Annotated in this window: 52 protein-coding genes; 41 read left to right on the forward strand and 11 right to left on the reverse strand. The window is 62.6% G+C overall.

The genetic code is table 11. The annotated features are described in order from the left end of the window. Positions 1-124: 124 nt before the first annotated feature. Complete coding sequence (locus ACI2KG_RS22710; RefSeq protein ID WP_400612657.1) at positions 125-430, reverse strand: hypothetical protein; 306 nt, start codon at positions 428-430, stop codon at positions 125-127. A 127-nt stretch (positions 431-557) separates the two neighbouring features. On the opposite strand from ACI2KG_RS22710, the gene ACI2KG_RS22715 reads away from it, so the two are divergent. Beyond that, positions 558-1028 carry an Lrp/AsnC family transcriptional regulator gene (locus tag ACI2KG_RS22715; protein ID WP_404663370.1) on the forward strand — a complete coding sequence of 157 codons (471 nt, stop codon included), beginning with the start codon at positions 558-560 and terminating at the stop codon, positions 1026-1028. 172 nt (positions 1029-1200) lie between these two features. Here the strand turns inward: ACI2KG_RS22715 and ACI2KG_RS22720 are convergent, their stop codons facing one another. After that, a complete protein-coding gene (locus ACI2KG_RS22720) occupies positions 1201-2568 on the reverse strand; it encodes a CYTH domain-containing protein (RefSeq protein WP_404663371.1) in 1368 nt (455 codons plus the stop codon). Between the two features lie 238 nt (positions 2569-2806). On the opposite strand from ACI2KG_RS22720, the gene argE reads away from it, so the two are divergent. Further along, on the forward strand, positions 2807-3949 hold the full coding sequence (gene argE, locus ACI2KG_RS22725; protein ID WP_404663372.1) for an acetylornithine deacetylase: 1143 nt from the start codon (positions 2807-2809) through the stop codon (positions 3947-3949). Between the two features lie 124 nt (positions 3950-4073). Continuing rightward, on the forward strand, positions 4074-5372 hold the full coding sequence (argA, locus tag ACI2KG_RS22730) for an amino-acid N-acetyltransferase (protein WP_391130569.1): 1299 nt from the start codon (positions 4074-4076) through the stop codon (positions 5370-5372). Between the two features lie 198 nt (positions 5373-5570). Here argA and ACI2KG_RS22735 read toward each other — a convergent pair whose 3' ends face one another. Further along, a complete protein-coding gene (locus ACI2KG_RS22735) occupies positions 5571-6947 on the reverse strand; it encodes a glutamine synthetase family protein (protein ID WP_400612647.1) in 1377 nt (458 codons plus the stop codon). Positions 6948-7520: 573 nt separating this feature from the next. Here ACI2KG_RS22735 and ACI2KG_RS22740 point away from each other — a divergent pair. The 25 genes from ACI2KG_RS22740 to ACI2KG_RS22860 all read left to right on the forward strand — a co-directional run bounded on the left by ACI2KG_RS22740 (position 7521) and on the right by ACI2KG_RS22860 (position 34241). Next, positions 7521-8879 (forward strand): glutamine synthetase family protein, encoded by a 1359-nt coding sequence (locus ACI2KG_RS22740; RefSeq protein ID WP_201201186.1) that lies wholly within the window; start codon positions 7521-7523, stop codon positions 8877-8879. A 48-nt stretch (positions 8880-8927) separates the two neighbouring features. Beyond that, a complete protein-coding gene (locus ACI2KG_RS22745) occupies positions 8928-10289 on the forward strand; it encodes an aspartate aminotransferase family protein (RefSeq protein ID WP_404663373.1) in 1362 nt (453 codons plus the stop codon). Positions 10290-10459: 170 nt separating this feature from the next. After that, on the forward strand, positions 10460-11557 hold the full coding sequence (locus ACI2KG_RS22750; RefSeq protein ID WP_404663374.1) for a polyamine ABC transporter substrate-binding protein: 1098 nt from the start codon (positions 10460-10462) through the stop codon (positions 11555-11557). A 157-nt stretch (positions 11558-11714) separates the two neighbouring features. After that, positions 11715-12809, forward strand: coding sequence for a polyamine ABC transporter substrate-binding protein (locus ACI2KG_RS22755; protein ID WP_404663375.1), 1095 nt, complete (start codon positions 11715-11717; stop codon positions 12807-12809). A 72-nt stretch (positions 12810-12881) separates the two neighbouring features. Further along, a complete protein-coding gene (potA, locus tag ACI2KG_RS22760; protein ID WP_400612638.1) occupies positions 12882-14024 on the forward strand; it encodes a polyamine ABC transporter ATP-binding protein in 1143 nt (380 codons plus the stop codon). Further along, entirely contained in the window at positions 14021-14941 is a 921-nt protein-coding gene (locus ACI2KG_RS22765) for an ABC transporter permease subunit (RefSeq protein ID WP_201201200.1), read from the forward strand. Before potA ends, ACI2KG_RS22765 begins: the two co-directional genes overlap by 4 nt. After that, positions 14938-15831: an ABC transporter permease subunit gene (locus ACI2KG_RS22770; RefSeq protein ID WP_400732870.1), complete on the forward strand. Its 894-nt coding sequence runs from the start codon at positions 14938-14940 to the stop codon at positions 15829-15831. Before ACI2KG_RS22765 ends, ACI2KG_RS22770 begins: the two co-directional genes overlap by 4 nt. 518 nt (positions 15832-16349) lie before the next feature. Continuing rightward, positions 16350-17438, forward strand: a complete 1089-nt coding sequence (locus ACI2KG_RS22775; protein WP_404663376.1) for an efflux RND transporter periplasmic adaptor subunit — start codon at positions 16350-16352, stop codon at positions 17436-17438. Further along, positions 17435-18502, forward strand: coding sequence for an efflux RND transporter periplasmic adaptor subunit (locus ACI2KG_RS22780; protein ID WP_400612632.1), 1068 nt, complete (start codon positions 17435-17437; stop codon positions 18500-18502). Before ACI2KG_RS22775 ends, ACI2KG_RS22780 begins: the two co-directional genes overlap by 4 nt. Continuing rightward, the gene (locus tag ACI2KG_RS22785; protein ID WP_404663377.1) at positions 18499-21552 is read left to right on the forward strand and encodes an efflux RND transporter permease subunit; all 3054 of its coding nucleotides are present in this window, start codon (positions 18499-18501) and stop codon (positions 21550-21552) included. The genes ACI2KG_RS22780 and ACI2KG_RS22785 overlap by 4 nt, the downstream gene beginning before the upstream one ends. Positions 21553-21802: 250 nt before the next feature. Next, positions 21803-21985 (forward strand): sulfur starvation response protein OscA, encoded by a 183-nt coding sequence (gene oscA / locus ACI2KG_RS22790; protein WP_003248957.1) that lies wholly within the window; start codon positions 21803-21805, stop codon positions 21983-21985. Between the two features lie 50 nt (positions 21986-22035). Continuing rightward, the gene (locus ACI2KG_RS22795) at positions 22036-23043 is read left to right on the forward strand and encodes a sulfate ABC transporter substrate-binding protein (RefSeq protein ID WP_404663378.1); all 1008 of its coding nucleotides are present in this window, start codon (positions 22036-22038) and stop codon (positions 23041-23043) included. A 203-nt stretch (positions 23044-23246) separates the two neighbouring features. Continuing rightward, positions 23247-24065 carry a sulfate ABC transporter permease subunit CysT gene (gene cysT, locus ACI2KG_RS22800; protein WP_400612624.1) on the forward strand — a complete coding sequence of 273 codons (819 nt, stop codon included), beginning with the start codon at positions 23247-23249 and terminating at the stop codon, positions 24063-24065. Positions 24066-24076: 11 nt separating this feature from the next. Beyond that, positions 24077-24949 (forward strand): sulfate ABC transporter permease subunit CysW, encoded by an 873-nt coding sequence (gene cysW, locus ACI2KG_RS22805; RefSeq protein ID WP_404663379.1) that lies wholly within the window; start codon positions 24077-24079, stop codon positions 24947-24949. Between the two features lie 3 nt (positions 24950-24952). Further along, the gene (locus ACI2KG_RS22810; RefSeq protein WP_019098644.1) at positions 24953-25942 is read left to right on the forward strand and encodes a sulfate/molybdate ABC transporter ATP-binding protein; all 990 of its coding nucleotides are present in this window, start codon (positions 24953-24955) and stop codon (positions 25940-25942) included. Positions 25943-26340: 398 nt separating this feature from the next. Next, positions 26341-27141, forward strand: coding sequence for an energy transducer TonB (locus ACI2KG_RS22815; protein WP_404663380.1), 801 nt, complete (start codon positions 26341-26343; stop codon positions 27139-27141). Positions 27142-27171: 30 nt separating this feature from the next. After that, positions 27172-27891, forward strand: coding sequence for a MotA/TolQ/ExbB proton channel family protein (locus tag ACI2KG_RS22820; RefSeq protein ID WP_400612616.1), 720 nt, complete (start codon positions 27172-27174; stop codon positions 27889-27891). A gap of 1 nt (position 27892) precedes the next feature. Further along, positions 27893-28294, forward strand: a complete 402-nt coding sequence (locus ACI2KG_RS22825) for a biopolymer transporter ExbD (protein ID WP_016712576.1) — start codon at positions 27893-27895, stop codon at positions 28292-28294. A 336-nt stretch (positions 28295-28630) separates the two neighbouring features. After that, entirely contained in the window at positions 28631-29212 is a 582-nt protein-coding gene (locus ACI2KG_RS22830; RefSeq protein WP_404663381.1) for an alpha/beta hydrolase, read from the forward strand. A gap of 64 nt (positions 29213-29276) precedes the next feature. After that, positions 29277-30107, forward strand: coding sequence for a sigma 54-interacting transcriptional regulator (locus ACI2KG_RS22835; protein WP_404663382.1), 831 nt, complete (start codon positions 29277-29279; stop codon positions 30105-30107). A gap of 175 nt (positions 30108-30282) precedes the next feature. Then, complete coding sequence (locus ACI2KG_RS22840; RefSeq protein WP_400612610.1) at positions 30283-31068, forward strand: MetQ/NlpA family ABC transporter substrate-binding protein; 786 nt, start codon at positions 30283-30285, stop codon at positions 31066-31068. Positions 31069-31296: 228 nt separating this feature from the next. Further along, complete coding sequence (locus ACI2KG_RS22845; protein WP_404663383.1) at positions 31297-31962, forward strand: amino acid ABC transporter permease; 666 nt, start codon at positions 31297-31299, stop codon at positions 31960-31962. Further along, the gene (locus ACI2KG_RS22850) at positions 31943-32602 is read left to right on the forward strand and encodes an amino acid ABC transporter permease (protein ID WP_400612606.1); all 660 of its coding nucleotides are present in this window, start codon (positions 31943-31945) and stop codon (positions 32600-32602) included. Before ACI2KG_RS22845 ends, ACI2KG_RS22850 begins: the two co-directional genes overlap by 20 nt. Continuing rightward, positions 32599-33372, forward strand: coding sequence for an amino acid ABC transporter ATP-binding protein (locus ACI2KG_RS22855; protein ID WP_404663384.1), 774 nt, complete (start codon positions 32599-32601; stop codon positions 33370-33372). Before ACI2KG_RS22850 ends, ACI2KG_RS22855 begins: the two co-directional genes overlap by 4 nt. Continuing rightward, positions 33369-34241, forward strand: coding sequence for a transporter substrate-binding domain-containing protein (locus ACI2KG_RS22860; RefSeq protein WP_400612602.1), 873 nt, complete (start codon positions 33369-33371; stop codon positions 34239-34241). Before ACI2KG_RS22855 ends, ACI2KG_RS22860 begins: the two co-directional genes overlap by 4 nt. A 153-nt stretch (positions 34242-34394) precedes the next feature. Here the strand turns inward: ACI2KG_RS22860 and ACI2KG_RS22865 are convergent, their stop codons facing one another. After that, positions 34395-36758 carry a penicillin acylase family protein gene (locus tag ACI2KG_RS22865; RefSeq protein ID WP_404663385.1) on the reverse strand — a complete coding sequence of 788 codons (2364 nt, stop codon included), beginning with the start codon at positions 36756-36758 and terminating at the stop codon, positions 34395-34397. Positions 36759-36844: 86 nt separating this feature from the next. On the opposite strand from ACI2KG_RS22865, the gene ACI2KG_RS22870 reads away from it, so the two are divergent. Next, positions 36845-37411, forward strand: coding sequence for a sugar O-acetyltransferase (locus tag ACI2KG_RS22870; protein WP_404663386.1), 567 nt, complete (start codon positions 36845-36847; stop codon positions 37409-37411). Here the strand turns inward: ACI2KG_RS22870 and ACI2KG_RS22875 are convergent. Next, positions 37390-37959 carry a DUF6436 domain-containing protein gene (locus ACI2KG_RS22875; RefSeq protein ID WP_404663387.1) on the reverse strand — a complete coding sequence of 190 codons (570 nt, stop codon included), beginning with the start codon at positions 37957-37959 and terminating at the stop codon, positions 37390-37392. The genes ACI2KG_RS22870 and ACI2KG_RS22875 overlap by 22 nt on opposite strands. A 233-nt stretch (positions 37960-38192) precedes the next feature. Between ACI2KG_RS22875 and ACI2KG_RS22880 the strand changes: the two genes are divergently transcribed. Beyond that, a complete protein-coding gene (locus ACI2KG_RS22880; RefSeq protein ID WP_404663388.1) occupies positions 38193-39119 on the forward strand; it encodes an alpha/beta hydrolase in 927 nt (308 codons plus the stop codon). On the opposite strand, the gene ACI2KG_RS22885 is transcribed toward ACI2KG_RS22880, so the two are convergent. After that, positions 39120-39872: a DUF2059 domain-containing protein gene (locus ACI2KG_RS22885; protein WP_201201235.1), complete on the reverse strand. Its 753-nt coding sequence runs from the start codon at positions 39870-39872 to the stop codon at positions 39120-39122. Between the two features lie 113 nt (positions 39873-39985). Here ACI2KG_RS22885 and ACI2KG_RS22890 point away from each other — a divergent pair, with 113 nt between their 5' ends. Together ACI2KG_RS22890 and ACI2KG_RS22895 are read left to right on the forward strand one after the other, a co-directional pair. Next, a complete protein-coding gene (locus ACI2KG_RS22890; protein ID WP_404663410.1) occupies positions 39986-40618 on the forward strand; it encodes a 2OG-Fe(II) oxygenase in 633 nt (210 codons plus the stop codon). Further along, positions 40605-41096: a DUF523 domain-containing protein gene (locus ACI2KG_RS22895; RefSeq protein ID WP_404663389.1), complete on the forward strand. Its 492-nt coding sequence runs from the start codon at positions 40605-40607 to the stop codon at positions 41094-41096. Before ACI2KG_RS22890 ends, ACI2KG_RS22895 begins: the two co-directional genes overlap by 14 nt. 93 nt (positions 41097-41189) lie before the next feature. On the opposite strand, the gene ACI2KG_RS22900 is transcribed toward ACI2KG_RS22895, so the two are convergent. Next, on the reverse strand, positions 41190-41678 hold the full coding sequence (locus tag ACI2KG_RS22900) for a transporter substrate-binding domain-containing protein (RefSeq protein WP_400612588.1): 489 nt from the start codon (positions 41676-41678) through the stop codon (positions 41190-41192). A gap of 223 nt (positions 41679-41901) precedes the next feature. Here ACI2KG_RS22900 and ACI2KG_RS22905 point away from each other — a divergent pair, with 223 nt between their 5' ends. Then, positions 41902-42378: a DUF4399 domain-containing protein gene (locus ACI2KG_RS22905; protein ID WP_404663390.1), complete on the forward strand. Its 477-nt coding sequence runs from the start codon at positions 41902-41904 to the stop codon at positions 42376-42378. Between the two features lie 177 nt (positions 42379-42555). Here ACI2KG_RS22905 and serA read toward each other — a convergent pair whose 3' ends face one another. Continuing rightward, positions 42556-43785: a phosphoglycerate dehydrogenase gene (gene serA, locus ACI2KG_RS22910; protein WP_016489694.1), complete on the reverse strand. Its 1230-nt coding sequence runs from the start codon at positions 43783-43785 to the stop codon at positions 42556-42558. A gap of 170 nt (positions 43786-43955) precedes the next feature. Here serA and ACI2KG_RS22915 point away from each other — a divergent pair, with 170 nt between their 5' ends. The 4 genes from ACI2KG_RS22915 to ACI2KG_RS22930 all read left to right on the forward strand — a co-directional run bounded on the left by ACI2KG_RS22915 (position 43956) and on the right by ACI2KG_RS22930 (position 48185). Beyond that, entirely contained in the window at positions 43956-45353 is a 1398-nt protein-coding gene (locus ACI2KG_RS22915; RefSeq protein ID WP_404663391.1) for an FAD-binding oxidoreductase, read from the forward strand. A gap of 25 nt (positions 45354-45378) precedes the next feature. Then, a complete protein-coding gene (locus tag ACI2KG_RS22920) occupies positions 45379-46044 on the forward strand; it encodes a fumarylacetoacetate hydrolase family protein (protein ID WP_400612583.1) in 666 nt (221 codons plus the stop codon). A gap of 227 nt (positions 46045-46271) precedes the next feature. Next, on the forward strand, positions 46272-47192 hold the full coding sequence (locus ACI2KG_RS22925; RefSeq protein ID WP_404663392.1) for an SdiA-regulated domain-containing protein: 921 nt from the start codon (positions 46272-46274) through the stop codon (positions 47190-47192). A 90-nt stretch (positions 47193-47282) separates the two neighbouring features. Then, positions 47283-48185, forward strand: coding sequence for an SdiA-regulated domain-containing protein (locus ACI2KG_RS22930; RefSeq protein ID WP_400612579.1), 903 nt, complete (start codon positions 47283-47285; stop codon positions 48183-48185). Positions 48186-48313: 128 nt separating this feature from the next. On the opposite strand, the gene rpiA is transcribed toward ACI2KG_RS22930, so the two are convergent. Continuing rightward, the gene (gene rpiA, locus ACI2KG_RS22935) at positions 48314-48988 is read right to left on the reverse strand and encodes a ribose-5-phosphate isomerase RpiA (protein ID WP_201201256.1); all 675 of its coding nucleotides are present in this window, start codon (positions 48986-48988) and stop codon (positions 48314-48316) included. Between the two features lie 133 nt (positions 48989-49121). On the opposite strand from rpiA, the gene ilvA reads away from it, so the two are divergent. Together ilvA and ACI2KG_RS22945 are read left to right on the forward strand one after the other, a co-directional pair. Continuing rightward, positions 49122-50636, forward strand: coding sequence for a threonine ammonia-lyase, biosynthetic (gene ilvA, locus ACI2KG_RS22940; RefSeq protein WP_404663393.1), 1515 nt, complete (start codon positions 49122-49124; stop codon positions 50634-50636). 86 nt (positions 50637-50722) lie between these two features. Then, positions 50723-51148, forward strand: a complete 426-nt coding sequence (locus tag ACI2KG_RS22945) for a DUF2269 domain-containing protein (protein WP_404663394.1) — start codon at positions 50723-50725, stop codon at positions 51146-51148. 121 nt (positions 51149-51269) lie between these two features. Here the strand turns inward: ACI2KG_RS22945 and ACI2KG_RS22950 are convergent, their stop codons facing one another. Beyond that, positions 51270-51926, reverse strand: coding sequence for an HAD family hydrolase (locus tag ACI2KG_RS22950; protein ID WP_404663395.1), 657 nt, complete (start codon positions 51924-51926; stop codon positions 51270-51272). Between the two features lie 141 nt (positions 51927-52067). Between ACI2KG_RS22950 and ACI2KG_RS22955 the strand changes: the two genes are divergently transcribed. Continuing rightward, positions 52068-52547: an RNA pyrophosphohydrolase gene (locus tag ACI2KG_RS22955; RefSeq protein ID WP_003249017.1), complete on the forward strand. Its 480-nt coding sequence runs from the start codon at positions 52068-52070 to the stop codon at positions 52545-52547. Positions 52548-52569: 22 nt separating this feature from the next. Then, positions 52570-54849 carry a phosphoenolpyruvate--protein phosphotransferase gene (gene ptsP, locus ACI2KG_RS22960; RefSeq protein ID WP_400612570.1) on the forward strand — a complete coding sequence of 760 codons (2280 nt, stop codon included), beginning with the start codon at positions 52570-52572 and terminating at the stop codon, positions 54847-54849. 134 nt (positions 54850-54983) lie between these two features. Here ptsP and ACI2KG_RS22965 read toward each other — a convergent pair whose 3' ends face one another. Further along, positions 54984-55730, reverse strand: a complete 747-nt coding sequence (locus tag ACI2KG_RS22965; protein WP_404663396.1) for an NRDE family protein — start codon at positions 55728-55730, stop codon at positions 54984-54986. Positions 55731-55835: the final 105 nt, after the last annotated feature.

The following is a 55835-nucleotide window of genomic DNA, read 5'->3' on the forward strand; positions in this document are numbered from 1 at the left end:
AATTTTGGGCAGGTCACGCAAGGTTTTCTTTTTGGTTGGCATACATGCACCTCTTACTCATGTTATGCCCGAACACAAAATTTCTGACACCCTCTGGCTTGCCGGCGATAGGGCCGGCAAATGCTTACACAACAGCCAACTCCACCCGCTGCATATTGCTCAGGCTCACCTCACCCACACACACCAGGTTACGCAATTTTTGCGCAATCACCTCGGCCCGGTGCCAGCTCAAGCCGCCGATACCCACCTCGATATCCAGCCAGTCATTCTGCTGGCTGACCTGCACGCTGTGCGGGGTCAAAAACTGCAGGGCGAACAGGTTGAGCACCCGGCACAGGCTGTCGGGCTCGGCCTCGGCCTGCAGGCGATAGTGCACGGTGCTGTGGGCGTTGTGGGCGGCCCAGGCGTCGGTACGGGGCTGTGCGTTCATGCTGGTCTCCGCAAAATGTGGGAGAAATTCTTGCACGTCGGGGCGGGTATTTTTTCGCTATGATTTGATCATTTTGCGGTAATGGCAAATTGAACAATTCAAAATCTGCTTCATCGGAGAATTGATAATGCAAAGCGAGCTGGACGCCTACGATCGACGCATACTCGAACTGCTGCAAGACGACGCTTCATTGTCCAGCGCGCAGATCGCCGAGCGTGTCGGGTTGTCGCAATCGCCGTGCTGGCGGCGCATACAGCGCTTGAAGGAAGAGGGGGTGATTCGGGGGCAGGTGACCTTGCTCGACCGCAAGAAGGTCGGCCTGAACACGCAGATTTTCGCCGAGGTGAAACTGAACGCCCATGGGCGCTCCAACTTTACCGAGTTTACCGAGGCGATCCGCGGGTTTCCGGAGGTGCTGGAGTGTTATGTGCTAATGGGGGCGGTGGACTTCCTGCTGCGCATCGTTACCTCGGACATCGAGGCTTATGAGCGGTTCTTTTTCGAAAAGCTGTCGAACGTGCCGGGGATTCAGGAAGTGAACTCGATTGTGGCGCTGTCGGAGATCAAGTCCACTACCAGCCTGCCACTTTCGCGGTAAGGCCGCTCAAGACCCGCTGACGCGGTCCCCTGTAGGAGCGGCCTTGTGTCGCGATGGGGTGCGAAGCGCCCCCAAGATTTGTGCATCAAGCAGATATTGCTGGGGCCGCTTTGCGGCCCTTTCGCGACACAAGGCCGCTCCTACAGGGGATCGCGTCAGCTTTCAGAAAGGCTCACGCCTTGAGTAGGTGCTTCCAGCCGCGGCTCTGATCCACTGCCCGAGCCTGTTCGATCCGCGCTTCCAGCACTTCATCACTGATGGGCAGCTCAGCCAGCTCATGCAGCTTCTTCAGGTCGCCATACAGGCGGTCCATCTGCGGCGCCTCCAGCACTTGGCGGGCATGGTGCAGCCAGGCCAGCAGTTGCTCGATACGCGGCAGCTGTTCGGCCAGGTCTTCCGGGCGCTGGGTGTACAGCGGCAGCTTCAGCGCGCGGCCTTCTTCGCCCAGCAAATGGCCCATCCAGCTGGCCAGCTGCGCCTTGCCCTGGCGCTCGCCGCGGCCTTTGCGTTCTGCGGTCCAGGCGCGGGCATGCAGCCAGCGCGAGGTTTCCAGCGAGAACTGGCCCCAGCGCACGTCTTCCAGCTCTTCGGCGAACTGCTCCGGGGCGGCGCGGCGGATGTCTTCGTCATCGTTGCCGGCTTGCACCAGCGGGCGCCAGTCTTCCAGCAGGGCATCAAGGCTGTTGCGCAGGTCGCGGGTGGTTGCCCGCGGCGCGGCCTGGCCCAGGCTGGCGGTGATGGCACGCAGCTCGCTCAGGCACTCGACCCAGTCCTGCAGCAGGCGCCAGTGGCCGTTGTGGCGGTATTGCTCGGCCAGACGCTGGCTGCTGCCCAGCAGTTGCCAGGCCAGTGCGGCATAGGCATCGTCCACAGCCATCTCGGCGTCCAGCTCGGTGCCTGGCAGGCCCAGCTCGTAGCTGTCCGGCTCCAGCAGGCGGTAGCCACGCTCGGCCTTGCTGATGTCGCAGGGCATCAGCGGCAGGCTGGCGGCCAGCTCTGCGGCCAGCTCCAGCAGTGCCTGCGGCTCACCTTCGCGCAGCTCCAGCTCCAGCTCGCAGATTTCTTCCTTGCGCTTGCCGGCAACCACAAAGCCCTGGTCCAGCGCGGCCTCGATCACGACCTTGCTCTTGCCGCGGCCCCAGGCGATTTCAGCGAATTCACGGGTGAAGTCGGTGGTGAACAGTGGCTTGATGGTCTTTTTGTCCAGCTCGGCCAGTTGCTCGGGCCAGCAGGTGGCGTCGAGCTTTTTCAGGTCGAGCTTGGCCTTGTCCAGGTTCCACTCGTACTCGTTGCGCTCGGACAGGCCCGCCACACTCTGGCCGCGGCACTTGAGGGTCTGGATGACCACATCGCCGTCGCGGCGCAGGCGCAGGGCGACACGCGCGGCGGACAGTTCACGCTCGGGGGTGTCGAAGTACTGGTTGGTCAGTTCGCGGGTCTGCCAGCCGGACTTGTTGCGCTTTTTCAGCAGAGGGTGCTCGCGCAGGGCGGCAAGGGTCTCGCGGCTGGCGCGGAGCTTGAGTTCGGTTTCTTTGTGCATCACAGACTCGAAGGAGGGGGCGTGGTTGGCGGAGAGTCTACAGCAGTCAGTAATGGACTGTTGGATTTGGGGGCGCTTCGCACCCCTTTCGCGACACAAGGCCGCTCCTACAAGGGATCGCGTTCTCATGTAGGAGCGGCCTTGTGTCGCGATTGGGCCGCAAAGCGGCCCTCGGCATCGCTTGCCGCAAGAAGGGACGGCATTGCTATGATGGGCAACGCTTCCGAGGAGTACGCGCATGCCGTTGCCGACGCTGAAAGACCAGTTTGCCGCCTTGATCGCCGCGCCTTCGGTCAGTTGCACCCAGCCTGCGCTGGACCAGTCCAACCGGCAGGTCATCGACCTGCTCGCCGGCTGGCTGGGCGATGTGGGTTTTAAGTGCGATATCCAGCAGGTTACGCCCGGCAAGTTCAACCTGCTGGCCAGCCGTGGCACCGGCCCTGGCGGCCTGGTGCTGGCCGGGCATAGCGACACCGTACCCTACGACGAACAGCTGTGGCACAGCGACCCGCTAAAACTGACCGAGGCCGATGGCCGCTGGGTCGGCCTGGGCAGCTGCGACATGAAAGGCTTCTTCGCCCTGGCCATTGAAGCGGTCATCCCGCTGCTGGAGCATGACTTCAAGCAGCCGCTGCTGATCCTCGCCACCTGTGACGAAGAAAGCTCCATGTCCGGCGCCCGCGCCCTGGCCGAGGCCGGCCAGCCGCTGGGGCGTGCGGCGGTGATCGGCGAGCCGACCGGGCTGCGGCCGATCCGCATGCACAAGGGCATCCTCATGGACCGCATCGACATCCTCGGGCGCAGCGGCCATTCGTCGGACCCAAACCTGGGCCGCAGCGCCATGGAGGCCATGCACGCGGTGATGGGCGAGCTGATGGGCCTGCGCCAGCAATGGCAGCAAACCTACAGCAACCCGCAATTCACCGTGCCGACGCCAACCATGAACTTTGGCTGCATTCACGGTGGCGACAACCCCAACCGTATCTGTGGCCAGTGCGCCCTGGAGTTCGACCTGCGGCCGCTGCCAGGCATGGATGTGGAGCAACTGCGCGCGGCCATTCGCGAAAAGCTGGTGCCGGTGGCCGAGCGCCATGAAGTGCGCATCGACTACGCGCCGCTGTTCCCCGAGGTACCGCCGTTCGAGCAGGCCGCCGACGCCGAGCTGGTGCTGGTGGCAGAACGCCTGACCGGCCATCGCGCCGAAGCGGTGGCGTTCGGCACCGAAGCGCCTTATCTTCAGCAGCTGGGCTGCCAGACCATCGTGCTGGGCCCTGGCGACATCGCCTGCGCCCACCAGCCCGGCGAATACCTTGAAATGTCACGAATCGAGCCTACCGTGCGTCTATTACGTGACCTGATCCGGCACTATTGCCTGCACTAAACGTCAACCCAGTTGATTCGTTCCTGCCTAGAGGAGACCGCGCGTGACCGCAAGCCTGTTCCGACGATGATCCTGAACGCCCCGTGAATCGCCGTTCTCCGTCCACTTATCCACAGGCCCTGTCATGCCCGACTACGTCAACTGGCTGCGTCATGCCTCCCCGTACATCAATGCCCATCGCGACTGCACCTTCGTGGTCATGCTCCCTGGCGATGGCGTAGAACACCCTAATTTCGGCAATATCGTCCACGACCTGGTGCTGTTGCACAGCCTGGGCGTGCGCCTGGTGCTGGTGCATGGCTCGCGCCCGCAAATCGAAAGCCGCCTGGCCGATCGCGGCCTGACCCCGCACTACCACCATGGCCTGCGCATCACCGATGCGGCCACCCTGGACTGCGTGATCGACGCGGTTGGCGCACTGCGCCTGGCCATCGAGGCGCGCCTGTCGATGGACATCGCCGCTTCGCCGATGCAGGGCTCGCGCCTGCGCGTGGCGTCTGGCAACCTGGTCACCGCACGGCCGATCGGCGTGCTGGAAGGGGTGGACTACCACCACACCGGCGAAGTGCGCCGGGTCGACCGCAAGGGCATCAGCCGCCTGCTCGATGAGCGCTCGATCGTGTTGCTGTCGCCGTTGGGCTATTCGCCCACCGGGGAAATCTTCAACCTGGCCTGCGAAGACGTCGCTACCCGCGCCGCCATCGAATTGGGGGCCGACAAGCTGCTGCTGTTCGGCGCCGAGCCGGGCCTGCTGGACGCCGACGGCAAACTGGTGCGCGAACTGCGCCCACAGCAAGTGGCGCCGCACCTGCAGCGCCTGGGCAGCGATTACCAGGGCGAACTGCTGGATGCGGCCGCCGAGGCCTGCAAAGGCGGTGTGGCGCGCAGCCATATCGTCAGTTATGCCGAAGACGGCGCGCTGCTGACCGAGCTGTTCACCCGGGGTGGTGGCGGTACGCTGGTGTCGCAAGAGCAGTTCGAGGTGGTGCGCGAGGCGACCATCGAGGACGTCGGTGGCTTGCTGGAGCTGATCAGCCCGCTGGAAGAGCAGGGCATCCTGGTGCGTCGTTCGCGCGAGGTGCTGGAGCGGGAAATCGAGCAGTTCAGCGTGGTCGAGCGTGAAGGCATGATCATCGCCTGTGCGGCGCTGTACCCGATTGCCGATTCCGAGGCCGGCGAGCTCGCGTGCCTGGCGGTGAACCCGGAGTACCGCCATGGGGGGCGTGGGGACGAGCTGCTGGAGCGCATCGAGAGCCGGGCGCGGCAGATGGGGCTGAATACCTTGTTCGTGCTTACTACGCGAACCGCACACTGGTTCCGTGAGCGTGGTTTTGCGCCGAGTGGTGTTGAGCGGCTGCCGGCGGCGCGGGCTTCGCTGTACAACTACCAGCGTAATTCGAAGATTTTCGAGAAGTCTCTGTAAGGGACCAGCTTGTTGCGCGGTCTCTGTAGGAGCGGCCTAGTGTCGCGATCGGGCCGCAAAGCGGCCCCGGCACCATCAGCTTGATGCACAAATCCTGGGGGCGCTTCGCACCCCATCGCGACACAAGGCCGCTCCTACAGGAGACCGAGTTGCCTGGAAACCAATGAAAAACGCCGCCCTTAGGGGCGGCGTTTTTGTTTACACGGTATGCAGGTACCAGTTGTACTCGAGGTCGGAGATCGAATGCTCGAACTCCTCCAGCTCGCTCTCCTTGCACGCGACAAAGATGTCGATGTACTTCGGATCGATGTACTTGTTCAGGATTTCGCTGTCGTCCAGCTCGCGCAGGGCATCGCGCAGGTTGTTCGGCAGGCTCTGCTCCAGCTGCTCGTACGAGTTGCCTTCGATCGGCGCACCTGGTTCGATCTTGTTGGTCAGGCCATGGTGCACGCCAGCCAGCACGGCAGCCATCATCAGGTACGGGTTGGCGTCGGCACCGGCTACGCGGTGTTCGATGCGCACGGCATCGGCCGAGCCGGTCGGCACGCGCAGGGCCACGGTACGGTTGTCCAGGCCCCAGCTTGGCGCATTCGGTACGTAGAACTGCGCGCCAAAGCGGCGGTACGAGTTGACGTTCGGGCAGAGGAACGCCATGGACGCGGGCAGGGTCTCGAGCACACCGCCGACAGCGTGACGTAGCGCGGCGTTCTGCTCGGGATCCTCGCTGGTGAAGATGTTGTTGCCATCTTTGTCCAGCACGGAAATGTGTACATGCAGGCCGTTGCCTGCCTGGCCCGGGTAGGGCTTGGCCATGAAGGTGGTGTCCATTTCATGGTCGTAGGCGATGTTCTTGATCAACCGCTTGAGCAGTACCGCGTAGTCGCAGGCCTTGAGCGGGTCGGGCACGTGGTGCAGGTTGACTTCGAACTGCGCCGGGGCGCTTTCCTTGACGATGGCATCGGCCGGGATGCCTTGTTCCTTCGCGCCTTCGAGGATGTCCTGCAGGCAGTCGGCATATTCGTCGAGGTCGTCGATCAGGTATACCTGGGTCGACTGCGGGCGCTTGCCCGAAATAGGCGAGCGTGGTGGCTGCGGACGGCCATTCACGTTCTCCTGGTCAATCAGGTAGAACTCAAGCTCGAACGCGGCGCAGATGGTCAGGCCCATATCGGTGAACTTGCTCACCACCTGGCGCAGCACTTCACGCGGGTCGGCGAAGAACGGCTCGCCTTCCAGCTCGTGCATGGTCATCAGCAGCTGGGCGGTAGGGCGTTTTTGCCACGGCTCGTTACAGAGCGTGTCGGGGATTGGATAGCAGATGCGGTCAGCATCGCCGATGTCCAGACCCAGCCCGGTGCTTTCGACGGTAGAACCGTTGATGTCCAGGGCGAAGAGGGAGGCCGGCAGGTTGATGCCTTTCTCGTAAACCTTGTGGAGGCTGGTGCGCTCAATGCGCTTGCCACGCACCACACCATTCATATCTGCAATCAGAAGGTCAACGTAGAGAACCTCAGGATGTTCCTTAAGGAACGCGTTCGCTTCGTTAAGCTGAACGGCACGCGGGGGTACCGACATGATGCAACACCTTTGTTGTTAAAAATATCAATCAAGGGGGGCTTGCAGGACCAGTCAATCGAAAAGCCATACTGATGTCAAGCCAACCCCATGATGCCCTGAAATGGCACATCTACGGCAGATTTGCTGCATATCGGGGCGTGCCATTATCCGCTATTTACCGCGTAAAGGGCTATCTCAAGCTTGCCGTGTTTTATTTTTTACGCGGGTGTTGTGTAAAAAAATGAACAAGGCTAAGCTCGGTCTCAACCCAGAACACAATAATACGAGGGTCACATGGTCCGCTTGCCGCGACCTGAAAGCACTGCCTGCGCAGCGCTATCGGGTACCTCCGTCGTTTTTGCAAGCTTCGTCAATGGCATGGCCGCCCTGGCCGCAATAATTGACGTTTGGCGTTCCCGGACCCGTCCTCGTAGCGGCATGCCGCCCTTGATTTCGTCTTCCTGCCCTACCAACTCATACGGACACGCTTGTTTTCAGTGTATCCAGTGTCCGCCTGCGCGTGGGTTTTTGCTTTAGCAATCTACTCCATCCAGAATCAAGTCGCGGACCACCTTACCTCCTGAGGTATTTATGAGTAACAACCTCGACCAGCTCACCGATTGGTTGAAAGAGCACAAGATCACCGAAGTCGAATGCATGATCAGCGACCTGACCGGCATCACGCGCGGCAAGATTTCGCCCACCAACAAATTCATTGCCGAAAAAGGCATGCGCCTGCCCGAGAGCGTGCTGCTGCAGACCGTGACCGGCGACTACGTCGACGACGACATCTATTACGAACTGCTCGACCCGGCAGACATCGACATGATCTGCCGCCCCGACGAGAACGCCGTGTTCCTGGTGCCGTGGGCCATCGAGCCGACCGCCCAGGTGATTCACGACACCTATGACAAGAAGGGCAACCCGGTCGAACTGTCGCCGCGCAACGTGCTGAAGAAAGTGCTGCAGCTATACGCCGACAAGGGCTGGCAGCCGATCGTCGCGCCCGAGATGGAGTTCTACCTGACCAAGCGCAGCGAAGACCCGGACTTCCCGCTGCAGCCGCCAGTAGGCCGCTCCGGCCGCCCGGAAACCGGCCGCCAGTCGTTCTCGATCGAAGCGGCCAACGAATTCGACCCGCTGTTCGAAGATGTCTATGACTGGTGCGAACTGCAGCAGCTGGACCTCGACACGCTGATCCACGAAGACGGCACGGCGCAGATGGAAATCAACTTCCGTCACGGTGATGCCCTGCACCTGGCCGACCAGATCCTGGTGTTCAAACGCACCATGCGTGAAGCAGCGCTCAAGCACAACGTGGCCGCCACCTTCATGGCCAAGCCGATGACCGGCGAGCCGGGCAGTGCCATGCACCTGCACCAGAGCGTGGTCGACGTGGCCACCGGCAAGAACATCTTCAGCAATGCCGACGGCAGCATGAGCGAGCTGTTCCTGCACCACATCGGTGGCCTGCAGAAGTTCATCCCCGAGGCGCTGCCGCTGTTTGCCCCCAACGTCAACTCGTTCCGCCGCTTCCTGCCGGATACCTCGGCGCCGGTGAACGTGGAGTGGGGCGAAGAAAACCGCACCGTCGGCCTGCGCGTACCCGATGCCGGCCCGCAAAGCCGCCGGGTGGAGAACCGCCTGCCGGGTGCCGACGCCAACCCGTACCTGGCCATTGCCGCCAGCCTGCTGTGTGGCTACATCGGCATGGTAGAAGGCATCGAGGCCAGCGCGCCGGTGCAGGGCCGTGGCTACGAACGGCGCAACCTGCGCCTGCCTCTGACCATCGAGGACGCCCTGGAACGCATGGAAAACAGCCGTGCGCTGGTGCAGTACCTGGGTAAAAAATTCATTACCGGATATGTCGCCACCAAGCGCGCCGAGCACGAAAACTTCAAACGCGTCATCAGTTCCTGGGAGCGTGAGTTCCTGCTGTTCGCTGTCTGATAAACCCTGGTGCCGCAGGAGCGCGGCGGTCGAAAAACGGAGAAGCACATGAGCGTCAACAACCCGCAAACCCGTGAATGGCAAACCCTGAGCGGGGAGCATCACCTCGCACCTTTCAGTGACTACAAGCAACTGAAGGAGAAGGGGCCGCGCATCATCACCAAGGCCCAGGGTGTGCATTTGTGGGATAGCGAGGGGCACAAGATTCTCGATGGCATGGCTGGCCTGTGGTGCGTGGCGGTCGGCTATGGCCGCGAGGAACTGGTGCAGGCGGCCGAGAAGCAGATGCGCGAGCTGCCGTACTACAACCTGTTCTTCCAGACCGCCCACCCACCTGCACTGGAACTGGCCAAGGCGATCACCGACGTGGCGCCGGAAGGCATGACCCATGTGTTCTTCACCGGCTCCGGCTCTGAAGGCAACGACACCGTGCTGCGCATGGTCCGCCACTACTGGGCACTGAAGGGCAAACCACAGAAGCAGACCATCATCGGCCGTATCAACGGCTACCACGGCTCCACCGTCGCCGGCGCCAGCCTGGGCGGCATGAGTGGCATGCACGAGCAGGGCGGCCTGCCGATCCCTGGCATCGTGCATATCCCGCAGCCGTACTGGTTTGGCGAAGGCGGCGACATGACCCCGGATGAATTCGGTGTCTGGGCGGCCGAGCAGTTGGAAAAGAAAATCCTCGAAGTCGGCGAAGACAACGTCGCCGCCTTCATCGCCGAGCCGATCCAGGGCGCCGGCGGCGTGATCATCCCGCCGGAGACCTACTGGCCGAAGGTGAAGGAGATCCTCGCCAAGTACGACATCCTGTTCGTCGCCGACGAGGTGATCTGCGGTTTCGGCCGTACCGGCGAGTGGTTCGGTGCCGACTACTACGGCCTCAAGCCTGACCTGATGACCATCGCCAAGGGCCTGACCTCCGGTTACATCCCCATGGGCGGTGTGATCGTGCGTGACACCGTGGCCAAGGTGATCAGCGAAGGCGGCGACTTCAACCACGGCTTCACCTACTCCGGGCACCCGGTGGCGGCCGCCGTGGGCCTGGAAAACCTGCGCATCCTGCGCGACGAGAAAATTGTCGAGAAGGCGCGCACCGAAGCGGCACCGTATTTGCAAAAGCGTTTGCGTGAGCTGCAGGACCACCCGCTGGTGGGCGAGGTACGCGGCCTGGGCCTGCTCGGCGCGATCGAGCTGGTCAGGGACAAGGCCTCCCGCAGCCGTTACGAAGGCAAAGGCGTGGGCATGATCTGCCGTAACTTCTGCTTTGAAAACGGCCTGATCATGCGCGCGGTGGGTGACACCATGATCATTGCGCCGCCGCTGGTGATCAGCCGTGCAGAGATCGACGAACTGGTGGAAAAGGCACGCAAGTGCCTCGATCTGACCCTGGAAGCGATTCGCTAGGCGTTTGCTAGGCTAGCGGTGTGACATTAAGTGGTTACAAGGCCCTGCTTTCCTTGATACAGGGCCTTGGAACTTGCCAGACTAGCGGCTGTTTCAGTCGCCGCGCGCTCTGCACCGTAGGTCCTGGCTGCTGAACAGATGGCTAAATAAAAAATTCTGGAGCATTACGCATGAATAAAATGGGCAAGACGTTGCTGGCCGCCGCCCTGATGGGCGCCATGGCTACCGCTGTTCAGGCTGAAGACAAAGTGTTGAACGTCTATAACTGGTCGGACTACATCGCTCCGGACACCATCGCCAAGTTCGAGAAGCAGACCGGTATCAAGGTCAAGTACGACGTCTTCGACAGCAACGAAACCCTCGAAGCCAAGCTGCTGGCCGGCAAATCGGGTTACGACATCGTCGTGCCGTCCAACAACTTCCTGGCCAAGCAGATCAAGGCTGGCGTGTACGAAGAACTGGACCGCTCCAAGCTGCCGAACTGGAAAAACCTCGACCCGGACCTGCTCAAAGCCGTTGGCGATGCCAGCGACAAGGACAACAAGCACGCCTTCCCGTACATGTGGGGCTCGATCGGCATCGGCTACAATCCGGAGAAGGTCAAGGCCGCACTGGGCGTGGACCACATTGACTCGTGGGACGCCGTGTTCAAGCCTGAGAACATCGCCAAGCTCAAGAGCTGCGGCGTGAGCTTCCTGGATGCCCCGACCGAAATGCTGCCGGCTGCGCTGCACTACCTGGGCCTGCCAAGCAACAGCACCAAGAAAGAAGACCTGAAGGCCGCCGAGGACCTGTTCCTCAAGATTCGCCCTTCGATCACCTACTTCCACTCGTCCAAGTACATCGGCGACATGGCCAACGGCAACATCTGCGTGGCCGTCGGTTACTCGGGTGACCTGGAGCAGTCCAAGGCCCGTGCCCACGAAGCCGGCGACAAGGTCAAAGTGGACTATGTCATTCCGAAAGAGGGTGCCGGTACCTTCTACGACATGGTCGCCATCCCTAAGGATGCCGAGCATAAAGACGCTGCCTACCAGTTCATGAACTTCCTCATGCAACCGGAAATCATGGCTGAAATCACCAACGCCGTACGCTTCCCGAACGGTAACGAGGCCGCGACCCCGTTGGTCGACAAAGACATCACCAGCGACCCAAGCATCTACCCGCCTGCCGACGTGAAAAAGCAGCTGTACGCGATCGCTGCGCCTGATGCTTCGGTACAGCGTGTGATCACCCGCAGCTGGACCAAGATCAAGTCGGGCAAATAACCCCGATGCGGCACCTCTGGGCCGGGATTTCCGGCCCAGAGCCAGTGAAAGGCAATTGATGATTGCGGCATCGAAGCTGCGAAGGTAAGTTGCGCGCCGGTTTTGCGTGTGCGGCAGCATTGTCGCGACCCAGGCACTGATTGTGAGGACCACCCACTTGTCTATTTCTGTATTCCGCAAGGCCTTGCTGGCTGGCGCGGGCCTGACGCTGGCATGCAGCGTCCAAGCGGCGCCAACGGTGCACTTCTATAACTGGTCCGATTACATCGGCCCGACCACGCTCGCGGACTTCGAGAAAGCCACCGGCATCAAGCCCGTGCAGGACGTGTTCGACTCCAACGAAACCCTGGAAGGCAAGCTGCTGGCCGGCAACACCGGCTATGACGTGGTGGTGCCGTCCAACCATTTCCTCGGCAAGCAGATCAAGGCGGGCGCGTTCCAGAAGCTCGACAAGAAGCTGCTGCCCAACTATTCCAACCTCGACCCGGCGTTGATGAAGCGCCTGGAAAAAAACGACCCCGGTAACCAGTACGCGGTGCCTTACCTGTGGGGCACCAACGGCATCGGTTACAACGTCGACAAGGTGAAAGCCGCGCTGGGCGTGGACACCATCGACTCCTGGGCCGTGCTGTTCGAACCCGAGAACATGAAGAAGCTCTCCACGTGTGGTGTGGCTTTCCTCGACTCGGCGGACGAAATGCTCCCGGCGGTGCTCAACTACATGGGCCTGAACCCCAACAGCACCGACCCCAAGGATTACGCCAAGGCCGAGCAGAAGCTGCTGGCCGTGCGCCCTTACGTGACCTACTTCCATTCGTCCAAGTACATCACCGACCTGGCCAACGGCGACATCTGCGTCGCGGCAGGTTTCTCGGGTGATGTGTTCCAGGCCAAGGCCCGCGCTGAAGAAGCGAAGAAGGGCGTGAACCTGGCCTACGCCATTCCCAAGGAAGGCGGCAACCTCTGGTTCGACGTGCTGGCGATTCCCAAGGACGCCAAGAACGTCAAAGAGGCGCATGCCTTCATCAACTATTTGCTGAAACCTGAGGTTATCGCCCAGGTCAGTGATTACGTCGGTTACGCCAACCCGAACCCCAAGGCTGGCGACCTGATGGACCAGGCCGTGAGGACTGACGCCGCGGTTTACCCACCGCAGGAAGTGCTGGACAAGATGTTCGTGAACTCAGAGTTGCCACCCAAGGTGCAACGGCTGATGACCCGCAGCTGGACCAAGGTCAAGTCGGGCAAGTAAAAAATCCAGACCCGCTGCGGCACCTGCAGACCAGGCCGCGCGGGCACAAAAATCTTGTTGGGAGTTTCACTCATGGCAGTTGCCTCCGGCGCCTATAAAAAAGCCCTCGAGGGTGGCCAGCAACCCAAGCAGGTGCTGGTCAAGATCGACCGGGTCACGAAAAAATTCGACGAAACCATAGCCGTGGACGATGTGTCCCTGGAAATCCGCAAGGGCGAAATTTTCGCCCTGCTGGGTGGTTCCGGCTCCGGCAAGTCCACCTTGCTGCGCATGCTGGCCGGCTTCGAGCGCCCGACCGAAGGGCGGATCTTCCTCGATGGCGTCGACATCACCGACATGCCGCCCTACGAGCGGCCGATCAACATGATGTTCCAGTCCTACGCGCTGTTCCCGCACATGACCGTGGCGCAGAACATCGCCTTCGGCCTGCAGCAGGACAAGATGCCCAAGGCCGAGATCGACGCCCGCGTGGCCGAAATGCTCAAGCTGGTGCACATGACCCAGTACGCCAAGCGCAAGCCGCACCAGCTGTCCGGTGGCCAGCGTCAGCGTGTGGCCCTGGCCCGCTCGTTGGCCAAGCGCCCCAAGCTGCTGCTGCTCGACGAGCCGATGGGCGCGCTGGACAAGAAACTGCGTTCGCAGATGCAGCTGGAGCTGGTCGAGATCATCGAGCGCGTGGGTGTGACCTGCGTGATGGTGACCCACGACCAGGAAGAGGCCATGACCATGGCCCAGCGCATCGCCATCATGCACCTGGGCTGGATCGCCCAGATCGGCTCGCCGGTGGATATCTACGAGACGCCTACCAGCCGGCTGGTGTGCGAGTTCATCGGTAACGTCAATTTGTTCGACGCCGAGGTCATCGATGACGCCGAGGGCCATGCACTGATCGCCTCGCCTGAACTGGAGCGCAAGATCTACGTCGGCCACGGGGTTTCTACCTCGGTCGAGGACAAGCACATCACCTACGCGCTGCGCCCCGAGAAGATGCTGGTGACCACCCAGCAGCCGGACTTCGAGCACAACTGGTCGCGCGGCAAGGTCCACGACATCGCCTACCTGGGCGGCCACTCGGTGTTCTACGTCGAGCTGCCGAGCGGCAAGATCGTACAGTCGTTCGTGGCCAACGCCGAACGCCAGGGCACCCGTCCGACCTGGGGCGATGAAGTGTACGTGTGGTGGGAAGACGACAGCGGCGTGGTACTGCGGTCATGAAACTGCGCAAGCTCAAGCGAGCCTTCCAGCGCCTGACCCCGCAGGGGCGGCACGTGGTGATCGGCGTGCCGTTCATCTGGCTGTTCCTGTTCTTCATGCTGCCGTTCTTCATCGTGCTGAAGATCAGCTTTGCCGAAGCCGACGTGGCGATCCCGCCGTATACCGAGATCTACAGCTACGTCGAAGACAAGATCCAGCTGGTACTCAACCTGGCCAACTATGGCCTGCTGACCGAGGATGAGTTGTACCTCTCGGCCTACCTGGGTTCGTTGAAGATGGCCTTCTTCAGCACCCTGCTGTGCCTGCTGATCGGCTTCCCGATGGCCTACGCCATCGCCAACGCCAAGAAGGAAACCCAGACGGTCCTGTTGCTGTTGATCATGATGCCGACCTGGACCGCGATCCTGATCCGCGTCTATGCCTGGATGGGCATCCTCAGCAATAACGGCCTGCTTAATGGTTTCCTGATGTGGACCGGGCTGATCGACCAGCCGCTGCAGATCCTCAACACTAACCTGGCGGTGTACATCGGCGTGGTCTATTCGTACCTGCCGTTCATGATCCTGCCGCTGTTCGCCAACCTGGTAAAGCACGACCCGGCGTTGCTGGAGGCTGCTTCTGACCTGGGTTCGAGCACCTTCAACAGCTTCTGGAAAATTACCGTGCCGCTGTCGAAGAACGGCATCATCGCCGGTTGCATGCTGGTGTTCATCCCGGTGGTGGGCGAGTTCGTGATTCCGGAACTGCTCGGCGGCCCGGAAACCCTGATGATCGGTAAAGTGCTGTGGCAAGAGTTCTTCAACAACCGTGACTGGCCGGTGGCATCTGCCTTGGCGGTAGTGATGCTGGCGATCCTGATCGTGCCGATCCTGCTGTTCAACCGCAGCCAGGCCAAAGAGATGGAGGGCCGCGCATGAAACGCTTCAGTTTCTCCAAGCTGATGCTGGTGCTCGGCTTGCTGTTCATCTACCTGCCGATGCTGATCCTGGTGATCTACTCGTTCAACGCCTCGAAGCTGGTGACGGTGTGGGGCGGCTGGTCGATCAAATGGTACGTCGGCCTGCTCGACAACACCCAGCTGATGGGTTCGGTGATGCGCTCGCTGGAAATCGCCTGTTACACGGCGGTGGCAGCGGTGGCGCTGGGTACCCTGGCGGCCTTCGTGCTGACCCGGGTCACCCGCTTCAAGGGCCGCACGCTGTTCGGTGGCCTGGTCACCGCGCCGCTGGTAATGCCCGAGGTGATCACCGGTCTGTCGCTGTTGCTGCTGTTCGTGGCCATGGCGCAGATGATCGGCTGGCCGCAGGAGCGCGGCATCGTCACCATCTGGATCGCCCACACCACCTTCTGCGCTGCGTATGTGGCGGTGGTGGTGTCGGCCCGCCTGCGTGAACTGGACCTGTCGATCGAGGAAGCGGCGATGGACCTGGGTGCCAAGCCGTGGAAGGTGTTCTTCCTGATCACCATCCCGATGATCGCGCCATCGCTGGCGGCGGGCGGCATGATGTCGTTCGCCCTGTCGCTGGATGACCTGGTACTGGCCAGCTTCGTGTCCGGCCCAGGCTCGACCACCTTGCCGATGGAAGTGTTCTCGGCGGTGCGGTTGGGTGTGAAACCAGAGATCAACGCCGTGGCCAGTTTGATCCTGCTGTCGGTGTCGCTGGTGACCTTCTTCGTCTGGTTCTTCAGCCGCCGTGCCGAAGAGCTTCGCCGCAAGGCGATTCAGCAGGCGATCGAAGAGGGGGCTGCGGCGAATGCTTCGCAGCCACAGGTCAAGCGCCCGGCGCAGGTGGCTGCGTCGGCCTGATCTTATTGGCACCTTGCGGGGCCTTTGGTCCTGTGGGGTGCCTGGTCATCAAGGCCCAATGGGCTTGTCTTGCGATTGTGTGTGGGCTGATATGTGCTTGCCACAACATCTTTAGCGCCTGTGAGATCGAGCGCCGCGCGGGCGGCGCTCGATCTCACAGACGCCAAAAATACTTCGACGAACATCTGCAGGCGCTGCAAATGTGCTGCCGAACACTTGGCAGCCATGACGCGATCACGTTTTTTGTAGGAGCGGCCTTGTGTCGCGAAAGGGCCGCGAAGCGGCCCCAGGGTTTCAGCGCAGATGCACAAATTGCCAGGGCTGCTTCGCAGCCCTTTCGCGACACAAGGCCGCTCCTACAGTTGAACGCGTTAACCGACCAGATGGGTTCACCCGCGAAAGGGTCCGCACAGGCGCCGAAAATGCCGAACTGACCCCCGTCAGTGATGTTTATCGAACCCTGATCTACGCTAACAGTCGCATGCCACGAATCATTTGCGCGCAAGCAAGGAGCCTGCATGTCGTTGATGCGTCCGCTGTTGGTCGTTTGCCTGGGGCTGTTGCCTCTTTTGTCAGGCTGTAGCAAGGAAGAAACCACCGAAACCCTGCCCCGCGTAGGCGTGCAGCAGGTGGCATCCACCGATTTCGCAGCCAGGGTTACCCTGACCGGCGACGTGCAGGCGCGGGTGCAGACCGACCTGTCGTTCCGCGTCGGCGGCAAGATCATTTCGCGCACTGTCGATGTCGGCGACCACGTCAAGGCCAACCAGGTGCTGGCGCGCCTGGACCCGAAAGACCTGCAAAACAACGTCGACTCGGCCAAGGCCGAAGTCTTCGCTGCGCAGGCGCGGGTTACCCAGACCAGTGCCGCCTTCGTGCGTCAGCAGAAACTGCTGCCTAAGGGCTACACCAGTCAGAGCGAATACGACGCCGCCGAAGCCGCATTGCGCAGCAACCAGAGCGCACTCAAGGCCGCCCAGGCGCAGCTGGCCAATGCCAACGAACAGCTCAGCTACACGGCATTGGTTTCCGAGGCGGCGGGGGTCATTACCGAGCGCCAGGCCGAAGTCGGCCAGGTGGTGCAGGCGACCATGCCCATCTTCAGCCTGGCCACCGATGGCGACCGTGATGCCGTGTTCAATGTCTACGAATCGCTGTTGGTTGCACCGCCCAGCGATGCTGGCGTCATCGTCAGCCTGCTGGACGATCCCAAGGTCCAGGCCCGTGGCTTCGTGCGTGAAATCACCCCCACCGTGTCGGCGCAAAGCGGCACGGTGCAGGTCAAGGTAGGCCTCAAGGACGTGCCCGCGGGCATGCAGCTGGGCGCACCTGTCACCGCCACCACCAACGCCCAGGGCCGGCCCAGCGTCGAGCTGCCATGGTCGGCGTTGACCAAGGCGCTGCATGAACCCGCTGTATGGGTAGTAGGCGAAGGCGACAAGGTGGAACTGCGCAAGGTCGAGGTCAGCCGTTACCTGACCGGCAAGATCGTGGTTGCCAGCGGCCTGAAGAGTGGTGAGACCGTGGTGGTCAACGGCGGCCAGCTACTGCACCCCGGCATGCAGGTGCAGAAGATCGATGCCAAGGCCAAAGGGGGTGAGCTATGAAACGCCTGCTGCTGATGGTGTCGGCCGGCGTGCTATTGGCCGGCTGCAGTAGTGATGAAGAAGCCCCGCCACCGGTGCGGCCGGTGCTCTCCGTCAAGGTGGAACCGCAGGTACAGTCACAGTTGGGGCGCTTCGCTGGCACTGTCCAGGCGCGCTTCGAAAGCACCCTGGGTTTTCGGGTTTCCGGGCGCATCGCCCGGCGCTGGCTGGACGTTGGTGCTCAGGTCAAGCCGGGTGACACCCTGGCCACGCTGGACCCGACCGACCAGCAGAACCAGCTGCGCGCCGCCGAGGGCGACCTGGCACGGGTGCAGGCGCAGTGGATCAATGCCCAGGCCGACGCCCGCCGTCAGCAACAGCTGTACGACCGCGGCGTAGGTGCCCAAGCCCAGCTGGACATTGCCCAGACCAACCTGAAAACCACCAGCGCCGCCCTGGAGCAGGCGCGCTCGTCAGTCAGCCAGGCGCGTGACCAGCTCGACTACAGCACGCTGCGCAGCGACCACGCGGCGGTAATTACCGCCTGGCAGGCCGAAGCCGGGCAAACCGTCACCGCCGGCCAGGCGGTCGTGACCCTGGCGCGTCCGGATGTGAAGGAGGCGGTCATCGACCTGCCCATCGGCCTGGCCGAGCAGTTGGATAAAGGCCTGACCTTCACCGTCGCGTCGCAACTCGACCCCACTATCAACACCACCGCCAGCCTGCGCGAGTTGGAGCCTCAAGCCGATGCCACCACGCGTACCCGGCGCGCCCGCCTGACCTTGGCCAGCACGCCGGCTGCCTTCCACCTGGGTACCGCGATCAGTGTGACCCTGAGCTCGCAGGTAACGCCACGCAGTGAGCTGCCGCGCAGCGCCTTGCTCGAGCGCGATGGCAAGACCCAGGTCTGGGTGATCGACACCCAGCAGCAAACCGTGGCCACCCGTGACGTGACCTTGATCGAGCGCTCTGCCGACAGCATCGTGCTGACCGCGGGCGTGCAGCCCGGCGAGCGTGTGGTCACCGCCGGCGTCAACAGCCTCAAGCCTGGCCAGAAGGTCATCTTCGACGAGGATGCGCAATGAAAGGAAGCTTCAACCTGTCCGAATGGGCACTCAAGCATCAATCGTTCGTCTGGTACCTGATGTTCGTAGGCTTGCTGATGGGGATTTTCTCGTACTTCAACCTTGGCCGAGAAGAAGACCCGTCGTTCACCATCAAGACCATGGTCATCCAGACCCGCTGGCCCGGCGCGACTCAGGACGAGACCCTGTACCAGGTCACCGACCGCATCGAGAAGAAGCTCGAGGAACTCGACTCCCTCGACTACACCAAGAGCTACACCCGCCCCGGGGAGTCCACGGTATACGTCTATCTGCGCGACACCACCAAGGCCAAGGACATCCCGGATATCTGGTACCAGGTGCGCAAGAAGATCCAGGACATACGCGGTGAATTTCCGTCAGGCATTCAAGGGCCGGGGTTCAACGACGAATTTGGTGACGTATACGGCTCGATCTATGCGTTTACCGCCGATGGCCTGACCATGCGCCAGCTGCGTGACTATGTCGAACAGGCCCGTGCCGAGGTACGGGACGTGCCCAACATCGGCAAGATCGAGATGATTGGCACGCAGGATGAAGTGCTCTATCTGAACTTTTCCACACGCAAGCTCGCCGCCCTGGGCATCGACCAGCGCCAGGTGATGCAGGCGCTGCAAGCGCAGAACGCCGTTACCCCGGCGGGCGTGATAGAGGCCGGGCCAGAACGCATTTCGGTACGTACAACCGGGCAGTTCGCGTCGGAGAAAGACTTGCAGGGCGTCAACCTGCGGATCAACGACCGGTTCTTCCGCCTGGCCGACATCGCCGATATCGAGCGGGGTTATGTCGACCCGCCCGCACCCATGTTTCGCTACAACGGCCAGACCGCTATCGGCCTGGCCATCGGCATGAAGGCCGGCGGCAACATCCAGGTGTTTGGCGCAGCGCTCAAAGAAAAGATGGACCAGGTTACCAACGAGCTGCCGGTCGGGGTGGGTGTGCATACCGTCTCCGACCAGGCAGTGGTGGTGAAGAAGGCGGTGGGCGGCTTCACCAGTGCGCTGTTCGAGGCGGTGATCATCGTACTGGCGGTGAGTTTTGTCAGCCTGGGCGTGCGTGCCGGCCTGGTGGTGGCCTGCTCGATTCCGCTGGTGCTGGCCATGGTCTTCGTGTTCATGGAATACAGCGGCATCACCATGCAGCGGATTTCCCTCGGCGCACTGATCATCGCGCTGGGCCTGCTGGTGGACGATGCCATGATCACCGTCGAGGTCATGGTCACGCGCCTTGAGATGGGCGAAAGCAAAGAACAAGCGGCCACATTTGCCTATACCTCCACGGCGTTTCCGATGTTGACCGGCACCTTGGTCACTGTGGCCGGCTTTGTGCCGATCGGCCTGAACGCCAGTTCGGCAGGCGAATACACCTTCACCCTGTTCGCGGTTATCGCGGTCGCGCTGCTGGTGTCCTGGGTGGTGGCGGTATTCTTCGCCCCGGTGCTGGGCGTGCATATCCTCGACAGCAAGAAGATGAAGGCGCATGAACAGGAGCCAGGCCGGGTAGGCCGGGGCTTTGAAAGCGGGCTGCTGTGGTGCATGCGGCATCGTTGGCTGACCATCGTCGGTACCATCGTGCTGTTCGTGCTCTCGGTGTTCTGCATGCGTTTCGTGCAGAACCAGTTTTTCCCTTCCTCCGACCGGCCAGAAATCCTGGTGGACCTGAACCTGCCGCAGAACGCTTCCATCGAAGAAACGCGAAAGGTGGTGGACCGTTTTGAAGCGACGTTCAAGGACGACCCCGATATCGTTAGCTGGAGCACGTACATCGGGCAGGGTGCAATCCGCTTCTACCTGCCACTCGACCAGCAGCTACAGAACCCTTATTACGCCCAGTTCGTGATCGTGAGCAAGGGGCTGGAAGAGCGTGGTGAATTGATGGCACGCCTGCAGAAGCGCCTTGAAGAAGACTTCGTCGGCATCGGCACCAACGTGCAGTCGCTGGAAATGGGCCCCCCGGTAGGCCGACCGATTCAATACCGGGTCAGCGGCAAGGATATCGACCAGGTGCGCAAGCATGCGATCGAACTGGCCACCTTGCTCGACAAGAACCCGAATATCGGTGAAATGATCTACGACTGGAATGAACCCGGCAAGGTCCTGCGCATCGAGATCGCCCAGGACAAGGCGCGGCAGTTGGGCTTGTCCTCCGAGGACGTGGCGAATGTGATGAACAGTATCGTCAGCGGCGTGCCGATTACCGAGGTGAACGACAATATCTACCTGGTGGATGTGGTCGCCCGCGCCGAGGACAGCGAGCGCGGCTCGCCCGACACTTTGCAGAACCTGCAGATCCTTACCCCTAACGGCACCTCCATCCCGCTGCTCTCGTTCGCCACCGTGCGCTATGAACTGGAGCAGCCGCTGGTGTGGCGCCGCGACCGCAAACCGACCATCACCATCAAGGCCTCGGTCAACGGCGAGATCCAGCCTACCGACCTGGTTGCCCAGCTCAAGCCTGACATCGACCAGTTCGCCAGCAAGTTGCCGGTGGGCTACGAGGTCGCGACCGGTGGTGCGGTGGAAGAAAGCAGCAAAGCCCAAGGCCCGATTGCGGCAGTCATCCCTTTGATGCTGTTCTTGATGGCGACCTTCCTGATGATCCAGCTGCACAGCGTGCAGAAGCTGTTCCTGGTGGTCAGCGTGGCGCCGCTGGGGCTGATCGGCGTGGTGCTGGCGCTGGTACCGACGGGTACGCCGATGGGCTTCGTGGCGATCCTTGGCATCCTCGCGCTGGCTGGCATCATCATTCGTAACTCGGTGATCCTGGTGACCCAGATCGATGAGTTCGAAGCCCAGGGTTTGTCACCTTGGGATGCGGTGGTAGAGGCTACCAACCACCGCCGACGGCCGATCCTGCTGACGGCAGCAGCAGCCAGCCTGGGCATGATCCCGATTGCCCGCGAAGTGTTCTGGGGGCCGATGGCCTACGCCATGATTGGCGGGATCATTGTGGCCACCCTGCTGACGCTGCTGTTCCTGCCAGCGTTGTATGTGGCCTGGTACAAGATTCGCGAGCCTCAGAAACAGGCCTGAAAGCTTGAACTGAACCCTGTGGGAGCGGGTTTACCCGCGAATGCGATAGTGGAGCTACCACCGCATTCGCGGGTAAACCCGCTCCCACAGGGCCGCCTGTCGCCTTCAGAACCGTCATTAATTTTTGGTTATATAAACATTCTTAAACAGTATTTTTAAGAATAACCCCACCTCACTACTATTGCCCTCAAGCCAGGCAACACAACCCCTTCAAATCCCTGCCCGGCATCTCACTCCAAGGAGAACGAGCATGAGTGCATCTCTGCGTAGCATCGACGGTCAGGACGAAGCCACCATTCTGCGGGAAATCCAGAGCGCCCTGCGCGACCTGCGTTTCGGTGCGGTGGAGATCACTGTGCACAACGCTCAGGTCGTCCAGATCGAGCGCAAGGAGAAGTTCCGCCTGCAACAGCCGGGTAACAAGCCTGGCTGATCTGCGCCACAACATCCAAAACTAGAAAAATGCCAATCGGGAGCTTCACCATGTCCATTCGCCGTTATGCGCTTGCCGCCGTGGCCAGTGCTGTTTTTGCCGGTTCCGCCATCGCCAAGGACTACGAACTGCTGAACGTGTCCTACGACCCGACCCGTGAGCTGTATCAGCAGTACAACGCCGAGTTCATCAAGCACTGGCAGCAGGCCCACCCGGGCGACAAGGTGAAGATCCAGCAATCCCACGGCGGCTCGGGCAAGCAAGCCCGGGCGGTAATCGACGGCCTGCGCGCCGACGTGGTGACCCTGGCCCTGGCCGGCGATATCGACGAAGTCGCCAAGCTCGGCAAGACCCTGCCGGACAACTGGCAGACCCGCCTGCCGGACGCCAGCACCCCGTACACCTCGACCATCGTATTCCTGGTACGCAAGGGCAACCCGAAAGGCATCAAGGACTGGGGCGACCTGATCAAGAAGGACGTCTCGGTCATTACCCCTAACCCGAAAACCTCCGGCGGTGCGCGCTGGAACTTCCTTGCGGCCTGGGCCTACGGCCTGAAGACCGGTGGTAGCGAAGACAAGGCCAAGGCCTACGTGCAGGAGCTGTTCAAGCACGTACCGGTGCTGGATACCGGCGCCCGTGGCTCGACCATCACCTTCGTCAACAACGGCCAGGGCGACGTGTTGCTGGCCTGGGAAAACGAAGCCTTCCTGGCGCTGAAGGAAGACGGTGGTGCCGACAAGTTCGACATCGTCGTGCCGTCGCTGTCGATCCTCGCCGAGCCGCCGGTGGCGGTGGTGGACAAGAACGCCGAGAAGAAAGGCAATACCGAGATTGCCACCGAATACCTCAAGCACCTGTACAGCCCGGCCGGGCAGAAGATTGCCGCCGAGAACTTCTACCGCCCGCGTGACGAGAAAGTGGCTGCCGAATTCGGCAAGCAGTTCCCGAAACTTGAGCTGGTGACTATCGACAAAGACTTTGGTGGCTGGAAGACTGCGCAACCGAAATTCTTCAATGATGGCGGTGTGTTCGACCAGATCTATCAGGCACAGTAAGGGCCACGGAAAAGCGGGGCCGCCTTGCGGCCCATTCGCGGCACAAGGCCGCTCCCACAAGGAACCGCGATCCCAGTAGGAACTGCGATCCCCTGTGGGAGCGGCCTTGCGCCGCGAATGGGCTGCGCAGCAGCCCCGGGATTCAAAAGCTTGCACCGGCCCGGCTCGACTGTCGGGCCAAGTGCGTTCAACCAGGGATATTTATGTCACGTCGCATTTCCCCCGTCATACCCGGCTTCGGGCTGACGCTGGGCTACACCTTGGTGTACCTCAGCCTGATCGTGCTGATACCGCTGGCGGCCATGTTCATCCATGCCTCGCAGCTGACCTTCGAGCAGTTCTGGAACATCATCAGCGCGCCGCGGGTGCTCGCCGCGCTCAAGCTGAGTTTCGGCACCGCCCTGTTTGCCGCCATCATCAACGGTGTGATCGGTACCCTGCTGGCCTGGGTGCTGGTGCGCTACACCTTCCCCGGGCGCAAGATCATCGACGCGATGATCGACCTGCCGTTCGCCCTGCCCACCGCCGTTGCCGGTATTGCCCTGACTGCGCTGTACGCGCCCCAGGGCTGGGTCGGCCAGTTCGCCACCGACCTGGGCTTCAAGATCGCCTATACCCCGCTGGGCATCACCCTGGCGCTGACCTTCGTCACCCTGCCGTTCGTGGTACGGACGGTGCAGCCGGTGCTGGCCGATATCCCGCGTGAAGTAGAAGAGGCCGCCGCCTGCCTGGGTGCAAAACCTTTGCAGGTGTTCCGCCACATCCTGGCGCCGGCCCTGCTGCCGGCCTGGCTGACCGGTTTTGCCCTGGCCTTCGCCCGTGGCGTCGGCGAGTATGGTTCAGTCATCTTCATCGCCGGCAACATGCCGATGAAGACCGAGATCCTGCCGCTGCTGATCATGGTCAAGCTCGACCAGTACGACTACACCGGCGCGACCGCCATCGGCGTGCTGATGCTGGTGGTTTCCTTCATCCTGCTGCTGCTGATCAACCTGCTGCAGCGCCGCATCGAAACCCCTTGAAGGAGGCCGGCATGTCCAGTTCATCCCTGAGTGCAAGCGCCGCCGCCAACGCTGCCCGCCGTAGCAGTGCGACTTCGCGGCGCATTCTGATCGGCCTTGGCTGGCTGGTGTTCGCCCTGTTCCTGCTGCTGCCGCTGGTGATCGTGGTGTCGCAGGCGCTGAAGAACGGTTTTGGCACCTTCTTCGAGGCGATCTTCGAGCCCGATGCACTGTCGGCGCTGAAGCTGACTTTGTTCGCCGTGGTCATTTCGGTGCCGCTGAACCTGGTGTTCGGCGTCAGCGCCGCATGGTGCGTGAGCAAGTACACCTTCCGTGGCAAGAGCATCCTGGTCACCCTGATCGACTTGCCGTTCTCGGTGTCGCCGGTGATCGCCGGCCTGGTCTACGTGCTGATGTTTGGCGCGCAAGGCTTGTTCGGGCCGTGGCTGCAGGACCACGACATCCAGATTGTCTTCGCCCTGCCGGGCATTGTCCTGGCAACCATCTTCGTCACCGTGCCGTTCGTGGCCCGTGAGCTGATCCCGCTGATGCAGGAGCAGGGCACGCAAGAGGAGGAGGCCGCACGCCTGCTCGGCGCCAACGGCTGGCAGATGTTCTGGCATGTGACCCTGCCGAACATCAAGTGGGGCCTGATCTACGGCGTGGTGCTGTGTACCGCGCGGGCCATGGGCGAGTTTGGCGCCGTGTCGGTGGTGTCCGGCCACATCCGTGGCGTGACCAACACCTTGCCGCTGCACGTGGAGATCCTCTACAACGAGTACAACCACGTCGCGGCCTTCAGCGTGGCCAGCCTGTTGCTGATCCTGGCGCTCTTCATCCTGCTGCTCAAGCAGTGGAGCGAGAACCGTATTAACCGCCTGCGCCACAGCGCCGCGGAGGAATGATTCATGTCGATCGAAGTTCGTAACGTCAGCAAGCGCTTCAACAGCTTCCAGGCCCTGGACAACATCAACCTGGACATCAACAGCGGCGAGCTGGTGGCCCTGCTCGGCCCGTCCGGCTGTGGCAAGACCACCCTGCTGCGCATCATTGCCGGCCTGGAAACGCCTGACCAGGGCAATATCGTGTTCCATGGCGAGGATGTGTCCGGCCATGACGTGCGCGACCGCAACGTCGGTTTCGTGTTCCAGCACTACGCGCTGTTCCGCCACATGAGCGTGTTCGACAACGTTGCCTTCGGCCTGCGCATGAAGCCCAAGGGCGAGCGCCCGAGCGAGAGCAAGATTGCCGAAAAGGTGCATGAACTACTGAACATGGTGCAACTGGACTGGCTGTCCGACCGCTACCCCGAGCAACTGTCTGGCGGCCAGCGCCAGCGTATCGCCCTGGCCCGCGCATTGGCGGTGGAACCCAAGGTACTGCTGCTGGACGAGCCGTTCGGCGCCCTGGATGCCAAGGTGCGTAAGGAGCTGCGCCGCTGGCTGGCGCGGTTGCATGAGGACATCAACCTGACGTCGGTATTCGTTACCCACGACCAGGAAGAAGCCATGGAAGTGGCCGACCGCATCGTGGTGATGAACAAGGGTGTGATCGAGCAGATCGGCTCGCCGGGCGAGGTGTACGAGCAGCCGGCCAACGATTTCGTCTACCACTTCCTTGGCGACTCCAACCGCCTGGCCTTGAGCGAAGGGCACCATGTGCTGTTCCGTCCGCATGAGGTGTCGCTGTCGCGGCATGAGACCGAAGGTCACCATGCGGCCGAGGTGCGGGATATCCGGCCGTTGGGTGCGACTACGCGGGTGACCTTGAAGGTGGAAGGGCAGAGCGAGCTGATCGAGGCCGAGGTGGTCAAGGACCATGACAGCCTGACCGGGTTGGCGCGGGGGGAAACGTTGTTCTTCCGGCCGAAGGTTTGGCAGAAGGTGGCGGATATCTGATTCGCCTTTGATGAAGAAAAGCCCGGGTTGGTCCTGGGCTTTTTTATGCCTGGAAGATTGCCGGGGCTGCTGTGCAGCCCATCGCGACACGAGGCCGCTCCTACAGGGGATCGCGTATGCCTGGGAGTGCGCGGTCCATGTAGGAGCGGCCTTGCGTCGCGATCGAGGGCGCAGCCCTCGCGGCAATCTCATGCCTTGCACGAATATTTTGCATGCTCGCAATGCATCGCCCTTAACCGGCCCAGCTACAGGCCGCGAAACCCAAGGCTTTGAAAGAATCGCCAAAAACCGATATTCATTTAAGTTATGACCATAATTTCAAACATTACTTTAAGAGATAAGCCTCTGGCCCCGATGATTCGCCACACACCTGAATCGAGACCCCAGGAGTTTGATCAATGGGTAATGTCCAGTCGGCCGTCAGGGCCTACGACCAGCCATGGCGCCCGGCACCGGGTGACCTGGTCGAGCTTGGACGCACGCTTCGCCTGCCGTTGGGCCAGCTGCGCCTGCAACGCACGCCGGTCAGCGGGCTCAAGCGCCGCGACAAGCTGGTGCTGGGCCTGCTGGTGCTGGCCCTGCATGGCGCTGCCGCGTACTGGGTCAGCCACGCACCCACCCCCGCATTGCCGGTGGTACCGCCACAGGTGCCACCCATGACCATCGAGTTTGCTGCGCCGGCACCGCCCGTGGTCGAGCCACCACCGCCAGCCCCCGCGCCACCCGTGGTCGAGCCGCCGCCACCGCCGCCGGTGGTCGATGAGCTGGCCGCCAAGCCCAAACCCAAGCCCAAGCCGGTGCCTAAGCCGGTGGTCAAGCAAGCGCCGAAACCGCAGCCCAAGCCGGTCGAAGCGCCGCCACCAGCGCCGGTGGCCGCCCCGGCACCGCCTGCGCCAGCACCCCCTGCGCCGGCCCCGATTACCCCGGCCTCGGCCAACGCCGCGTACCTGAAGAACCCGGCGCCGGAGTACCCGCAGATGGCCCAGCGCCGCGGTTGGGAAGGCACCGTGCTGCTGCGTGTGGAGGTACTGCCCAGCGGCAAGCCCGGGCAGATCCAGGTCCAGAAGAGCAGTGGCCGTGATGCTCTGGATGCCGCCGCGCTGGCCGCGGTCAAGCGCTGGAGCTTCGTGCCTGCCAAGCAGGGCGACGTGGCCCAGACCGGCTGGGTCAGCGTGCCGATCGATTTCAAGCTTCGCTAACTTTTTCGCAGAACACAGGAAAACATCATCATGAGCCTGCTGGCATCCCCCCTCGAATCCGTTGAAAGCGCAGTCATCTGGCTGCTGGTTGGTTTCTCTGTCGTCACTTGGGGCCTGGCCCTGGTCAAGGTCGCGCAGTTCGTGCGGCTGAAGAACCAGGACAAGCGCTTCCACCAGCAGTTCTGGGCGGCTTCCAGCCTGGACTCGGCTGCCGAGCTCAGCCACGAACTGCCTGGCCCGGCTGCCCGGGTCGCCCAGTCCGGTTACGCCGCCATCGCCGTTGGCGACACCCAAGCCAATGACCTGAGCCACGCCATCAACCATCAGGACCGCCTGGAGCGCGCCCTGCGCCAGCAGATCGTGCGTGAGCGCCGCTCGCTGGAAACCGGCCTGGCGGTGGTCGCCAGTATCGGCAGCACCTCGCCCTTCATCGGCCTGTTCGGCACCGTATGGGGCATCATGGAAGCGCTCAAGGGCATCAGCGCAGCCGGCTCTGCCAGCCTGGAAACCGTGGCCGGGCCGATTGGTGCAGCGCTGGTTGCAACTGGCGTAGGTATCGCCGTCGCGGTGCCGGCGGTGTTGGTCTACAACTACTTCCTGCGCCGCCTCAAGCTGACCGCTGCCGACCTTGATGACTTCGCCCATGACTTCTACAGCCTGGCGCAGAAGAGTGCCTTCCGCGTGCTGGTACACCCGGCCGTGCACAAGGCCCAGGCTGGTTTCACCCAGCCGGTGAAGGAGGCGTCCTGACATGGCCTTTTCGACCCAGGACAGCGACGAAGTCCTCAGTGAAATCAACGTCACGCCGTTGGTGGACGTCATGCTGGTGCTGCTGGTGGTGTTCATCGTCACCGCGCCGCTGCTGACCAACGCCATCCCCATCAACCTGCCGAAGACCGAGGCCGTGGCCCCGGTGGAGCAGAAGGACCCGCTGGTGGTCAGCATCGATGGCGAGGGCAAGCTGTTCATCAACAAGGACCAGATCCAGCCCGACCTGCTGGAAACCAGCCTCAAGGCCGCCAAGGACAAGGATGCGGATGTGCGCGTGCAGCTGCAGGCCGATGACGGCGTGAACTACGGCGAAGTGGCGCGGGCCATGGCCGCCATCGAACGTGCGGGGATCAGCAAACTGGCGGTGATTACGGCGCGCTGATACCTGGCAACCCTCTTCAGGCAAGTGCTTATGGGCCACATCTCTTGGCAGGGGTTGGCCCTTTTTTTTGCCTATTCACGTTCCCCTGTAGGAGCGGCCTTGTGTCGCGATGGGCCGCATAGCGGCCCCTATATCAGCCAGTGCGGTCTGTCAGGAATACCTTGCTTGCAGGTTTTGGGGCCGCTTTGCGGCCCATCGCGACGCAAGGCCGCTCCTACAGGGGACCGTGCAAGGTTTGATGTTTTGGTTATTAATAAATAGCTTCTTATTCCTTTACGAATATAACCCCCGCCCTATACTTGTCTCCAAGCACGCAAACTTACTGGAGGCGTCCCCATGCGCAACGAGTCGATCCGTTACCTGATTGTGCCGGGCTGGCAAGGATCGCCAGACAACCATTGGCAAAGTCACTGGCAGCGCACCCTGCCCAACAGCGCGCGGGTCGAGCAGCACGACTGGCTGACCCCGCAACGCCAGGACTGGGTGCAGGCGCTGGAGCGGGCGATTGCCGCCGAGCGCTCGCCAGTGATCCTGATCGCCCACAGCCTGGGCTGCATCACCGTTGCCCATTGGGCCGCGCAGGCCAGCCCGGCGTTGCTGCGGCGGGTGCGAGGTGCACTGCTGGTGGCACCGGCTGACGTCGAGCGCCCTACTTGCGCCCCAGCCCTGCGCAACTTCGCGCCGATCCCGAGCGCAGCGCTGCCATTCCCTAGCCAGGTGGTCAGCTCGGACAACGACCCGGCCGTGAGCGTGCCGCGGGCGCTGTACCTGGCCCAGGCCTGGGGCGCCGAAGCAGGGCTGCTGAGCAACGCCGGGCACATCAACGTCAAGTCCGGCCACGAGCGCTGGGAACAAGGCTTTGCCTACTTGTACCGCTTGCAAAGCCGGGTCGAGCAGCGCGCACTGCGCCGCGCCTGATCACCCTTACTGTTTACCGTTTGCCTGACGCCCGGCCACTGCAGGCCTGGGGCGGGAGTTTGTCATGACTTTTCAAAACCCGTTTGGCCAGCCACTGCTGACCTTTCCCGAACTGGACAAGAGCCCGCTGAGCATCCGCGCCAAGGCGCTGGTGTTCATCGACCCGCGCTCGCAGCAACTGCGCGAAGCACTTGAACGCCTGGCGCCGCAACCCTTGCCGGTGCTGATCCGTGGCGAGACCGGCACCGGCAAGGAGCTGCTGGCGCGGCAGATTCACCGCGCCAGCGACCGTGCCGGGCTGTTCGTCTCGGTCAACTGCGCGGCTATCAGCCCGACCTACGCAGATGCCGAACTGTTCGGCTACAGCGCCGGCAGCCAGGGCGGCACGGCCAGCAGCCGCGCCGGCTGGTTTGGCTCGGCCAACGGCGGCACGCTGTACCTGGACGAGATTGCCGACTTGCCGCTGGCCATCCAGGGCAAGCTGCTGGCGGCCCTGGAAAACCGCGAAGTCACCCGCGTGGGCGCGCAACAGCCGCAGCCGGTGGATGTGCGCCTGGTCGCCGCCACCAGCATTGACCTGGCGCGGGTGGTGCGTGCCCGGCGCTTCAACGAACGCCTCTACCAATACCTGCGTGAGGGGGCGCTGGAGCTGCCGCCATTGCGTGAGCGGCCAGGCGATATCCTGCCGCTGGCCGAGTACTTCGTAGGCATTTACAGCGTGCGCCTGCAGCGCCCTGTGCCACTGGTGAGCGAGGCAGCACAGCAGGTGCTGGAAGCTCACGCCTGGCCTGGCAACACCCGTGAACTGGAGAACGTCATTCACTTTGCCTTGCTGGTGAATGACGGCGCAGAGATCCAGCCGGAAGACCTCGACCTGCTCAACCCCGCGCGCTAGACATCGCTCATAAGTAAAGTGACTGATGGCAGTTTGTTTTTGGAATAAGCAGCTAAGCAAAAGATATTGTTACGGAATAAAAAATCTAGGTATTGTCCGCTTCACGCCTGCTGATGAACCGGTTGGGCAACTGATTCGCCATCGTCGATGGCCCAGATCCAGAACAAGGACCACCATGAAGAAGACCCTGCTGACCACTGCCCTGGCCGCCGCCCTGTCGTTCTCCGGCCTGGCCGCTGCTGCCGAGAAACTGGTGGTTGCCGCTACCCCGGTACCGCACGCCGAGATCCTCGAGCTGATCAAGCCGACCTTGGCCAAGGAAGGCGTGGACCTGGAGATCAAGGTCTTCACCGACTACGTGCAGCCGAACGTGCAGGTAGACCAGAAGCGCCTCGACGCCAACTACTTCCAGACCCTGCCGTACCTGAAGAGCTTCAACGAAGGCAAGGGCACCCACCTGGAAACCGTGATCGGCGTGCACGTCGAGCCGTTCGGTGGCTACTCGAAGAAGGTCAAGAGCCTGAGCGAGCTGAAGGAGGGTGCCACTGTGGCCATTCCGAACGAGGGTAGCAACAGCGGCCGTGCGTTGATCCTGCTGCAGAAGGCTGGACTGATCACCCTGAAGGACCCGAAGAACGCCCTGGCCACCCCCAAGGACATCGCCGAGAACCCGAAGAAGCTGAAGTTCCGCGAGCTTGAATCGGCCATGCTGCCGCGCGTGCTGGACCAGGTCGACCTGGACATGATCAACACCAACTATGCCCTGGAAGCCGGCCTGAACCCGGCCAAGGATGCACTGGTAATCGAAGGTGCCGACTCGCCGTACGTGAACTTCCTGGTTGCCCGCCCGGACAACAAGGACAGCGAAGCCATCCAGAAACTGGCCAAGGCGCTGACCAGCCCGGAAGTGAAGGCATTCATCGCCAAGAAGTACCAAGGTGCGGTGCTGCCGGCGTTCTGATGCGCTTGCATTACCTGGCATGACCCAACGCCGACACTTTTGTGTCGGCGTTTTTATTTAGGGGCATAGTTACCTGTGGGAGCGGGTTCTGCGTTCGGCATCGACATATCTCTGCAGCGCCGAGCGCTTAGTGATATGCATATGCGAATAAGGTATTTATTAAATTGTTTTTAGATCATTAAAGTCTATCTATCGTGCCGCCGCGCACCCACCAGACCTGCTTTACCCATGACCCTCGACACCGCATTCATCCTCAGCACGCTGCCTGCCTTCCTCAAGGCCGTAGCCGTGACCTTGCAGGTTGGCCTGATCGCCATCGCCACTTCGCTGCTGGTCGCCCTGGTCAACGCCACGCTGCTGGTGCTGCGCACCCCTTACCTGTGGCGCCTGGTTAAAGCCTATGTGGAACTGGCGCGTAACACGCCACTGCTGATCCAACTGTTCTTCGTCTATTTCGCCTTGCCCAGCCTGGGCCTGAAAATTTCCGGTTTTACCGCAGCCATCATCACCATGACCTTCATGGGCGGCGCCTACCTCACCGAAGTGCTACGCGCCGGCGTAGAAGCCGTGCCGCGTGCGCAGCTGGAGTCCGGGCGCTCCATCGGGCTGTCCGAGGGCCAACTGCTGCGCCATGTCGTGCTGCCTCAGGCCAGCATCCTCAGCCTGCCGGCGCTGTTCGCCAACTTCATCTTCCTGCTCAAGGAAACCACCGTGGTCTCGGCGGTGGCGGTGCCGGAAATTCTCTACACCACCAAGAACTACATCGCGCTGTACTACAAAACCTACGAAATGCTCACCGTGCTGACCTTGCTCTGCGTGCTGCTATTCCTGCCGCTGTCGTTGCTGCTGCGCTATGTGGAAAGGAGGCTGCAACATGGCCAGTTCGGGATTTGAGTTGCTGTTGCAGGCGCTGCCGCAGCTTGCCGGTGGTGCCGCGCAGACCTTGGCCATCTCGGCGCTGGGCATCTTCTTCGCAACGCTGGGCGGCGTGCTCTATGGCGTGCTGGCAACCTTGGGCAACCGCGCGCTGAACATCGCCCTGCAGGTGTACCTGGAGCTGTTCCGCGCCATACCGGTGCTGGTGTGGCTGTATCTGGTGTTCTTCGGCCTGCCGATTTTCTTCGGCCTGAGCATCCCCAGCTTCTGGTGCGCGGTGCTGGTGCTGGGCCTTTGGGGCGCCAGCGAGGTCGGCGAGGTGGTGCGTGGTGCACTGGCTTCGCTGCCGCGTGGCCAGCGCGAGGCGGGGCTGTCGATCGGCCTGGCGGGCTGGCAGTTGTATGGCTATGTGCTGCTGCCGCAGGCGCTCAAGCGCATGACCCCGCCCACCATCAACATCTACACCCGGATCATCAAGACCAGCTCGCTGGCGGTGCTGATCGGTGTGGTCGAGGTGATCAAGGCCGGCCAGCAGATCATTGAACGCACCTACGAATCGGTGCTGATCTACGGTGCCTTGTTCCTGTTCTTTTTCATTGTCTGTTATCCGCTGTCCGCCGCTTCACGCGTGCTGGAACGCCGTTGGGTCCACTCATGAGCGCATTGATCGAATTTCACGGTTTCAACAAGTTTTTCGGCCAGCAGCAGGTGCTCAGGGACGTCGACCTGGAGGTCGCGGCCGGCGAGGTGGTGGTGATCCTCGGCCCCAGCGGCTGTGGCAAAAGCACGCTGCTGCGCTGCCTCAATGGCCTGGAGCAGGCCCATAGCGGTCAGCTGCGCCTGGCCGGGCAGGAACTGCTCGACCCGCGTACCGACTGGCGTGCTGTCCGTCAGCGGGTGGGTATGGTGTTCCAGAGCTACCACCTGTTCGGCCACATGAGTGTGATCGACAACCTGCTGCTGGGCCCTTTGAAAGTGCAGAAGCGCGAGCGGGCCGAAGCGCAGGCGCAGGCCGAGGCGTTGCTGGCCCGTGTCGGCCTGCTGGACAAGCGTGACGCCTTTCCCCGGCAGCTGTCCGGGGGCCAGCAACAGCGCATCGCCATTGTTCGTTCGCTGTGCATGAACCCCGAGGTGATGCTGTTCGACGAGGTGACTGCGGCCCTCGACCCGGAAATGGTCAAGGAGGTGCTGCAGGTGATCCAGGGCCTGGCCCGCGACGGCATGACCTTGCTCATCGTTACCCACGAAATGGCCTTCGCTCGCGCGGTGGCCGACCGCATCGTGTTCATGGAGGCCGGCAGGATCCTTGAACAGGGCGACCCCGAGAGCTTCTTCACTCGACCGCGAACCGCGCGCGCGCAGCAGTTCCTGGAGAAATTCTCCTTCGTAGAAAGCCTGCCAACGACACTGCACAAGGAACTGTCATGAAAACTGCCAACCTCACCAAACTGCTGGCGCCGTTGCTCGGCCTGGCGCTGCTGGCCGGCTGCAACAAGGCCGAGGAGCCACCCAAGCCTGCGGCCGCATCACCGGCCAGCAGCTACCTCGAAACCATCAAGGCCCGCGACAAGCTGATTGTCGGCGTGTTCACCGACAAGCCGCCGTTCGGTTTCGTCGATGAAAAAGGCCGCTACGTGGGCTTTGACACCGACATCGGCCGGCGCCTGGCCAAAGACCTGCTGGGCGATGAGAACAAGGTCGAGTTCGTTGCCGTGGAACCGGCCAGCCGCATTCCGTTCCTGCAGAGTGACAAGGTCGACCTGATCCTCGCCAACATGACCGTGACCCCAGAACGCAAAGAAGCGGTGGACTTCACCAACCCCAACCTGCGTGTTGCCGTGCAGGCCATCGTCGCCGATGGCAGCCCGGTGCAGAAGCTGGATGACCTGGCCGACAAGACCATCATCGTCACCACCGGCACCACGGCCGATATCTGGCTGACCAAGAACCACCCTGAATGGAAGCTGCTCAAGTTCGAGAAGAACAGCGAGTCGCTGCAAGCCTTGGCCACCGGCCGTGGTGATGCCTACGCGCAGGACAACCTGATTTTGTTCAGCTGGGCCAAGCAGAACCCGGGCTACCGCGTGCTGCCGGAGCTGCTGGGTGAAGAGGCGCCGATTGCGCCGGCGGTGAAGAAGGGAAACACCGAACTGCGTGACTGGGTGAATGCCGAACTGGCCAAGCTGGGTGAGGAGAAGTTCTTGCTGAAGCTGTATGACCAGTATGTGCGCAAGGAACTGAGCGATGACACCAAGCCGGAAAGCGTCATAGTGGAAGGGGGCAAGTGGCAGGGCTGACCGTGCTACGCCACATCGCTCTTTGATATTGCAGGGCCTCTGTGGGAGCGGGTTTACCCGCGAACACCGGCAAAGCCGGTGCCATACACCGTGTTGCATTCTTCGCGGGTGAACCCGCTCCCACAAGGGGCTGCTGCGCGGCAGCCCCCTCGGTCACCCACCAGGTACCAGCCTCAGGGTACTCTGCGCCGGAATCACCCCCATCTGCGCCTTCTGGTACAACCCCTGCACATACCCCTCGGCCTGGTCCGAGTAATGCCGGTCAAACGGCACGCCACTCTGCCCGACCGGGTTGCTGGTCAGCGCCTGCCCGGCATCGGCAAAGTCGATCAGCCGCCGCGTCGACGGTCCATAGGTTACTGGCCATGGCGCCGGGCCGATCTTCGCCGACAGGTTGTTCGGCACTTCGTGAGTACCGGGTGCGGCGAAAGGCCCGACGTTGAACAGCAGGTTCAGCGGCTTCTTCACCCCCAGCGGATGGTTATGGGTGAGGGTATGGGCCTTGCCCCACTGCCAGCTGGCCGGGTCGCTGCCCAAGGTTTCGCGCAGGTGCTTCAGGCTGTGCTGCCAGGCCGTGCGTACCACCGCAGTGCGGTCGGTACGCTGGTTGCCACCGCGGGTGTTCCACCAGGGCGAATTGGCATCCGCCGCCAGGCGCGGCAGGGCGGCGTCGATGGCGCGGGTGCTGATCAGCACCGGGAACCAGGTGTCGCCCAGTTCGTCATGCAGGGCCGCAAACGCCAGTTCGTAGAGGAACTGGTTGAACAGCGTGGCGCTGGTCGAGTCCAGCGGATAGTCGCCAGCCCAGGCCGCCAGTTGCTCGACCAGCTCCTTCTCTTCGTCACCTTCGGCCACTGCACGCAGCGTCGCCAGCAGCGGCGCCAGGGTGCGCGGGCCATAGTCGCTGCTGGTATCCAGCTGTAGCGCCTGGCTGTTCTGGGTGTCCCATTTCACTTCGGGGTTGGCCAGGTGGCGGTCAAGCTGGCGGCCACGGTCAGGCAGGTTGTAGTAACCCGGCACCGGCACCACCGCTGGCGGCTGGTAGTTGGCCGAGACGATATAGCCGCGCACCGGGTTCTCCTGCTGCGGGTTGACACTGAACGGGTAGAAACCGCGCTTGTCGGCCTGCGCGCTGGCGCCGTCGAGGATGAACGCCGGGTCGACGCCGTCAGGGCGGATTGGCAGTTTCGCCGCCGCCCACCAGCCGATATCACCACGGGCATTGGCCCAGACAAAATTCAGCCCTGGCGCGTGGATCTTGGCCGCAGCCTCGCGCATCTTGCCCAGGCTGTCGGCGCGGTTGATCTGGTAGAAACCTTCGAGGATCGGGTTTTCGGTCTCCAGGAATGCCCACCACATGGCGATAGGTGTGGCCCCGGCGGTGGCGCCCAGCACGTCGTTGACGATCGGGCCGTGTGGCGAGCGGCGCAGGCTAAGGGTGACCGGCGCCTGGCCTTTGACCGTGATCTGCTGCTCGGTTTTTTCCAGCGCCTGCCACTGGCCATCGACCATGACCTGGTTGGTGTCGGCCGGGTTGGTGCGCTCGGCGATCAGGTCGACATCGTCGTTCTGGAACATGGTCAGGCTCCAGCCGAAGTCGCGGTTGTGGCCGAGCAGGGCGAACGGGTTGAGCGCCTGGAAGTAGCCATACAGGTTGAAGCCGGGCGCCGACAGTTCGGCTTCGTACCACACGGCCGGCACCGCGAAGCTGATATGCGGGTCGCCGGCCAGCAGCGGCCTGCCACTGCGGGTACGGCTGCCTGAAATGGCCCAGGCGTTGCTGCCTTCGAACTGCGGGATGCCGGCTTCGATCAGCGCCTCGTGGCTGGCACGGGCCATGGCTTCCATGCTTTGCCAGTCCGCCGCCGCCAGTGGCGTGCCCAGGGCGCCCTGCGGCTGCCAGTCGAGGTCGAAGATCTTCAGGTATTGCGGGCCGAGCTGATCGCGGATGTAGGTCAGCGCCGGTTCGGTGCGGAACGCGGCCGCGAAGCTGTAGGCCAGGTAGCCGGCGATGCTCAGGGTGTCTTCGGCAGTGAATGGGCGCGGGGTGATGCCGAGCAGGTCGAACTCCATGGGTTTGGGGTGGCTGGCTTGCCAGCTGTTCACCCCGTCAAGGTAGGCTTGCAGGGCCTGCCAGGCCGGTGACTGGCGGTCCTGACGCTTGGCCATCCGTGCAGCCTGCTCACGAATGCGCAGGCTACGGAACAGGGTGTCGGTGGGCAGCAGCTTGTCGCCCAGCACCTCGGCCAGTTCGCCGCGGGCCAGACGGCGCATGATTTCCATCTGGAACAGCCGGTCCTGGGCATGCACGTAGCCCAGGGCTCGGTACAGGTCTGGCTCGCTCTGCGCTTGCAAGTGCGGCACGCCGCGGGCGTCGTAGCGCACGCTGACCGGCGCCTGCAGGCCGGCCACGGCCACCTCGCCCTCACGTTGCGGCAGCTTGCCTTGCACGTACCAGTAACCGGCGCCGGCGGCCACGGCAACCACCACGGCCAACAGGGTCAGGCTGCGCTTCATGCAGGCTCCTTGTGCGTTCAAGCGGAAAATGTGGTCCGATCATGAGTGGATTCGCGAACAGAGCATAGCCCCAGGAAGGAGTTTCCATGTCCCTCAGCGAAAAACAGAAAATGCTTACTGGCCAGCTCTACCACGCTGGCTGCCCCGAGCTGCAGGCCGAGCAGATCGCCAACAAGCACTGGATGCACCGTTACAACAACAGTGTCGAACTGCTCAACGACGCCCGGCATGCGCTGCTGGCCGGGCATTTTGGCCAGGTTGACGCAGATACGGTGATACGCCCACCGTTCTACTGCGATTACGGCTACAACATCAGCATCGGCGCCAACACCTTCATCAACTTCAACTGCGTGATTCTCGATGTGTTGCCGGTACGCATTGGCGATAACTGCCAGATCGGGCCCAACGTGCAGATCTATACCGCCGACCATCCACTCGACCCTGAGGTGCGCCGCACCGGACTGGAGAGCGGCCGACCGGTGACGATCGGCAACAACGTGTGGATCGGCGGTGCGGCGATTATCCTGCCGGGGGTGACTATTGGTGACAATGCTGTGGTCGGTGCCGGTAGCGTGGTAACCCGAGATGTGCCCGTGGGCGCAACGGTAGTGGGCAACCCGGCAAGGGTGCGTCAGCCTGCCCAAGGGCAATAGCAGCCCACTGCCAGGGTGTTGGAGGCGTTGACCTGGCGGCCGTCGAGCAAGGCCTTGATGATGGGCTCCACAAAACTGTTGCTGGCGTTGCACACCGCGCCTTCGCTGTAGGGGCCGAAGTAGGCCAGGTGGCCTTGGCGGTCCCAGATGGCCACCGCCGGGGAGGCGGGCAGGTGTTCGCTGCCGGGCAGGCTGGCGAGTGGCTTGAGGGCGGTGAGGTTGGCCGGTAGTTGGCCGTGGCTGCCGGGCTTTTGCAGCACGTGGAAGCTCACGCTCTGGTCGGCGAACTGGCTGACCAGGTCACCCAGGTGCTGCTGGTTACCAACGTTGCACGGGCAAGCCGGGTCCCAGAAGTGCACCACGCGGATCGGGCCGGGGCCGGCCAGCTCGGCCGGTAGTTGCAGTTGGCTGCCGTCGAACAGGGTGGCCTGGTTGTTGAACGGGCGCAGGTAGCGGGCCTGGAAGGTGGTGTAGGCCTGCCAGAGGATGATGGCGCCGACCATGAGGACGAGAGCCATGCACAGTGGTTTGATGATCCGAGTTTTCATGAAGGTTCCGCGGCCCCCTGTAGGAGCGGCCTTGCGTCGCGATGGGGTGCGAAGCGCCCCCAGGATTTGTGCCCCACCCTGAGATTGCCGGGGCCGCTGTGCGGCCCTATCGCGACACAAGGCCGCTCCTACAGGGGATCGGTGGTTGATGTTCGATGGTGAGCAAGCTTGCCATGGCGCGGGCCAGAGCTGAAGATTCCAGATCAATACTTGCGTCAATGTGGATGTACCCGATGCCCGCTGCCTTTCACCCCGACCACCTGCGCGCCAGCGTGGCGCCGTTCACCGCTCGCCAGCCGCTGTCGGCGCAAGCGCAGGACTACCAGCGCTTCTATGGCCTGAACCTGCCAGCCCACAGCTGGCTGGGCGGCTTTCAGGCAGCGGGGTTCGAGCTGGTCGGGCAGGCCTGGCTACCCGAGCGGCCAACGGCGACGCTGTTCCTGCTGCACGGCTATTACGACCACATGGGCCTGTACCGGCACGTGATCGAGTGGGCACTGAAGCAGGGTTTCGCGGTGGTCAGCTGCGACCTGCCCGGCCACGGCCTGTCCAGCGGCGAGCGCGCCAGCATCAGTGATTTCGCGCTGTACCAGCAGGTGCTGGAGGCCTTGTTCGAACAGGCGGGCACGCTGCAACTGCCGCGCCCCTGGCACCTGTGTGGGCAGAGCACCGGAGGTGCGATTGCCGTCGACCACCTGCTGCACCAAGGCACGCGCAGCCCTGTCGATGGCCAGGTCATCCTGCTGGCGCCACTGGTGCGGCCATGTTCCTGGCGTTGGTCGAAGTTCAGTTATCGCGTGCTGCGGCACTTCGTCAACGGCATTGAGCGGCGCTTCAGTGAGAACACCAATGACCCGGCGTTCCTGCCGTTTCTTGAAGCCGACCCGCTGCAACCGCGCAGGCTGCCTACCGCCTGGGTGGGCTCACTGATCGCCTGGGTCAAACGCATCGAGGCCGCGCCGCGCAGCACACGGCAACCGTTGATCGTGCAGGGGGAGGCCGACGGTACGGTGGACTGGCCCTATAACCTCGAAGTGCTCAAGGCCAAGTTCGCCGAACCGCAGATCCTGATGCTGCCCGAAGCTCGCCACCATCTGGCCAACGAGCTGCCGGGCATTCGTCAGCGCTATTTCGACTTCATCGACCAGCGCCTGGGCTGATCACTTCAGCTCGTTACTGCTCTGGCCAACCGCCAGGCCGGCGCGCACAGCGGCCAGGGCGGCCTGGTAGTAGGCTTTGCCGTCGGGCGATTCGGCAAAGGTGGCGAACTCTTCCAGCTCTGCGTCGGACAGGTCGCGGTAGACGTACAGCAGGGTGTTATTGAGGTCTTCGCCGATCTGCCCCATCAGGCGCTGGCGCTGGCCGTCAAGCAAGCCTTGGGCCTGGCCGCCGCCGAACAGGCCGGGGATCATCGAACTGAGGCTATCGGCGGCAACACCGGCAATGGCCAGGCTGACTTCGGCACCGGCTTCACGTGCCGGCAAGGCCTGGGCCAGGTGGCCGATGACCAGCAGGCGGTCGTCGCTGGCCTGGATCTTCGGCAGGCCTTTGGCATTTTTTGCCAGCTCGTCCTTGCGCGTGGCCTTGAGCTCGGCTGCCACCACCTTGCGCCCCAGCGGCGACTGGAAGAACGCAAGGGCCGGCGCCGGGTTGGCCAGGCTGGCGCGCAGTTTTGCCTGGGCGCGGCGGTCCACCGCCTGGGCCTGGAAGCGCTGGTTGCTGTTGTTGACCAGCGCCTGGTACACGGCGGGCGGCAAACTGTTGCGGTAGCGCTCCTGAGCAGCGGTCAGGGCATCGTTGAAATGGGCGCGCTGGTCGGGCCAGCCGGCGGCCTTGTACAGTTGATCCAGGTTGTCTGCCCAGACAGGCGTGGTGCAGATCATCAGCAGAATCAGGGAAAACAGACGGCGCATTCAGGACTCCTGTCGGCAGGTGGCTATTGTCCTTGGCCCGGCGCCGGTTTGTCGAGATATCCGCGTGTTTCTCGGCCAAGTGGCGCTGTGCGCCGACAAAGCGAATGGATATGATGCGCGCCATGCACACTTCCCCTGAACACCCGATGCTTGCGGCCGTCGTCGACGATCTGGCCATCCATGGCTGGTCCCAGCAGGCGCTGTTTCTGCCTGCCGGGCTGGTGCGCGCGCTGGCGGCCGAATGCCGGCGCCGTGATGCCGAAGGCGAACTCAACCCTGCGGGGGTTGGGCGCGGTGATGCCCAGGAAGTCCGCGAGGCCATTCGCGGTGATCAGATCCAGTGGATCGACCCCGGCCAGGCCGAGGCCTGCGACCAGTACCTGGCGGCCATGGACCAGTTGCGTCAGGCCATCAACCAAGGCCTGTACCTGGGCCTGGAAGACTTCGAGTGCCACTTTGCCCTGTACCCGGCGGGGGCGTTCTACCGCCGGCATCTGGACCGCTTCCGCGACGACGACCGGCGCATGGTCTCGGCGGTGCTGTACCTGAACGAAGGTTGGCAGCCGCAGGACGGTGGGCAGTTGCGCATGTTCCTTGCGGGCGGTGTCGAGCACGATGTCGAGCCGGTGGCGGGTTGCCTGGTGGTGTTCCTGTCGGGCGAGGTGCCCCACGAAGTATTGCCGGCCGGGCGCGAGCGGCTGTCGTTGACCGGCTGGTTCAGGCGGCGTGGCAATGACCCGTTCTGATTTGCCCAAGGTACTGGTCAGCGCCTGCCTGCTGGGGCAGCCGGTGCGTTATGACGGCCGGGCCAGCGGCCATCCGGACCTGTTGCAGCAATGGCAGGCCGAAGGGCGCGTGGTGCCGTTGTGCCCGGAAGTGGCCGGTGGTTTGCCGACCCCACGCCCGCCTGCGGAGATACCGGGCGGGCAGGGCGGCGAAGTGCTTGATGGCGGCGCGCAGGTGCTGACCGTGACCGGCGAGGACGTCAGTGCCGAGTTCCTGGCAGGGGCGCAATTGGCGCTCGCGCTGGTGCGCCGGCATGGTATTGGCGTGGCGGTGCTGAAGTCGGGCAGCCCTTCGTGTGGTAACCGGTTGACCTATGACGGCACGTTCAGTGGCGTGAAGGTGGCGGGGGAAGGCGTGACCACGGCGTTGCTGCGGCGGGCGGGGGTACAGGTGTTCAGTGAGCTGGAGCTGGATGAGGCGCAGCGGGCTTTGGTGTAATTCTGTGCCGGCCTCTTCGCGGGACAAGCCCGCTCCCACAAATTCCGTGGGAGCGGGTTTACCCGCGAATAGGCCGGTACAGGCAACACAAACCTACTGCCCAGCCGCAGTCTCCTGCACACCCTTGAACCACTTCTGCTCAAGCTCGGCAGTGCGCCCGCTGTCTTTCAGCCGCTGCAGCGCATTGTTCACCGCACTTTCAAACGCCGGGTTGTCCTTCTGGAACGGAATCACCAGCTTCTTCTCGCCAAACGGCAGGCTCACATCCAGCGGGCCGTCCCCCTTGAGGGCATCGCTCGAGGGAGTCAGTGCGATGTCGTATTTGCCGCTCTCGACACCGGGCAGCACTTCAGCTGACTGGGCTTCGACGAACTCGGCGCGCAAGTCCAGCTCCTTGGCCAGGTCCTGGCCAAACTCGATGTCGAAACCGGTCAGGTGGTCGTCTTGCTTGAAGGCATACGGCTGGTTGTCGGCCTGTACGGCAATGCGCAGTTCGCCCCGGTCGGCGATTTCGTCGATCAGCTCCGCCTGGGCCAATGGACTGATCAGTACTGCCAGCAGTACCCCTATGGTCGAACGCATGAATGCCCCTTTTCTTTTAGCAGATGAATAACTTTCGTCACGGCTTTCTTCCTCGCCGTGATCGAGCGCAGCCTATGACCTTGAAGCCTTGGCATTGTTTAACCCTGACTGAAATTTTTCTGTCAGGCAATGTGAACACCTTGGCGCATATTTCAACTAAGGTGAACTACCGCTGCCGCTGGACGGATGGCGGCGGTCAATAAGTGAATCACAGGAGAAGTGAATGAACAGCCTATTTTCGCGTGCTGCCGTTGCCGGTCTGCTGATGGGAGCGTCGGTGTTCGCCAGTGCCGCAGACGCCCTGAAGAGCCAGGAGCCGCCCAAGGAGGCCAAGGTCTTCATCGTTTCCCCCGCCGATGGAGCAACGGTCGACAAGACGTTCACCGTCAAATTCGGCATCGAGGGCATGGGCCTCAAGCCTGCCGGTGATCAGACCCCGCATACCGGGCACCACCACTTGCTGGTAGATGTGGACAAAGCGTCCGTCGCCGACATGCCGCTGCCGACCAGTCTGATGCCAGAAGCCGGCACCGCACTGCCAGCCGGCCCGCAGGTGCTGCACTTTGGCAAGGCACAGACCGAAACCAGCATTACCCTGACCCCGGGCAAGCACACCCTGCAGCTGGTGCTGGGTGACCAGTATCATGTGCCGTTCAAGCCTAGCGTCGAGTCGCAGAAGATTACTGTCGACGTGAAATGAAAAAGCGGGGGCGCTTTGCGCCCCTTTCGCGACGCAAGGCCCCTCCTACAAGGGACCGCGTTGCCTGTGTAGGAGCGGCCTTGTGTCGCGATGGCCTGCAAAGCAGGCCCAATGATCTGGCAGGAAAACAAAAAAGGGAGGCCACCAGGGCCTCCCTTTTTCGTGCGGCAAGCAAACTTAGAACAGTACGCGGGAACGGATAGTACCCTTGACCTGTTGCAGCTTCTCTTGCGCCAGGTCCGAGTACTCGGCGTCAACGTCGATTACCACGTAGCCGACTTTCTCGTTGGTTTGCAGGAACTGACCGGAGATGTTGATACCGTTTTCGGCGAACACCTTGTTGATCTCGCTGAGCACGCCCGGAATGTTTTCGTGGATGTGCAGCAGGCGGTGCTTGCCTGGGTGCGCCGGCAGGGCCACTTCCGGGAAGTTGACCGAAGACACCGAGGTACCGTTGTCGCTGTACTTGACCAGCTTCTCGGCCACTTCCAGGCCGATGTTGGCCTGGGCTTCGGCGGTGGAACCACCGATGTGCGGGGTCAGGATCACGTTGTCCAGGCCGCGCAGCGGGCTTTCGAACTCTTCGTCGTTGGAGCGCGGCTCGACCGGGAATACGTCGATGGCGGCGCCGATCAGGTGCTTGTCCTTGATCGCGGCGGCCAGGTGGTCCAGCTCGACCACGGTGCCACGGGCGGCGTTGATCAGGATCGCGCCCTTCTTCATGGCGCGGATTTCCTTCTCGCCGATCATCCACTGGGTGGACGGCAGCTCAGGCACGTGCAGCGAAACGATGTCGGCCAGGCCCAGCAGCTCGTTCAGGCTGGTGACCTGCACGGCGTTGCCCAGTGGCAGCTTGGTCAGCGGGTCGTAGAAGTACACCTGCATGCCCAGGTTTTCGGCCAGGACCGACAGTTGGGTACCGATCGAGCCGTAGCCGACGATGCCCAGCTTCTTGCCACGGATCTCGAACGAGTTGGCCGCGCTCTTGATCCAGCCGCCACGGTGGCAGGAAGCGTTTTTCTCAGGGATGCCGCGCAGCAGCAGGATGGCTTCGGCCAGTACCAGCTCGGCGACCGAACGGGTGTTGGAGTAAGGCGCGTTGAACACGGCGATACCGCGCTCGCGGGCTGCTTCCAGGTCAACCTGGTTGGTGCCGATGCAGAAGCAGCCAACAGCGACCAGTTTCTTGGCGCAGTCGAAGATCTCTTCGGTGAGCTGGGTGCGCGAACGGATGCCGATGAAGTGGGCATCGGCGATCTTTTCCTTCAGCTCGGCTTCCGGCAACGAACCAGTGAGGTATTCGATGTTGGTGTAGCCGGCGGCCTTGAGGGTATCGACCGCGTTCTGGTGCACACCTTCAAGAAGAAGGAACCGGATCTTGCTCTTGTCGAGAGAAGTCTTGCTCATCTGCGTAAACCTGTATCCCGGAGAAAAAATGGCGAGGGTGATGCCAGGCGCGAGGGCAGCCTTAGCATGAACAGCGGGAGGGCTATGCTAGCATACGCGACACAATCTGAGCTTATCCCGACAGGTGAAGAGTGCTCAGGGTGACTATGAATAAGTCGAGAGTTCCAGCGATGACCCACCCCGCTGTTATTGAAGAACTGATGACCCTTGTCGACCCTGGCAAGGTCCTGACTGACGCCGCTTCACTCGCAGCCTATGGCAAGGATTGGACCAAGCATTACCCGCCGGCGCCCAGCGCCATTGTGCTGCCCAAGACCGTGGAACAGGTGCAGGCCATCGTGCGCTGGGCCAATGCGCACCAGGTGGCGCTGGTGCCGTCTGGCGGGCGCACCGGGCTGTCCGCCGGCGCGGTGGCGGCCAATGGCGAGGTGGTGGTCGCCTTCGACTACATGAACCAGATTCTCGACTTCAATGCCTTCGACCGCACTGTGGTCTGCCAGCCGGGGGTGATTACCCGCCAGCTGCAGAGCTATGCCGAAGAGCAGGGCCTGTACTACCCGGTCGACTTCGCGTCCAGCGGCTCCAGCCAGATAGGCGGCAACATCGGCACCAATGCCGGCGGGATCAAGGTGATTCGTTATGGCATGACCCGCAACTGGGTGGCCGGGCTCAAAGTGGTCACCGGCAAGGGCGAGTTGCTTGAACTGAACAAAGACCTGATCAAGAACGCCACCGGTTACGACCTGCGCCAGCTATTCATTGGCGCTGAAGGCACCCTGGGTTTCGTGGTCGAGGCCACCATGCGCCTGGATCGCGCCCCGCGCAACCTTACCGCCATGGTGCTGGGCACGCCGGACTTCGACTCGATCATGCCGGTGCTGCACGCTTTCCAGGGCAAGCTGGACCTGACCGCCTTCGAGTTCTTCTCCGACAAGGGCCTGGCCAAGATCCTGGCACGTGGCGATGTACCGGCGCCGTTCGCGACTGACTGCCCGTTCTATGCGCTGCTGGAGTTCGAGGCCAGCACTGAAGAGGTGGCCAACGAAGCCTTGGCTACCTTCGAGCACTGCGTCGAGCAGGGCTGGGTGCTGGACGGGGTGATGAGCCAGAGCGAAACCCAGCTGAAAAACCTGTGGAAGTTGCGCGAGTACCTGTCAGAAACCATCTCGCACTGGACCCCGTACAAGAACGATATTTCCGTCACGGTCTCGAAAGTGCCGGCGTTCCTGCGCGATATCGACGCCATCGTTGGCGAACATTACCCGGATTACGAGGTGGTGTGGTACGGCCATATCGGCGACGGCAACCTGCACCTGAACATCCTTAAGCCCGAGCACATGGGTAAGGACGACTTCTTTGCCTCGTGTGCCAAGGTCAACAAATGGGTGTTCGAGATCGTCGAGCGCTATAACGGCTCGATCTCTGCCGAGCATGGCGTGGGCATGACCAAGCGCGACTACCTGGGCTACAGCCGCTCGCCGGAAGAAATCGCCTGCATGAAGGCAATAAAGGCCGTGTTCGACCCTAACGGCATCATGAATCCGGGTAAGATCTTCGCACCTGAATAAAAAGCAGTATCCAGAGGAGTCGGCCATGAGTTACCAGCACCAGTACGTAGACGGCACGCGCATTCACTTCCCGCTGGGCAAGGTGGTGTGCATCGGCCGTAACTATGCCGAGCATGCCAAGGAACTGGACAACCCGATCCCCACCGAGCCGCTGCTGTTCATCAAACCGGGTAGCTGTGTGGTGCCGGCCGAAGGCGGCTTCAAGATCCCGGCCGAGCGCGGCTCGGTGCACTATGAGGCGGAAATTGCGGTGCTGCTGGGCAAGCCGCTGTCGACCCATCCGACCGAAGAAGAGGTGCTGGACGCCATTTCCGGCTACGCCCCGGCGCTGGACCTGACCCTGCGCGACGTGCAGGCCAAGCTGAAAGAGAAGGGCCTGCCGTGGGAGCTGGCCAAGAGCTTTGACGGCGCCTGCGTCCTGCCGCCGTTCGTCTCGGCCGGCAGCTTCGAGGACGTTACCGACATCCCGGTGCGCCTGACCGTCAACGGCGAAGTGCGCCAAGATGGCAACAGCGCGATGATGCTCAACCCGATTGTGCCGATGATCCAGTACATGGCCGCGCATTTCTCGCTGCAGGCGGGGGATGTGATCCTTACTGGTACCCCGGCGGGCGTGGGGCCGTTCAATGTTGGTGATGAGCTGGTGCTGGAGCTGCCGGGTGTGAGCCGCTTCGAAAGCCGGGTGCTTTAACTCAAACCCAGCGCCGCTCTCCTTTGTAGGAGCGGCCTTGTGTCGCGAAAGGGGTGCGAAGCGCCCCCTCGATTTGTGCTTCATGCTGAAATTGCTGGGGCCGCTCTGCGGCCCGATCGCGACACAAGGCCGCTCCTACAGATGGCGCACACCGGCGTCGTTTAGGTTTTTTTCACACCCAATCCGGATAATGCGCGCACCTACGCCCATTTCCCCAGGACCCCCGCATGCCATCACCCTCCAGCGCCCCGGCAACCCCCAAGCGTCGTTTCTATCTGCGCTGGCCTTTCGGCCTGGCCGTGGCGGCGGTGATTGCCTATGGCGTGTCGGTGGCCATGCACTGGGATGACCGTGGCGAGCTGTGGATAAAGGAAAGCCTGGAAAGCACCGCCCAGCGCAGTGAAAGCGTGTGGCTGCCGGACTACCAGGTCGACATCAATGCCAAGCCGTTGCCGGGCATGGACGATGACGAAGCCTCCGATGTGGCCTTCAACCCGCGCACCCGTACCCTGTTTGCGGTGATGGGCAAAAACCCGTTCCTGGTCGAGCTGAACCTGGATGGCGAGGTGCTGCGCAAGATCCCGCTCAACGGCTGGAACAACCCGGAAGGCATCGCCGTGCTGGAAGACGATTACCTGGCAATCACCGACGAGCGCCTGCACGACCTGACGTTGGTCAAGGTGGACGCACACACGACCGCACTCAACCACGCTGACTTCAAAAGCTACGACCTGGGCCCGTCGGTCAAGAGCAACAAGGGCTTCGAAGGCGTGGCCTGGGACCCGCTGCGCCAGCGCCTGATCATCGGCGAGGAGCGCCCGCCCAAGCTGTATACCTGGAGCACCGACGGCCGCAGCCCGCTCAAGGGTAACAAGCAGCCGCTGCCCAGCGATGAACTCGACCTGCGCAACCTTTCGGCGCTGGGTGTAGACCCGCGCACCGGCCACCTGCTGGTGTTGTCGGCCGACTCCAACATGCTGCTGGAACTGGACGAGCAGGGCCAACAGGTTAGCTTCATGACCTTGCTGGGTGGGTTCAACGGCCTTGAGCACACCATCCCGCGTGCCGAAGGGGTGGCCATGGACGACAAGGGCAACCTGTACATGGTCAGCGAACCGGCGCTGTTCTATCGCTTCAGAAAAAACTGACGCCGTTATCCGGTTTTTCGGATGCTGGCATTAAGCTTTGCTTCAGTTGGTCGTGGTTAGATTCGCCAACCCTGTGTCGAGTCTGCTTCCATGCGCCGTTTTGTTCGCTTTTCCCTCGTTGTGGCCGTTGTCGGCCTGTTCCTGCTTGGCTGGGCCGGGCAGGAGTTTCGGCTGTTCGAGCGTGGCTGGTTCAACCTCAAGACCTGGTGGCAGCCGGTCGAGCAAGGCATTGGCCTGGATCGCTACCGGGTGGTGCTGGAGGCGCAGCCGCTCGAGGGGCTGGATGACGACCTGTCGGCGCTGACCTACGACCCCGACCGCAAGACCCTGTTCAGCGTCACCAATGCCCGCTCGGAGCTGATCGAGCTGTCGCTGGACGGGCGCATCCTGCGCCGCGTGCCGCTCACCGGCTTTGGTGACCCGGAGGCGGTGGAATATGTGGGGCCAAACAGTTACGTGATTACCGACGAGCGCCAGCAGCGGCTGATCCGCGTGCGCCTGGACGACGACACGTTGTTCCTCGATGCCGGTGACGCCGAGCAGCTCAGCCTGGGTATTGGCCTTAACGGCAACAAAGGTTTCGAGGGGCTGGCCTACGATTCGGCGGGCAAGCGCCTGTTCGTGGCCAAGGAACGTGACCCGATGCTGATCTATGAGGTGCATGGTTTTCCGCATGACAACCCGGAAAAGCCTTACGCCGTGCATGTGGTGCAGGACCGCAAGCGTGATTCACGGCTGTTTGTGCGGGACTTGTCGAGTTTGCAGTTCGATGAGCGCAGTGGGCATTTGTTGGCGCTTTCGGATGAGTCGCGGCTGGTGCTGGAGCTGGATGTGGAGGGGCGGCCGTTGAGCACGCTGTCGCTGCGCAAGGGGTATCAGGGGCTCAAACAGACTGTGCCGCAGGCGGAAGGGATCGCAATGGATGAGGAGGGGACCATTTACCTGGTCAGTGAGCCGAACCTGTTTTATGTGTTCAAACAGGCAGCCGATTGATCAATTGGGCTGCTTTGCAGCCCATCCGACCGGTCCGGCGCCCCGGCAAGGCCGCTCCTACAGGAGGTTGCGTACCCCTGTAGGAGCGGCCTTGTGTCGCGAAACGAGGGCAAAGCCCTCGCCGAGGGTTACTCGGCCTTAAGGCTTTTCACACCTTCAGCAGTACCCAGCAGCAGCAGGTCCGCCGGCCGCGCCGCGAACAGGCCGTTGGTCACCACGCCAACAATGGCGTTGATCTGCGCTTCCAGCTCCACCGGGTTGGTGATCTGCAGGTTGTACACATCGAGGATCACGTTGCCGTTGTCGGTAACCACACCTTCGCGGTACACCGGGTCGCCGCCCAGCTTGACCAACTGGCGCGCTACATGGCTGCGAGCCATCGGGATCACTTCGACCGGCAGCGGGAAGGCGCCCAGCACCGGCACCAGCTTGCTGCCGTCGGCGATGCAGATGAAGGTCTTGGCCACGGCCGCGACAATCTTCTCGCGGGTCAGGGCTGCGCCGCCGCCCTTGATCAGGTTCAGGTGCGCGTCGCTCTCATCGGCGCCGTCCACGTAGAACTCCAGCTCGCTGACACCGTTCAGCTCGTACACCGGGATGCCGTGCCCCTTCAGGCGCTGGGCCGTGGCTTCGGAGCTGGCGACGGCGCCGTCGAAGGCGGTCTTGTGCTGAGCCAGGGCGTCGATGAAGAAGTTGGCGGTCGAACCGGTACCGACGCCGACAACGCTCTTTTCATCCAGCTTGGGCAGAATGAAGTCGACAGCGGCCTGGGCGACGGCCTGTTTGAGTTGGTCCTGGGTCATGCGGGCTCCGGAAGGGGCAGGGCGGTTTCAAAGTTGCCTAGTATAACGGCTCGCACGGCTTTGCTGTGGTCGCCCGACGTAGCGCTGGGGTAGACTCCCAGCCCTTGTCCCGCGGCCCAGTGATGCTTTCCCGATGCTCGAACAGTACGTCAAGAAGATCCTCACCTCGCGCGTCTATGACGTTGCCGTCGAAACCCCATTGCAGAGCGCCGGGCAGCTGAGCAAGCGCCTGGGCAACCAGATCCTGCTCAAGCGCGAAGACCTGCAGCCGGTGTTCTCGTTCAAGATCCGCGGGGCGTACAACAAGCTGGCCCAGCTGAGCCCGGAAGAACTGGCACGCGGCGTGGTCACCGCCTCGGCCGGCAACCACGCCCAGGGCCTGGCCCTGGCGGCGCGCGAAATGGGCATCAAGGCCACCATCGTGATGCCCAAGACCACCCCGGAGATCAAGGTCGAAGGCGTGCGCTCGCGCGGTGGCAAGGTGGTGCTGCATGGCGACTCGTTCCCCGAGGCACTGGCCTATTCGCTGAAGCTGGTCGACGAAAAGGGCTTTGTCTACGTCCACCCTTACGACGACCCGCACACCATCGCCGGGCAGGGCACCGTGGCCATGGAAATCCTCCGTCAGCACCCTGGCCAGCTGGACGCGATCTTTGTGCCGGTGGGTGGCGGTGGCCTGATCGCCGGTATTGCCGCCTACGTGAAGTACCTGCGCCCGGAAATCAAGGTGATCGGCGTCGAGCCGGATGACTCCAATTGCCTGCAGGCGGCCATGGCCGCCGGTGAGCGCGTGGTGCTGCCGCAGGTCGGGCTGTTCGCCGATGGCGTGGCAGTGGCGCAGATCGGCCAGCACACCTTCGACATCTGCCGCCACCATGTGGATGAAGTGGTCACCGTCAGCACCGACGAGATCTGCGCGGCAATCAAGGATATCTACGACGATACCCGCTCGATCACCGAACCTGCCGGCGCCTTGGGCGTGGCGGGCATCAAGAAGTACGTCGAGCTGTATGGCGTTACCGGCCAGACCCTGGTAGCCATTGACTCTGGCGCCAACGTCAACTTCGACCGCCTGCGCCATGTGGCCGAGCGTGCCGAGTTGGGTGAAAAGCGCGAGGCGATCATTGCCGTGACCATCCCCGAGCGCCCGGGTAGCTTCAAGGCGTTCTGCGAGGCCATCGGCAAGCGCCAGATCACCGAGTTCAACTACCGCAAGCACACCTCGGACGAGGCGCACATTTTCGTTGGTGTGCAGACCCACCCGGAAAACGACCCGCGCGCAGCACTGGTGCAGAGCCTGAGCGAGCAGGGCTTCCCGGTTACCGACTTGACCGACAACGAGCTGGCCAAGCTGCACATCCGCCACATGGTCGGTGGCCATTCGGCCGGTGCCAGCGATGAAATGGTGCTGCGCTTCGAATTCCCCGAGCGGCCGGGGGCCTTGTTCAACTTCCTCAACAAGCTGGGTGGGCGCTGGAACATCTCGATGTTCCATTACCGTAACCATGGCGCGGCTGACGGGCGCGTGGTGGCGGGGCTGCAGGTGCCAGAGGACGAGCGCCACCTGGTGCCGGCGGCACTGGCCAAGATTGGTTACCCGTACTGGGATGAGACCGAGAACCCGGCTTACAAGCTGTTCCTGGGCTGAGCGGCTAAGCTGGGGCTGAGGGCCCTTTCGCGGGCAAGCCCGCGAAGAAGCCAGCACAAAATGGCCTGCTCAAGGACAAAAGAGACATGGAACACCTGACCATCCTGAAAACCCTGCACATCATTGCCACTGCGCTCCTGCTGCTGGGCGCCCTGGGTCTGGCGATCTGGACGTTGCGCGCTCGCCGCCACGGCGATGCCCAGGCCTACGCCAAGCTGCTGCGCCGACCACTGGTGTTCGTCTGGCTGGTGATGGGCCTGTGCCTGGTGAGTATGCCGTTCACCGGCTGGTGGCTGGTGCACCTGGTCGGTTGGCCGCTGGGGCAGACCTGGGTGCTGGCTTCCAGCGTCATTTATACGGTTGGCGCGTTTGCCGTGTGGTGGCTGCTGGTAAGGTTGAACCGGCTGCGCAAGGCTGAGGTGGTGGGGTTGCGGTTTACCTTGGCATTGGCGGTGTTCAGCGGGGTTTGTTTCCTGTCGATTGCCGGGCTGATGGGGGCCAAGCCAGTCTGATGGAATTTGGGGCTGCTTTGCAGCCCATCGCCGGCAAGCCAGCTCCCACAGGGACCGTGCAAGCCCGCTTTTTGTGGAAGCTGGCTTGCCGGCGATGGGTCGCAAAGCGGCCCCGGCAATCTCAAGCCCTCAGCGAAACCACCGGCCACCCACGCCTCTCGGCCTCCGCCCGCAGATTCGGATCGGGGTCCACCGCCACCGCATGCGTCACCCGCTCCAGCAACGGCAAATCATTCATCGAGTCGCTATAGAAGTAGCTGTCTTCAAGATCAAAACCGTTCTCCAGCATCCAGCGCTCCAGCCGCGTCACCTTGCCTTCGCGGAAACAAGCTATATCGGTACTGCGCCCGGTATAACGCCCATCGCGCATCTCGCATTCGGTCGCCAGCAACACGCGTACACCCAAACGCCTGGCGATCGGCGCAGTGACGAAGCGGTTGGTGGCGGTAATGATCACCAGCTGGTCACCCGCCTCGCGGTGCTGCTGCAGCAACGCCAGGGCCTTGGGCAGGATGATCGGCTCGATGCAGTCACGCATGAAGTCGCGGTGCCATTCGTCGAGCTTCGCCATGGGCGTCGCCGCCAGGATTTCCATGGAAAAGGCCAGGTAGGCCTGCAGGTCAAGGGTGCCGTTGAGGTAGTCCTGGTAAAAGCCATCATTGCGTTGCTTGTAGGCAATCGGGTCAAGAATGCCACGCTCGCAAAGGTAATCACCCCACGCATGGTCGCTGTCACCACCGAGGAGGGTATTGTCCAGGTCGAATAAAGCCAGGCGCATCGCGGTCACTCGCATCAGCCATAGGGTAGGCCCGCAGAATACGGAGTTTTCACGCAGCTGCACATAAGCTTGGCGGGCGCGTTGCTGCGCTCGCAAGCTTTGTGGAACAATGCGGTGACATGCGTTTGCGAGGTTGCTGCCGTGATCGACCCGGATGGTTTTCGCCCCAATGTCGGGATCATTCTCACGAATGATGCCGGGCAGGTGCTATGGGCTCGACGGATCAACCAGGATGCCTGGCAGTTCCCCCAGGGTGGTATCAACCCTGACGAGACGCCGGAAGACGCCCTGTACCGCGAGCTGAACGAAGAAGTTGGCCTTGAACGCGATGATGTGGAAATTCTTGCCTGCACCCGTGGCTGGTTGCGTTATCGTTTACCCCAGCGCCTGGTCCGTACCCACAGCCAGCCGCTGTGCATCGGCCAGAAGCAGAAGTGGTTTTTGCTGCGCCTGGTCAGCAACGAACAACGGGTGCGGATGGACCTGACCGGCAAGCCGGAATTCGACGGCTGGCGCTGGGTGAGCTATTGGTACCCGCTGGGCCAGGTTGTGACATTCAAGCGCGAGGTGTACCGGCGCGCCCTGAAAGAGCTAGCACCGCGTCTGCTGACGCGCGACTGACGACGGAGTTCGACCCCGAGCCATGCTCAATACGCTGCGCAAGATCGTCCAGGAAGTAAACTCCGCCAAAGATCTCAAGTCGGCGTTGGGGATCATTGTCTTGCGCGTCAAGGAGGCCATGGGCAGCCAGGTCTGCTCGGTCTACCTGCTCGACCCGGAAACCAACCGCTTCGTGCTGATGGCCACCGAAGGCCTGAACAAGCGTTCCATCGGCAAGGTCAGCATGGCCCCCAACGAAGGCCTGGTCGGCCTGGTCGGTACCCGGGAAGAGCCGCTGAACCTGGAAAACGCCGCCGACCACCCACGTTACCGCTACTTTGCCGAAACCGGCGAAGAGAAATTTGCCTCTTTCCTCGGTGCGCCGATCATCCACCACCGCCGTGTGGTCGGGGTGTTGGTCATCCAGCAGAAAGAGCGCCGCCAGTTCGATGAGGGCGAAGAAGCCTTCCTGGTCACCATGAGCGCCCAGCTCGCGGGGGTTATCGCCCACGCCGAGGCCACCGGCTCGATCCGTGGCCTGGGTCGCCAGGGCAAGGGTATCCAGGAGGCGCGTTTCGTCGGTGTGCCGGGCTCGCCTGGCGCCGCCGTGGGCCGCGCAGTGGTGATGCTGCCACCGGCCGACCTCGAAGTGGTCCCGGACAAGACCGTCGAAGACATCGACGCCGAACTGAAGCTGTTCGAGAACGCCCTTGAAGGCGTGCGTGCCGACATGCGCAAGCTGTCGGCCAAGCTGGCTACCCAGCTGCGCCCGGAAGAGCGCGCGCTGTTCGATGTGTACCTGATGATGCTTGAAGATGCGGCGCTGGGTGGCGAGGTGACCGAGGTCATCAAGACCGGCCAGTGGGCCCAGGGCGCCCTGCGCCAGGTGGTGGGCGAGCACGTCAACCGCTTCGAGCTCATGGACGATGACTACCTGCGTGAGCGTGCCTCCGACGTGAAGGACCTGGGCCGGCGTTTGCTGGCCTACCTGCAGGAAGCCCGCTCGCAGTCGCTGGTGTATGCCGACAACACCATCCTGGTCAGTGAAGAGCTGACCCCGGCCATGCTCGGCGAAGTGCCGGAAGGCAAGCTGGTCGGCCTGGTCTCGGTGCTGGGTTCGGGCAACTCCCACGTTGCCATCCTCGCCCGCGCCATGGGCATCCCCACGGTGATGGGCCTGGTCGACCTGCCGTATTCCAAGGTCGACGGCATCGAGTTGATCGTCGACGGTTACAAGGGCGAGGTGTTCACCAACCCCAGCGAAGTGCTGCGCAAGCAGTACAGCGAAGTGGTCGAGGAAGAACGCCAGCTGGCTCAAGGCCTGGATGCCCTGCGCGAACTGCCGTGTGTTACCCCGGACGGCCATCGCATGCCGCTGTGGGTCAATACCGGCCTGCTCGCCGATGTGGCCCGCGCCCAGCAGCGCGGTGCCGAGGGTGTAGGCCTGTACCGCACCGAAGTGCCATTCATGATCCAGCAGCGCTTCCCCAGCGAGAAGGAGCAGCTGGCGATCTATCGCGAGCAACTGGCTTCATTCCACCCGCTGCCGGTAACCATGCGCACCCTCGACATCGGTGGCGACAAGGCGCTGTCGTATTTCCCGATCAAGGAAGAAAATCCGTTCCTCGGCTGGCGCGGCATCCGCGTCACCCTCGACCACCCGGAAATCTTCCTGGTGCAGACCCGCGCCATGCTCAAGGCCAGCGAGGGCCTGAACAACCTGCGTATCCTGCTGCCGATGATCTCTGGCATCCACGAGCTGGAAGAAGCGCTGCACCTGATCCACCGCGCCTGGGGCGAAGTGCGTGACGAAGGTACAGACGTGCCGATGCCGCCGGTGGGTGTGATGGTGGAAATCCCGGCGGCGGTGTACCAGACCAAGGAGCTGGCGCGGCAGGTGGACTTCCTCTCGGTTGGTTCCAACGACCTGACCCAGTACCTGCTGGCGGTGGACCGCAACAACCCGCGTGTCGCCGACCTGTACGACTACCTGCACCCGGCGGTGCTGCAGGCCTTGAACACCGTGGTGCGCGATGCCCATGGCGAAGGCAAGCCGGTGAGCATCTGCGGTGAAATGGCCGGTGACCCGGCGGCGGCGATCCTGCTGATGGCAATGGGCTTCGACAGCTTGTCGATGAACGCCACCAACCTGCCGAAAGTGAAGTGGATGCTGCGCCAGGTGAACATGAGCAAGGCCAAGGAATTGCTGGTTGAAGCCTTGAGCCATGACAACCCGCAGGTTATCCACAGCTCGCTGCAGTTGGCCCTGAAGAACCTTGGGCTGGCGCGGATGATTGGGCCTGGGGCCAATAAAACCCTGTGAATTTTTGGGGCCGCTTTGCGGCCCATCGCGACGCAAGGCCGCTCCTACAGGGGACCGCGTATCCCCGTGCAATCGCATTACCTGTAGGAGCGGCCTTGTGTCGCGAAAGGGCTGCAAAGCAGCCCCCTTGGCCCTCAAGCCATGAGTTCGACTTCCCCCAGATGCCCACCAAACGGCCCGAAACTGCGCTCAATCAGCCGCCTTCTGCCCTGATCGTCCACAATCAGCACCGTACTCGCCCGCGTCCCATAATTCTGGCTGGCAATAAACACACTCGACAGCAACTTCTCGGTCGCCGCCCCTACGCCTGTCTCCGGTAAATCCCCGTCAGCCGCCGGCTCGCCATCGGCCAGCAACGCCAGCAACTGCTGCGGCTTGGGCGTCTCCAGCAACCCTTCCAGCCCGCTTCGCGCCTTGACCAGCTTCGGCCACGGCGTATCGAGCCCGGCGTTGGACAGCCCGTATACCCCGGGCTCCAGCAAGCGCGGCGCCACGTCCCGGGCATGCAGGTAACCCAGTTGCCGCCCATCACCCACCAGCAGGTTGAACCCCGAATACTGCCCGCTGCGGCTGGCCACCTGGTCCAGGTAAGCCTCGACCCCCAGCTCACCCTGCAGGTACGCCGCCACCAGCTCGCCCCGCGAGCGCGGCCCCAGCGCCTGCTCCGGGTCACGGATATTGGTCAGCGCCGCAAAACGCCCCTGCGGGCCGACGCCCAGCCAGGTGCCGCCTGCCTCCAGGTCGCGCCCTGCATGCACCCCGGGCGCATCTTCCCAGGCTGCCAAGGCCAGGGTAGGGCGGGCATAGAACTCGTCGCGGTTGGCCGCCACAATCAGCGGCAGGGCATGCCCCGGCCGCCAGGCGAATACGATCAGGCACATCGGTTGGGCCTCTGTGTTTTCTGCCACTGTACCCACAGCCGCGTGGCGGATCCATCCTGACACATACTTCACTAGAGCCGCGAACCCCGCTTCCGTTACCATGCC

The sequence above is a fragment of the Pseudomonas sp. NPDC089407 genome (assembly GCF_044900445.1).
In the GTDB taxonomy this organism is placed as follows: domain Bacteria; phylum Pseudomonadota; class Gammaproteobacteria; order Pseudomonadales; family Pseudomonadaceae; genus Aquipseudomonas.

Coding starts and splice junctions, on each gene's coding strand:
- ACI2KG_RS22710 (WP_400612657.1), bottom strand. CDS start 430: ATGAACGCACAGCCCCGTACCGACGCCTGGGCCGCCCACAACGCCCAC.
- ACI2KG_RS22715 (WP_404663370.1), top strand. CDS start 558: ATGCAAAGCGAGCTGGACGCCTACGATCGACGCATACTCGAACTGCTG.
- ACI2KG_RS22720 (WP_404663371.1), bottom strand. CDS start 2,568: ATGCACAAAGAAACCGAACTCAAGCTCCGCGCCAGCCGCGAGACCCTT.
- argE (WP_404663372.1), top strand. CDS start 2,807: ATGCCGTTGCCGACGCTGAAAGACCAGTTTGCCGCCTTGATCGCCGCG.
- argA (WP_391130569.1), top strand. CDS start 4,074: ATGCCCGACTACGTCAACTGGCTGCGTCATGCCTCCCCGTACATCAAT.
- ACI2KG_RS22735 (WP_400612647.1), bottom strand. CDS start 6,947: ATGTCGGTACCCCCGCGTGCCGTTCAGCTTAACGAAGCGAACGCGTTC.
- ACI2KG_RS22740 (WP_201201186.1), top strand. CDS start 7,521: ATGAGTAACAACCTCGACCAGCTCACCGATTGGTTGAAAGAGCACAAG.
- ACI2KG_RS22745 (WP_404663373.1), top strand. CDS start 8,928: ATGAGCGTCAACAACCCGCAAACCCGTGAATGGCAAACCCTGAGCGGG.
- ACI2KG_RS22750 (WP_404663374.1), top strand. CDS start 10,460: ATGAATAAAATGGGCAAGACGTTGCTGGCCGCCGCCCTGATGGGCGCC.
- potA (WP_400612638.1), top strand. CDS start 12,882: ATGGCAGTTGCCTCCGGCGCCTATAAAAAAGCCCTCGAGGGTGGCCAG.
- ACI2KG_RS22765 (WP_201201200.1), top strand. CDS start 14,021: ATGAAACTGCGCAAGCTCAAGCGAGCCTTCCAGCGCCTGACCCCGCAG.
- ACI2KG_RS22770 (WP_400732870.1), top strand. CDS start 14,938: ATGAAACGCTTCAGTTTCTCCAAGCTGATGCTGGTGCTCGGCTTGCTG.
- ACI2KG_RS22775 (WP_404663376.1), top strand. CDS start 16,350: ATGTCGTTGATGCGTCCGCTGTTGGTCGTTTGCCTGGGGCTGTTGCCT.
- ACI2KG_RS22780 (WP_400612632.1), top strand. CDS start 17,435: ATGAAACGCCTGCTGCTGATGGTGTCGGCCGGCGTGCTATTGGCCGGC.
- ACI2KG_RS22785 (WP_404663377.1), top strand. CDS start 18,499: ATGAAAGGAAGCTTCAACCTGTCCGAATGGGCACTCAAGCATCAATCG.
- oscA (WP_003248957.1), top strand. CDS start 21,803: ATGAGTGCATCTCTGCGTAGCATCGACGGTCAGGACGAAGCCACCATT.
- ACI2KG_RS22795 (WP_404663378.1), top strand. CDS start 22,036: ATGTCCATTCGCCGTTATGCGCTTGCCGCCGTGGCCAGTGCTGTTTTT.
- cysT (WP_400612624.1), top strand. CDS start 23,247: ATGTCACGTCGCATTTCCCCCGTCATACCCGGCTTCGGGCTGACGCTG.
- cysW (WP_404663379.1), top strand. CDS start 24,077: ATGTCCAGTTCATCCCTGAGTGCAAGCGCCGCCGCCAACGCTGCCCGC.
- ACI2KG_RS22810 (WP_019098644.1), top strand. CDS start 24,953: ATGTCGATCGAAGTTCGTAACGTCAGCAAGCGCTTCAACAGCTTCCAG.
- ACI2KG_RS22815 (WP_404663380.1), top strand. CDS start 26,341: ATGGGTAATGTCCAGTCGGCCGTCAGGGCCTACGACCAGCCATGGCGC.
- ACI2KG_RS22820 (WP_400612616.1), top strand. CDS start 27,172: ATGAGCCTGCTGGCATCCCCCCTCGAATCCGTTGAAAGCGCAGTCATC.
- ACI2KG_RS22825 (WP_016712576.1), top strand. CDS start 27,893: ATGGCCTTTTCGACCCAGGACAGCGACGAAGTCCTCAGTGAAATCAAC.
- ACI2KG_RS22830 (WP_404663381.1), top strand. CDS start 28,631: ATGCGCAACGAGTCGATCCGTTACCTGATTGTGCCGGGCTGGCAAGGA.
- ACI2KG_RS22835 (WP_404663382.1), top strand. CDS start 29,277: ATGACTTTTCAAAACCCGTTTGGCCAGCCACTGCTGACCTTTCCCGAA.
- ACI2KG_RS22840 (WP_400612610.1), top strand. CDS start 30,283: ATGAAGAAGACCCTGCTGACCACTGCCCTGGCCGCCGCCCTGTCGTTC.
- ACI2KG_RS22845 (WP_404663383.1), top strand. CDS start 31,297: ATGACCCTCGACACCGCATTCATCCTCAGCACGCTGCCTGCCTTCCTC.
- ACI2KG_RS22850 (WP_400612606.1), top strand. CDS start 31,943: ATGGCCAGTTCGGGATTTGAGTTGCTGTTGCAGGCGCTGCCGCAGCTT.
- ACI2KG_RS22855 (WP_404663384.1), top strand. CDS start 32,599: ATGAGCGCATTGATCGAATTTCACGGTTTCAACAAGTTTTTCGGCCAG.
- ACI2KG_RS22860 (WP_400612602.1), top strand. CDS start 33,369: ATGAAAACTGCCAACCTCACCAAACTGCTGGCGCCGTTGCTCGGCCTG.
- ACI2KG_RS22865 (WP_404663385.1), bottom strand. CDS start 36,758: ATGAAGCGCAGCCTGACCCTGTTGGCCGTGGTGGTTGCCGTGGCCGCC.
- ACI2KG_RS22870 (WP_404663386.1), top strand. CDS start 36,845: ATGTCCCTCAGCGAAAAACAGAAAATGCTTACTGGCCAGCTCTACCAC.
- ACI2KG_RS22875 (WP_404663387.1), bottom strand. CDS start 37,959: ATGAAAACTCGGATCATCAAACCACTGTGCATGGCTCTCGTCCTCATG.
- ACI2KG_RS22880 (WP_404663388.1), top strand. CDS start 38,193: ATGCCCGCTGCCTTTCACCCCGACCACCTGCGCGCCAGCGTGGCGCCG.
- ACI2KG_RS22885 (WP_201201235.1), bottom strand. CDS start 39,872: ATGCGCCGTCTGTTTTCCCTGATTCTGCTGATGATCTGCACCACGCCT.
- ACI2KG_RS22890 (WP_404663410.1), top strand. CDS start 39,986: ATGCGCGCCATGCACACTTCCCCTGAACACCCGATGCTTGCGGCCGTC.
- ACI2KG_RS22895 (WP_404663389.1), top strand. CDS start 40,605: ATGACCCGTTCTGATTTGCCCAAGGTACTGGTCAGCGCCTGCCTGCTG.
- ACI2KG_RS22900 (WP_400612588.1), bottom strand. CDS start 41,678: ATGCGTTCGACCATAGGGGTACTGCTGGCAGTACTGATCAGTCCATTG.
- ACI2KG_RS22905 (WP_404663390.1), top strand. CDS start 41,902: ATGAACAGCCTATTTTCGCGTGCTGCCGTTGCCGGTCTGCTGATGGGA.
- serA (WP_016489694.1), bottom strand. CDS start 43,785: ATGAGCAAGACTTCTCTCGACAAGAGCAAGATCCGGTTCCTTCTTCTT.
- ACI2KG_RS22915 (WP_404663391.1), top strand. CDS start 43,956: ATGACCCACCCCGCTGTTATTGAAGAACTGATGACCCTTGTCGACCCT.
- ACI2KG_RS22920 (WP_400612583.1), top strand. CDS start 45,379: ATGAGTTACCAGCACCAGTACGTAGACGGCACGCGCATTCACTTCCCG.
- ACI2KG_RS22925 (WP_404663392.1), top strand. CDS start 46,272: ATGCCATCACCCTCCAGCGCCCCGGCAACCCCCAAGCGTCGTTTCTAT.
- ACI2KG_RS22930 (WP_400612579.1), top strand. CDS start 47,283: ATGCGCCGTTTTGTTCGCTTTTCCCTCGTTGTGGCCGTTGTCGGCCTG.
- rpiA (WP_201201256.1), bottom strand. CDS start 48,988: ATGACCCAGGACCAACTCAAACAGGCCGTCGCCCAGGCCGCTGTCGAC.
- ilvA (WP_404663393.1), top strand. CDS start 49,122: ATGCTCGAACAGTACGTCAAGAAGATCCTCACCTCGCGCGTCTATGAC.
- ACI2KG_RS22945 (WP_404663394.1), top strand. CDS start 50,723: ATGGAACACCTGACCATCCTGAAAACCCTGCACATCATTGCCACTGCG.
- ACI2KG_RS22950 (WP_404663395.1), bottom strand. CDS start 51,926: ATGCGCCTGGCTTTATTCGACCTGGACAATACCCTCCTCGGTGGTGAC.
- ptsP (WP_400612570.1), top strand. CDS start 52,570: ATGCTCAATACGCTGCGCAAGATCGTCCAGGAAGTAAACTCCGCCAAA.
- ACI2KG_RS22965 (WP_404663396.1), bottom strand. CDS start 55,730: ATGTGCCTGATCGTATTCGCCTGGCGGCCGGGGCATGCCCTGCCGCTG.